The organism is Streptomyces sp. AF1A, from assembly GCF_047340315.1.
Lineage (GTDB): Bacteria > Actinomycetota > Actinomycetes > Streptomycetales > Streptomycetaceae > Streptomyces.
In genome coordinates this window covers 1-55,163 of sequence record NZ_JBLEBI010000003.1, presented here as the reverse complement: position 1 = coordinate 55,163, position 55,163 = coordinate 1, and the positions used below count along the sequence as shown (strand labels likewise).

Annotated in this window: 52 protein-coding genes, 4 pseudogenes and 1 riboswitch (1 of these 57 running past the window's edge); of the genes and pseudogenes, 32 read left to right on the top strand and 24 right to left on the bottom strand. The window is 71.8% G+C overall.

Annotated features, from left to right (window positions below; all coding sequences use genetic code 11):
- A protein-coding gene (locus ACLU3S_RS01925) for an NAD(P)/FAD-dependent oxidoreductase (protein WP_413949913.1) crosses the window boundary here: on the top strand, positions 1 to 954 show its 3' portion. It extends 453 nt beyond the left edge of the window; only the last 954 of its 1,407 coding nucleotides appear in the window; the start codon falls outside the window, past its left edge; its stop codon occupies positions 952 to 954.
- 134 nt (positions 955 to 1,088) lie between these two features.
- Complete coding sequence (locus ACLU3S_RS01920) at positions 1,089 to 1,769, top strand: pentapeptide repeat-containing protein (RefSeq protein WP_413949912.1); 681 nt, start codon at positions 1,089 to 1,091, stop codon at positions 1,767 to 1,769.
- An 87-nt stretch (positions 1,770 to 1,856) separates the two neighbouring features.
- Here the strand turns inward: ACLU3S_RS01920 and ACLU3S_RS01915 are convergent, their stop codons facing one another.
- Positions 1,857 to 2,357 carry a hypothetical protein gene (locus tag ACLU3S_RS01915; RefSeq protein ID WP_413949911.1) on the bottom strand — a complete coding sequence of 167 codons (501 nt, stop codon included), beginning with the start codon at positions 2,355 to 2,357 and terminating at the stop codon, positions 1,857 to 1,859.
- 74 nt (positions 2,358 to 2,431) lie between these two features.
- Between ACLU3S_RS01915 and ACLU3S_RS01910 the strand changes: the two genes are divergently transcribed.
- Positions 2,432 to 3,823, top strand: a complete 1,392-nt coding sequence (locus ACLU3S_RS01910; RefSeq protein ID WP_413949910.1) for a M1 family metallopeptidase — start codon at positions 2,432 to 2,434, stop codon at positions 3,821 to 3,823.
- A 30-nt stretch (positions 3,824 to 3,853) separates the two neighbouring features.
- Here ACLU3S_RS01910 and ACLU3S_RS01905 read toward each other — a convergent pair whose 3' ends face one another.
- Positions 3,854 to 4,426 carry a GNAT family N-acetyltransferase gene (locus ACLU3S_RS01905; protein WP_413949909.1) on the bottom strand — a complete coding sequence of 191 codons (573 nt, stop codon included), beginning with the start codon at positions 4,424 to 4,426 and terminating at the stop codon, positions 3,854 to 3,856.
- A 143-nt stretch (positions 4,427 to 4,569) separates the two neighbouring features.
- A complete protein-coding gene (locus ACLU3S_RS01900; RefSeq protein ID WP_413949908.1) occupies positions 4,570 to 5,145 on the bottom strand; it encodes a TerD family protein in 576 nt (191 codons plus the stop codon).
- A gap of 158 nt (positions 5,146 to 5,303) precedes the next feature.
- Here ACLU3S_RS01900 and arfB point away from each other — a divergent pair, with 158 nt between their 5' ends.
- Positions 5,304 to 5,741 (top strand): alternative ribosome rescue aminoacyl-tRNA hydrolase ArfB, encoded by a 438-nt coding sequence (gene arfB / locus ACLU3S_RS01895; protein ID WP_413949907.1) that lies wholly within the window; start codon positions 5,304 to 5,306, stop codon positions 5,739 to 5,741.
- Between the two features lie 36 nt (positions 5,742 to 5,777).
- Here the strand turns inward: arfB and ACLU3S_RS01890 are convergent.
- Together ACLU3S_RS01890 and ACLU3S_RS01885 are read right to left on the bottom strand one after the other, a co-directional pair.
- A pseudogene (locus tag ACLU3S_RS01890) lies at positions 5,778 to 5,960 on the bottom strand (GNAT family N-acetyltransferase); the annotation flags it as partial.
- Between the two features lie 28 nt (positions 5,961 to 5,988).
- Complete coding sequence (locus ACLU3S_RS01885) at positions 5,989 to 6,480, bottom strand: flavin reductase family protein (RefSeq protein ID WP_413949974.1); 492 nt, start codon at positions 6,478 to 6,480, stop codon at positions 5,989 to 5,991.
- Between the two features lie 418 nt (positions 6,481 to 6,898).
- On the opposite strand from ACLU3S_RS01885, the gene cdgB reads away from it, so the two are divergent.
- A complete protein-coding gene (cdgB, locus tag ACLU3S_RS01880; RefSeq protein WP_413949906.1) occupies positions 6,899 to 8,554 on the top strand; it encodes a diguanylate cyclase CdgB in 1,656 nt (551 codons plus the stop codon).
- Between the two features lie 118 nt (positions 8,555 to 8,672).
- Positions 8,673 to 9,641 carry a carbohydrate-binding protein gene (locus ACLU3S_RS01875; RefSeq protein ID WP_413949905.1) on the top strand — a complete coding sequence of 323 codons (969 nt, stop codon included), beginning with the start codon at positions 8,673 to 8,675 and terminating at the stop codon, positions 9,639 to 9,641.
- Between the two features lie 146 nt (positions 9,642 to 9,787).
- On the opposite strand, the gene ACLU3S_RS01870 is transcribed toward ACLU3S_RS01875, so the two are convergent.
- The 3 genes from ACLU3S_RS01870 to ACLU3S_RS01860 all read right to left on the bottom strand — a co-directional run bounded on the left by ACLU3S_RS01870 (position 9,788) and on the right by ACLU3S_RS01860 (position 12,911).
- A complete protein-coding gene (locus ACLU3S_RS01870) occupies positions 9,788 to 10,705 on the bottom strand; it encodes a 1-phosphofructokinase family hexose kinase (RefSeq protein WP_413949904.1) in 918 nt (305 codons plus the stop codon).
- Positions 10,706 to 10,827: 122 nt separating this feature from the next.
- Positions 10,828 to 11,970, bottom strand: a complete 1,143-nt coding sequence (gene nagA / locus ACLU3S_RS01865) for an N-acetylglucosamine-6-phosphate deacetylase (protein ID WP_413949903.1) — start codon at positions 11,968 to 11,970, stop codon at positions 10,828 to 10,830.
- A complete protein-coding gene (locus tag ACLU3S_RS01860) occupies positions 11,970 to 12,911 on the bottom strand; it encodes an ROK family protein (protein WP_413949902.1) in 942 nt (313 codons plus the stop codon). Before ACLU3S_RS01860 ends, nagA begins: the two co-directional genes overlap by 1 nt.
- 158 nt (positions 12,912 to 13,069) lie before the next feature.
- Here ACLU3S_RS01860 and ACLU3S_RS01855 point away from each other — a divergent pair, with 158 nt between their 5' ends.
- From ACLU3S_RS01855 to otsB, 3 genes are all read left to right on the top strand, one after another.
- Positions 13,070 to 14,305: an extracellular solute-binding protein gene (locus tag ACLU3S_RS01855; protein WP_413949901.1), complete on the top strand. Its 1,236-nt coding sequence runs from the start codon at positions 13,070 to 13,072 to the stop codon at positions 14,303 to 14,305.
- Between the two features lie 235 nt (positions 14,306 to 14,540).
- Positions 14,541 to 14,765 carry a DUF3263 domain-containing protein gene (locus tag ACLU3S_RS01850; RefSeq protein WP_413949900.1) on the top strand — a complete coding sequence of 75 codons (225 nt, stop codon included), beginning with the start codon at positions 14,541 to 14,543 and terminating at the stop codon, positions 14,763 to 14,765.
- A gap of 36 nt (positions 14,766 to 14,801) precedes the next feature.
- The gene (gene otsB / locus ACLU3S_RS01845; RefSeq protein WP_413949899.1) at positions 14,802 to 15,668 is read left to right on the top strand and encodes a trehalose-phosphatase; all 867 of its coding nucleotides are present in this window, start codon (positions 14,802 to 14,804) and stop codon (positions 15,666 to 15,668) included.
- Here otsB and ACLU3S_RS01840 read toward each other — a convergent pair.
- Entirely contained in the window at positions 15,656 to 17,083 is a 1,428-nt protein-coding gene (locus ACLU3S_RS01840; protein ID WP_413949898.1) for an alpha,alpha-trehalose-phosphate synthase (UDP-forming), read from the bottom strand. The genes otsB and ACLU3S_RS01840 overlap by 13 nt on opposite strands.
- An 82-nt stretch (positions 17,084 to 17,165) precedes the next feature.
- Complete coding sequence (locus ACLU3S_RS01835) at positions 17,166 to 18,110, bottom strand: glucosyl-3-phosphoglycerate synthase (RefSeq protein WP_413949897.1); 945 nt, start codon at positions 18,108 to 18,110, stop codon at positions 17,166 to 17,168.
- Positions 18,111 to 18,241: 131 nt separating this feature from the next.
- A riboswitch (SAM riboswitch) is annotated at positions 18,242 to 18,383 on the top strand.
- A gap of 17 nt (positions 18,384 to 18,400) precedes the next feature.
- Between ACLU3S_RS01835 and thrC the strand changes: the two genes are divergently transcribed.
- From thrC to groL, 4 genes are all read left to right on the top strand, one after another.
- Positions 18,401 to 19,684, top strand: coding sequence for a threonine synthase (gene thrC, locus ACLU3S_RS01830; protein ID WP_413949896.1), 1,284 nt, complete (start codon positions 18,401 to 18,403; stop codon positions 19,682 to 19,684).
- A complete protein-coding gene (locus tag ACLU3S_RS01825) occupies positions 19,681 to 19,956 on the top strand; it encodes a MoaD/ThiS family protein (RefSeq protein ID WP_413949895.1) in 276 nt (91 codons plus the stop codon). Before thrC ends, ACLU3S_RS01825 begins: the two co-directional genes overlap by 4 nt.
- Positions 19,957 to 20,398: 442 nt before the next feature.
- Positions 20,399 to 20,602, top strand: a complete 204-nt coding sequence (locus ACLU3S_RS01820) for a cold-shock protein (RefSeq protein WP_004986573.1) — start codon at positions 20,399 to 20,401, stop codon at positions 20,600 to 20,602.
- A gap of 299 nt (positions 20,603 to 20,901) precedes the next feature.
- A complete protein-coding gene (gene groL, locus ACLU3S_RS01815) occupies positions 20,902 to 22,524 on the top strand; it encodes a chaperonin GroEL (protein ID WP_413949894.1) in 1,623 nt (540 codons plus the stop codon).
- Positions 22,525 to 22,538: 14 nt separating this feature from the next.
- On the opposite strand, the gene ACLU3S_RS01810 is transcribed toward groL, so the two are convergent.
- A complete protein-coding gene (locus ACLU3S_RS01810; protein ID WP_413949893.1) occupies positions 22,539 to 23,906 on the bottom strand; it encodes an MFS transporter in 1,368 nt (455 codons plus the stop codon).
- A 184-nt stretch (positions 23,907 to 24,090) separates the two neighbouring features.
- On the opposite strand from ACLU3S_RS01810, the gene ACLU3S_RS01805 reads away from it, so the two are divergent.
- Positions 24,091 to 25,212, top strand: coding sequence for an NADH:flavin oxidoreductase (locus ACLU3S_RS01805; RefSeq protein WP_413949892.1), 1,122 nt, complete (start codon positions 24,091 to 24,093; stop codon positions 25,210 to 25,212).
- Between the two features lie 69 nt (positions 25,213 to 25,281).
- Positions 25,282 to 26,829 (top strand): carboxylesterase/lipase family protein, encoded by a 1,548-nt coding sequence (locus ACLU3S_RS01800; protein ID WP_413949891.1) that lies wholly within the window; start codon positions 25,282 to 25,284, stop codon positions 26,827 to 26,829.
- 12 nt (positions 26,830 to 26,841) lie between these two features.
- Here ACLU3S_RS01800 and ACLU3S_RS01795 read toward each other — a convergent pair whose 3' ends face one another.
- Positions 26,842 to 27,411, bottom strand: a complete 570-nt coding sequence (locus ACLU3S_RS01795; RefSeq protein ID WP_413949890.1) for a hypothetical protein — start codon at positions 27,409 to 27,411, stop codon at positions 26,842 to 26,844.
- Positions 27,412 to 27,536: 125 nt separating this feature from the next.
- On the opposite strand from ACLU3S_RS01795, the gene ACLU3S_RS01790 reads away from it, so the two are divergent.
- A complete protein-coding gene (locus ACLU3S_RS01790) occupies positions 27,537 to 28,214 on the top strand; it encodes a class I SAM-dependent methyltransferase (protein ID WP_413949889.1) in 678 nt (225 codons plus the stop codon).
- Between the two features lie 135 nt (positions 28,215 to 28,349).
- Here the strand turns inward: ACLU3S_RS01790 and murQ are convergent, their stop codons facing one another.
- Complete coding sequence (gene murQ / locus ACLU3S_RS01785) at positions 28,350 to 29,291, bottom strand: N-acetylmuramic acid 6-phosphate etherase (RefSeq protein ID WP_413949888.1); 942 nt, start codon at positions 29,289 to 29,291, stop codon at positions 28,350 to 28,352.
- A 75-nt stretch (positions 29,292 to 29,366) separates the two neighbouring features.
- Entirely contained in the window at positions 29,367 to 30,272 is a 906-nt protein-coding gene (locus ACLU3S_RS01780; RefSeq protein ID WP_413949887.1) for a MurR/RpiR family transcriptional regulator, read from the bottom strand.
- A gap of 55 nt (positions 30,273 to 30,327) precedes the next feature.
- Between ACLU3S_RS01780 and ACLU3S_RS01775 the strand changes: the two genes are divergently transcribed.
- Complete coding sequence (locus tag ACLU3S_RS01775) at positions 30,328 to 30,711, top strand: hypothetical protein (RefSeq protein ID WP_413949886.1); 384 nt, start codon at positions 30,328 to 30,330, stop codon at positions 30,709 to 30,711.
- Positions 30,708 to 30,986, top strand: a complete 279-nt coding sequence (locus ACLU3S_RS01770) for a DUF4031 domain-containing protein (RefSeq protein WP_413949885.1) — start codon at positions 30,708 to 30,710, stop codon at positions 30,984 to 30,986. The genes ACLU3S_RS01775 and ACLU3S_RS01770 overlap by 4 nt, the downstream gene beginning before the upstream one ends.
- On the opposite strand, the gene ACLU3S_RS01765 is transcribed toward ACLU3S_RS01770, so the two are convergent.
- Positions 30,968 to 32,035, bottom strand: coding sequence for a GNAT family N-acetyltransferase (locus ACLU3S_RS01765; RefSeq protein ID WP_413949884.1), 1,068 nt, complete (start codon positions 32,033 to 32,035; stop codon positions 30,968 to 30,970). The genes ACLU3S_RS01770 and ACLU3S_RS01765 overlap by 19 nt on opposite strands.
- Before the next feature lie 422 nt (positions 32,036 to 32,457).
- On the opposite strand from ACLU3S_RS01765, the gene ACLU3S_RS01760 reads away from it, so the two are divergent.
- The 6 genes and pseudogenes from ACLU3S_RS01760 to ACLU3S_RS01735 form a co-directional block, all read left to right on the top strand.
- On the top strand, positions 32,458 to 32,877 hold the full coding sequence (locus tag ACLU3S_RS01760; RefSeq protein WP_413949883.1) for an SseB family protein: 420 nt from the start codon (positions 32,458 to 32,460) through the stop codon (positions 32,875 to 32,877).
- Entirely contained in the window at positions 32,874 to 33,155 is a 282-nt protein-coding gene (locus tag ACLU3S_RS01755) for a hypothetical protein (protein WP_413949882.1), read from the top strand. The genes ACLU3S_RS01760 and ACLU3S_RS01755 overlap by 4 nt, the downstream gene beginning before the upstream one ends.
- Complete coding sequence (locus ACLU3S_RS01750) at positions 33,155 to 37,810, top strand: putative T7SS-secreted protein (RefSeq protein ID WP_413949881.1); 4,656 nt, start codon at positions 33,155 to 33,157, stop codon at positions 37,808 to 37,810. Before ACLU3S_RS01755 ends, ACLU3S_RS01750 begins: the two co-directional genes overlap by 1 nt.
- Positions 37,807 to 38,601 (top strand): hypothetical protein, encoded by a 795-nt coding sequence (locus tag ACLU3S_RS01745; protein WP_413949880.1) that lies wholly within the window; start codon positions 37,807 to 37,809, stop codon positions 38,599 to 38,601. The genes ACLU3S_RS01750 and ACLU3S_RS01745 overlap by 4 nt, the downstream gene beginning before the upstream one ends.
- Before the next feature lie 75 nt (positions 38,602 to 38,676).
- Positions 38,677 to 38,992, top strand: a pseudogene (locus ACLU3S_RS01740) (RHS domain-containing protein); the annotation flags it as partial.
- Positions 38,993 to 39,096: 104 nt separating this feature from the next.
- Positions 39,097 to 39,285, top strand: a pseudogene (locus tag ACLU3S_RS01735) (DUF1266 domain-containing protein); the annotation flags it as partial.
- A 44-nt stretch (positions 39,286 to 39,329) separates the two neighbouring features.
- On the opposite strand, the gene ACLU3S_RS01730 reads toward ACLU3S_RS01735, so the two are convergent.
- Together ACLU3S_RS01730 and ACLU3S_RS01725 are read right to left on the bottom strand one after the other, a co-directional pair.
- Positions 39,330 to 40,226, bottom strand: a complete 897-nt coding sequence (locus ACLU3S_RS01730) for a hypothetical protein (protein ID WP_413949879.1) — start codon at positions 40,224 to 40,226, stop codon at positions 39,330 to 39,332.
- A gap of 33 nt (positions 40,227 to 40,259) precedes the next feature.
- Positions 40,260 to 40,682, bottom strand: a complete 423-nt coding sequence (locus ACLU3S_RS01725; protein ID WP_413949878.1) for an ATP-binding protein — start codon at positions 40,680 to 40,682, stop codon at positions 40,260 to 40,262.
- Positions 40,683 to 40,880: 198 nt separating this feature from the next.
- On the opposite strand from ACLU3S_RS01725, the gene ACLU3S_RS01720 reads away from it, so the two are divergent.
- Both ACLU3S_RS01720 and ACLU3S_RS01715 read left to right on the top strand, forming a co-directional pair.
- Positions 40,881 to 41,732: a helix-turn-helix domain-containing protein gene (locus tag ACLU3S_RS01720; RefSeq protein WP_413949877.1), complete on the top strand. Its 852-nt coding sequence runs from the start codon at positions 40,881 to 40,883 to the stop codon at positions 41,730 to 41,732.
- A 10-nt stretch (positions 41,733 to 41,742) separates the two neighbouring features.
- A complete protein-coding gene (locus tag ACLU3S_RS01715) occupies positions 41,743 to 41,943 on the top strand; it encodes a DUF397 domain-containing protein (RefSeq protein WP_413949876.1) in 201 nt (66 codons plus the stop codon).
- Positions 41,944 to 41,973: 30 nt separating this feature from the next.
- On the opposite strand, the gene ACLU3S_RS01710 is transcribed toward ACLU3S_RS01715, so the two are convergent.
- Positions 41,974 to 42,486, bottom strand: a complete 513-nt coding sequence (locus tag ACLU3S_RS01710; protein WP_413949875.1) for a hypothetical protein — start codon at positions 42,484 to 42,486, stop codon at positions 41,974 to 41,976.
- A 114-nt stretch (positions 42,487 to 42,600) separates the two neighbouring features.
- Between ACLU3S_RS01710 and ACLU3S_RS01705 the strand changes: the two genes are divergently transcribed.
- Complete coding sequence (locus ACLU3S_RS01705) at positions 42,601 to 43,512, top strand: RHS repeat-associated core domain-containing protein (RefSeq protein WP_413949874.1); 912 nt, start codon at positions 42,601 to 42,603, stop codon at positions 43,510 to 43,512.
- 13 nt (positions 43,513 to 43,525) lie between these two features.
- Positions 43,526 to 43,858, top strand: coding sequence for a hypothetical protein (locus tag ACLU3S_RS01700; RefSeq protein WP_413949873.1), 333 nt, complete (start codon positions 43,526 to 43,528; stop codon positions 43,856 to 43,858).
- 21 nt (positions 43,859 to 43,879) lie between these two features.
- On the opposite strand, the gene ACLU3S_RS01695 is transcribed toward ACLU3S_RS01700, so the two are convergent.
- On the bottom strand, positions 43,880 to 44,527 hold the full coding sequence (locus ACLU3S_RS01695) for a hypothetical protein (protein ID WP_413949872.1): 648 nt from the start codon (positions 44,525 to 44,527) through the stop codon (positions 43,880 to 43,882).
- A 50-nt stretch (positions 44,528 to 44,577) separates the two neighbouring features.
- Between ACLU3S_RS01695 and ACLU3S_RS01690 the strand changes: the two genes are divergently transcribed.
- Positions 44,578 to 44,706 (top strand): hypothetical protein, encoded by a 129-nt coding sequence (locus tag ACLU3S_RS01690; protein WP_413949871.1) that lies wholly within the window; start codon positions 44,578 to 44,580, stop codon positions 44,704 to 44,706.
- A gap of 103 nt (positions 44,707 to 44,809) precedes the next feature.
- Positions 44,810 to 45,508: a copper homeostasis protein CutC gene (locus ACLU3S_RS01685; protein WP_413949870.1), complete on the top strand. Its 699-nt coding sequence runs from the start codon at positions 44,810 to 44,812 to the stop codon at positions 45,506 to 45,508.
- Here the strand turns inward: ACLU3S_RS01685 and ACLU3S_RS01680 are convergent, their stop codons facing one another.
- The 3 genes from ACLU3S_RS01680 to ACLU3S_RS01670 form a co-directional block, all read right to left on the bottom strand.
- Entirely contained in the window at positions 45,509 to 46,696 is a 1,188-nt protein-coding gene (locus ACLU3S_RS01680; RefSeq protein ID WP_413949869.1) for an SPFH domain-containing protein, read from the bottom strand. It abuts the gene before it with no gap.
- Positions 46,697 to 46,708: 12 nt separating this feature from the next.
- On the bottom strand, positions 46,709 to 46,960 hold the full coding sequence (locus tag ACLU3S_RS01675) for a hypothetical protein (protein ID WP_413949868.1): 252 nt from the start codon (positions 46,958 to 46,960) through the stop codon (positions 46,709 to 46,711).
- 509 nt (positions 46,961 to 47,469) lie between these two features.
- Entirely contained in the window at positions 47,470 to 49,596 is a 2,127-nt protein-coding gene (locus ACLU3S_RS01670; RefSeq protein ID WP_413949867.1) for a HelD family protein, read from the bottom strand.
- A 385-nt stretch (positions 49,597 to 49,981) separates the two neighbouring features.
- On the opposite strand from ACLU3S_RS01670, the gene ACLU3S_RS01665 reads away from it, so the two are divergent.
- The gene (locus ACLU3S_RS01665; protein ID WP_413949866.1) at positions 49,982 to 50,164 is read left to right on the top strand and encodes a hypothetical protein; all 183 of its coding nucleotides are present in this window, start codon (positions 49,982 to 49,984) and stop codon (positions 50,162 to 50,164) included.
- A 26-nt stretch (positions 50,165 to 50,190) separates the two neighbouring features.
- Here ACLU3S_RS01665 and ACLU3S_RS01660 read toward each other — a convergent pair whose 3' ends face one another.
- Positions 50,191 to 51,834, bottom strand: coding sequence for a DNA repair helicase XPB (locus ACLU3S_RS01660; protein ID WP_413949865.1), 1,644 nt, complete (start codon positions 51,832 to 51,834; stop codon positions 50,191 to 50,193).
- A 93-nt stretch (positions 51,835 to 51,927) separates the two neighbouring features.
- Positions 51,928 to 54,471 carry a helicase-associated domain-containing protein gene (locus tag ACLU3S_RS01655; protein ID WP_413949864.1) on the bottom strand — a complete coding sequence of 848 codons (2,544 nt, stop codon included), beginning with the start codon at positions 54,469 to 54,471 and terminating at the stop codon, positions 51,928 to 51,930.
- A gap of 111 nt (positions 54,472 to 54,582) precedes the next feature.
- On the opposite strand from ACLU3S_RS01655, the pseudogene ACLU3S_RS01650 reads away from it, so the two are divergent.
- Positions 54,583 to 55,163 (top strand): annotated as a pseudogene (locus ACLU3S_RS01650) (hypothetical protein); the annotation flags it as partial.

Here is a 55,163-nt window from a genome sequence, read left to right as displayed (position 1 = left end):
CACGAGCTGGCGTACGGCGAGAAGGACCGCGAACTGTACGGCGCCCGGGAGACGGCCGAGCGCATCCGGATCGCGGACGCCGTCGGCTCCACCTGGACCCCGCACGGGGCCCGGCTGCACCCGGTGAAACTGGTCAAGGGCCTCGCGGCGGCCGTCGAGGCTCTCGGGGTCACCATCCACGAGTCGACCCCGGTCACGCAGATCCGCCCCAAGCACGCCGTCACCCCCTACGGCACCGTCCGCGCCCCCTACGTCCTGCGCTGCACCGAGGGCTTCACCGCCTCCCTCAAGGGCCAGCGGCGGACCTGGCTGCCGATGAACTCCTCGATGATCGCCACCGAGCCGCTCACCGACGAGCAGTGGGCCGCCATCGGCTGGGAGGGCCGGGAGACCCTCGGCGACATGGCCCACGCCTACATGTACGCGCAGCGCACCGCCGACGGCCGGATCGCGCTCGGCGGGCGCGGGGTGCCCTACCGCTTCGGTTCCCGCACCGACAACGACGGCCGCACCCAGGAGGCGACCGTCGAGGCCCTGCGCGAGATCCTCACCCGCTTCTTCCCGGCCCTCGCCGGGGTCCGGATCGCCCACGCCTGGTCCGGCGTACTGGGCGTGCCCCGCGACTGGTGCGCCACGGTCAGCCTCGACCGCTCGACCGGCCTCGGCTGGGCCGGCGGCTACGTCGGCTCCGGCGTCGCCACCACGAACCTGGCCGCCCGGACCCTGCGCGACCTGGTCCAGCAGGACTCGGGGCAGGGCGGCCCCACCGAGCTGACCGACCTGCCCTGGGTGAACCACAAGGTCCGCAAGTGGGAGCCGGAACCCCTGCGCTGGCTCGGCGTCCAGGGCATGTACGCCACCTACCGGGCCGCGGACCAGCGCGAACGCCTCCACCCGGGCACGGAGTCCTCCCGCCTGGCGAAGGCCGCGGACCGGGTGGCGGGGCGGCACTGAGGACCGCCCAGGAGGGCGGTGCGCAGCCCGGCGGTCGGGAATCGGGGCGTAGGACATCCGGATGTGCCGGGGCGCCCCCGGCGCAGTCCGCGCAGCTCGGGGCGATTGTCAGTGGCGGGGTGCAGCATGGGCCCATGGCGAGGAGAGCGACGGGCGCGGGCGGGAACCGGGTGAAGGGCGCGCGGCGGCCGGAGCTGCGGCTGCCGCCCCTGGAGCCGTGGACCGGGGGAGAGCTGGAGCCCGACGGGGACTACGACGGGCTGGAGTTCCGGGACGCGGACCTGACGGGGCAGGGCGGGGCCGGCGCCCGGTTCCTGGACTGCGCGCTGACGGGCTGCGCGGTCGGCGAGACCGGGCTGGGCCACGCCCGCGTCCTCGACAGCGTGCTCACCGGCCTGCGCGGGGTCGGCACCGACCTCGCCGAGGCCACGCTGCGCGACGTCGAGCTGGTCGACCCGCGCCTGGGCGGCACCCAGTTGCACGGCGCCGTCCTGGAGCGGGTCGTCGTCCGGGGCGGCAAGATCGATTACCTGAACCTGCGCATGGCTCGCCTCCGCGACGTCGTCTTCGAGGGGTGCGTGCTGGTGGAGCCGGACTTCGGGGGCGCCCACCTGGAGCGGGTGGAGTTCGTGGACTGCGCCTTGAAGGGGGCGGACTTCGGCGGGGCCACCCTGACCGACGTGGACCTGCGCGGCGCCGCGCCCCTGGAGATCGCCCGGGGGCTCGAGCGGATGGCCGGAGCGGTGATCAGCGCCGGACAACTACTGGATCTGGCACCGGCGTTGGCGGCGGCTCTGGGGATTCGGGTGGAGTAGATCCTGCGGCACCCGCGGGGCGCACGGCCCGAAACTCCCCAGGGCCCGAAAGGCGCTAGGCCCGAAAGGCGCTAGGCCCGAAAGGCGCTACGACACCCGGGGAAAGCGCGCCTGCAGGGTCCAGATCGCCGGGTTCTCCCCCAGGTCCTCGTGCAGGTCGGTCAGATCGGCGACCAGATCGTGCAGGAAGTCCCGGGCCTCGCGGCGCAGTTCGGTGTGGGAGACGACGAGCGGGGACTCCTCGGCCGGCTGCCAGTCGGCGGTGATGTCGACCCAGCCGAAGCGGCGCACGAAGAACATCCGGTCAGTGGACTCGGTGAAGTCCAGCTCCACCCGCTGCGGCCGGGCGGCGCGGGAGCCCAGCGGGTCCCGGTCCACTCGCTCCGCGATGTCGCACAGCGCCCACGCGAAGTCCAGCACCGGCACCCATCCCCAGCCTGTGGACAGCTCCTGGTCCGTCTTCGTGTCCGCGAGGTAGACGTCTCCGCAGAACAGATCGTGCCGCAGCGCGTGGACGTCCGCGCGGCGGTAGTCGGTCTGCGGTGGGTCCGGGAACCGGTTGGAGAGGGCGTAGCCGATGTCGAGCACCCCCCGATGGTGTCACGCCGCGGCGTTCCGCCCTGATCGCGGCCGACGCCGCGCCCCGTCCTAGGATCACTGACATGTCCAGATCCGTGCGCCTGGTGCCGGCCGCCGCGGCCGTGCTGGCACTCGCTCTCACCGGCACCGCGTGCGGGGGCGGGGTCCACGGCACACCGGGCGGCGCCGGCGTGCGCGATCCGTACTTCCCCAAGGCGGGCAACGGCGGCTACGACGTCGGTCACTACGCCCTCACCCTCGACTACACCCCCGCCACCCGCCATCTCACCGGCACCGCGGTCATCACCGCCCGCGCCACCCAGGATCTGTCCGCCTTCGACCTGGACCTGTCCGGGCTGCACGTCGACGCGGTCACCGTCGACGGCCGGGACGCCCGCGTCAGCCGGGCCGGCCAGGAGCTCACCGTCCGCCCGCACGACGACCTGCCGCGCGGCCGGACCTTCCGCACCACCGTCCGCTACTCGGGCACCCCGCACACCCTCACCGACCCCGACGGCTCCGCGGAGGGCTGGCTGCCCACCGCGGACGGCGCCCTCGGCCTCGGCGAGCCCGTCGGCTCCATGGCCTGGTTCCCCGGCAACCACCACCCCTCCGACAAGGCCGCCTACGACATCACCGTCACCGTCCCCGAGGGGCTCCAGGCCGTCTCCAACGGCGAGTTGACGAGCGTTTCCACCCACGGCGGCCGCACCGGCTACCACTGGCACACCCCCGAGCCCATGGCGAGCTACGTCGCCATGGTGGCCATCGGGCACTTCGACATCGCCCGCACCAAGGGCCCGGACGGGCTGCCCGTCCTGACCGCGGTCGACCGCACCCAGGCCAGGGCGAGCGCGAAGGTCCTCGCGAAGCTCCCCGAGATCATCAAGTGGGAGGAGGATACCTTCGGGCCGTACCCGTTCTCCTCCGCCGGCGCGACGGTCGCCGGACCGGACGACGCGGGCTACGCCCTGGAGACCCAGACCCGGCCCGTCTTCCCCGGCGCCCCCGAGACCGGCACCCTCGTCCATGAACTCGCCCACCAGTGGTACGGCGACTCGGTCACCCCCAGGTCCTGGCGCGACATGTGGCTCAACGAGGGCTTCGCCACCTACGCGCAGTGGCTGTGGCAGGAGGACCACGGCGGCGACAGCGCCCAGAAGACCTTCATGCACTACTACGACGGCGACGACGACGCCCTCTGGGCCTACCCGCCCGCGAAACCCCCCGGCGCCGCGCACATCTCCGACTCGCCCGTCTACGAGCGCGGCGCGATGGTCCTGCACAAGATCCGGCAGAAGGTCGGCGACGAGGCCTTCTTCGCCCTCCTGCGCGGCTGGGCAGCCGTCCACCGCCACGGCAGCGCGGACACCGCCGACTTCACCGCGTACGTGGAAAAGCAGGCCCCCGGCAAGGACTTCACCGAGATCTGGAGGGACTGGCTGTACGGCGACGGCAAACCGGCCCACCCGTGAGCCGTGCCGCCGGGCGGCCCGGTGAGGTGGTCACGCGGGGGACGCGGCGGTCCCGGAGCCGCCCTCCCACGCGCCGGCCGCACGCCGGGGCGTGCGCAGCACCTTGCGCAGTACGGCGCAGGGGCGGCCGAGGGCGCGGTCCGGGCGGTGGGCGATCGTCCGGTAGCCGAGGGCGGTCCAGAAGGCCAGCGCCCTGGGGTTGTTGTCCAGGACGCCGAGCCGCACGGCGCTGCGGCCTTGCGCGCGGAAACGGTTCTCGACGAGTTCGGCGAAGGTGCGGCCGTAGCCCTTGCCGTGCTCGGCCGCGTGCACCATCAGCAGCCCGATCCACGGGTCCGGGTCGGCCGGGTCGGGATGGTGGGCGAGCGTGACCGCGAGCCCGACGAGCCGCCCCTGCGCGCAACGGGCGAGCAGCGCCTCGGCGCCCGGCACCGCCAGCTCCGCGGCCAGTGCCTGCCCGACCTGCTCGGGCGTGATGTGGTCGGGGTCGGGGAAGTCGCCGCTGAGCCGGTGGAACGCGCGGTTGGACGCGAACAGCGCGGTGACGTCGGCCGGCAGCGCGGCCGGAAGGTCCTGACCGGGGGAGAGGGGCTCGAGGATCACGCGGGCAACCTATCCCGCGGGCCGCCCGTGCTCGCACGGATTTCCGCACCGGTGGCGGAAGCCGGGGGCCGCGTGCGGGCCGGGGCCCGGGGCTTCCGCTCGACGGCGTCGACGCGCTCGACAGGGCCGGTGGTGGCCGCGTGTCAGACGTTCACACCGAAGTCCTGGGCGATGCCCACGAGGCCCGAGGCGTACCCCTGGCCCACCGCGCGGAACTTCCACTCCGCGCCGTTGCGGTACAGCTCGCCGAAGACCATGGCCGTCTCGGTGGCGGCGTCCTCCGACAGGTCGTAGCGGGCGATCTCGGCGCCGCCGGCCTGGTTGACGATGCGGATGTAGGCGTTGCGGACCTGGCCGAAGTTCTGGCCGCGGTTCTCGGCGTCGTAGATGGAGACGGGGAAGACGACCTTCTCGATGTCGGCCGGGAGCGCGGCCAGGTTGACGTTGATCGCCTCGTCGTCGCCCGCGCCCTCGCCCGTGCGGTTGTCACCGGTGTGGACGATCGTGTTGTCCGGCGTCTGCTTGTTGTTGAAGAAGACGAAGTGGGCGTCCGAGTACACCTTGCCCTGCCCGTTGACCGCGATGGCGGAGGCGTCCAGGTCGAAGTCCGTGCCGGTGGTGGTGCGGACGTCCCAGCCGAGGCCCACGGTGACGGCGGTCAGGCCCGGAGCCTCCTTGCTGAGCGAGACGTTGCCACCCTTGGACAGGCTTACAGCCATGTTGGGAGTCCCTTCCTAGATGTGCCTGCACCTGTGCTGTGCCGACGAAGCTACCGTCACCGGGAAGAACGTCGAGGGGGTCCCGACGGTTCCGGATTCCTTTACCTTTTTTACCGAATCGGAAATCCAGGTGACGCGGACCGGGCGCGGCCGGGAACATGGAAGGCATGTCCGGTCCCTACGTCGTCCGCGGCTCCGTCTCGCTGCCCGAGGCCGAGCTGATGTGGCGTTTCTCCAGATCGTCGGGGCCCGGCGGGCAGCACGTCAACACCAGCGACTCACAGGCGGAGCTGCGCTTCGACCTGGCGAACACCGAGGCGCTGCCGCCGGTGTGGAAGGAACGGGCCCTGCAGCGGCTGGCCGGCCGGCTCATCGACGGCGTGGTGACCGTACGGGCCGCCGAGCACCGCTCCCAGTGGCGCAACCGGGAGGCGGCCGCCGTACGCCTCGCCGCGCTCCTCGCGGAGGCCACCGCGCCCCCGCCGCGCCCCCGCAAGCCCACTCGCATACCGCGCGGCATCAACGAGCGGCGGCTGCGGGAGAAGAAGCAGCGCGCGCAGACCAAGCGGGGCCGCTCGGGCCGGGACTGGGCGTAGCCGGCGGCGCCGGGCACCGCCCGCGGCCCGGGAGGCCTACAGCGCCAGCACGCCCACCGTCTGCCCGCCGCTCGTCTCGCCGTTCTTCTCGAAGCCCAGGCGCAGGTAGAACTCCTCGGGGCCGTCCGGGCCGGGGTGCCAGGTGACATACAGCTCACTGCCGCCGCGGCGGCGGATCTCGGCGGCGACGCAGTCCACGGCGAAGCGCGCGCAGCCACGGAATATCCGCGGTACCCGGCAGTCCTGATCAGCCCAACTGCCGGTACCGGCCGCGGAAGTGCAGCAGCGGCCCGCCCTGAGCGCTCGGCACCTGCGCGGTCAGCACGCGGCCGATGACCAGGGTGTGGTCCCCGGCGGTCACCTGCTGCTCGGTCCGGCACTCCAGGGTGGCCAGCGCGCCGCCCACCAGCGGGGCGCCGGTGACCTCGCCGCGGACGTAGGGGATGTCCTCGAACAGGAGCCGGTCGCTGATGCGGCCCTTCATGGCGAAGCGGCCCGCGATGTGCCGCTGGCTCTCGGCGAGGACCGACACCGCCCACAGCGGCTGTTCGGCGAGCAGGTCGTCCATGCGGGCGCCGGTGCGCAGACTGACCAGGACCAGCGGCGGGTCTAGCGAGACCGACATGAAGGCGGTGGCGGTCATGCCGACGTCCTCCACGCCGGGCGCGGTGGGGTCGTCCGGGTCGAGCGGCGGTTCCTGCGCGGTGACCAGGACCACGCCCGCGGCCAGCCGGGACATCGCGGCCCGGAACTCGTCGTTGCTCACCCCCTCAGCATGCCCGGAAGCTGCGAGGGCGGTGGGGGAAGGCGTCTTCAGCACGCCGGAAACGCTAGTCTCCGGCCCGTGCGGGCCGCATCGGGCCTGAGCCCGAGCCTGGTCCTAGGACCAGCGGCCGACCAGTAAGGGCATGATGTGCACAGACCCACAAAGTTTGCGTTCAGTAAACGCACAGAGAAAACGCGGAAACTCCACTCAATTGTTCACGTTCCCCTGTGACTTGAGTCACAAGGGCCAGGAATTGTTGACCCTGTGTACCGAGTGGGCAGCGCGCTGTGATTCAGTGGCGGGGGAGCCGGGAGAACATCGCAAGAGCCACTGTTGAGTAGCGCCGAAGACATCCCTTGATTCGCTGCGAGGTCTCGGGGGGAGGGCGAGCATGGAGACCGAGTCGGAGCCGTATGTCCGCCTTGCGTCCCTGCGACAGCTGCATCAGGTCATGGCCGACATGAACACGGCCCGCAGCCTGGCGGACACACTGCAGACGGTCGCCGACGGAGCCGTGGGCGCCCTCGGGTACGAGCTGGCGGCCGTCAACCTGGTACGCCCCGACGGGGACCTCGTCGTCGCCGCGTTCTCCGGGAACTCCGCGGCCGAGGCGCTGATCACCGGCCGGGTCGGCTCGCGCGAGTCCTGGGAGCGGCGGCTGAACATGGGCGAGCGCTGGGGCGACCTGGTGTTCATACCGCACACCGAGGGCTGGGTCCTCGACGACGACGACGTCCCGCAGTGGTACACGGACGGGCCCGCACCCCGCTTCGAGGACGAGTGGCACCCCTCCGACCGCCTCTTCGCCCCCATGTACACGCCGGGCATCTCGGGCAGCTCGTGCGGCGAACTGCTCGGCGTCATCTCCGTGGACCGGCCGCGCAACGGCCGCCGGCCCGGCGCCTGGGGCCGCGAGGCCCTGCAGATGTACGCCTTCCAGGCCGCCATCGCGATCAGCAACGCGCGGCTGCGCGCCAACATGCAGCGCGCCCTGGTCCGCCTGGAGCGCGAGCAGCAGGCGCTGCGGGCGAGTGAGGAAAGCTTCAGGCAGGCCTTCGAGTACGCGCCCTCCGGCATGGCCATCGCGGAGATGGGCGGCGACCAGCACGGCCGGATTCTGCGCACCAACGACGCCCTGTGCCGCCTGCTGGGCCGCCCGGCCTCCGCGATGCGCCGCTACTCCTTCTCCGACCTCGTCCACCCCGAGGACATCGGCACCCTGCTGCGGACCTCCGCCGAGGGCGGCCGGGCCGAGCTGCGCCTGGGCCGCCGCGACGGCAGCTACGTGTGGGTGTCGCTGCGCAACAGCGTCGTCGCGGACGCCGCCGACGGCCCGCGCTTCCTGCTCACCCACGTCGAGGACATAGAGGAGCGCAAGCGCCGCGAGCTGCAGCTGGCCCACCGCGCCTCGCACGACTCGCTGACCGGGCTGCCCAACTCCGCGGAGCTGCGCTCGCGCCTGTCGGCCCGGCTGTGCCAGCGCCCGGCCCACTCCGGCGCCCTGGAGTCCCTGGACGCGGCCTACGGCCACCCCGCCTTCGACGGCCCGCCCGCAGGCGGCTTCGACTTCGTGCCGGGCGCGGAGGCGTTCGACGGCTACGACCACCATGTGCACACCGTCGCCCCCGCGGACGGCAGGGACGACGGCACCAAGGGCCTCGCGGTCCTCTTCTGCGACCTCGACGGCTTCAAGTCGATCAACGACCGGTTCGGGCACAACGCGGGCGACGCCGTGCTCATCGAGGTCGCCCGGCGCCTGTCGCAGGGGGTGCGCGACGGCGACACGGTGGCCCGGCTCGGCGGCGACGAGTTCGTGATCCTCGCCGACGGCCTCGGCCGGGCCGACGCCCAGGACCTGGCCGTACGGCTGCGCAACGAGATCATCCAGCCGATCCGGGCCGAGGGCCGGGCGGTCCGGGTGGGCGCGAGCTTCGGCATCGGCTGGGCGCACTGCGGCATGACGGCGGACGAAGTGCTGAAGTCGGCCGACGAGCGGATGTACGTAGAGAAACGATCTCGTCCCAAACAACACCGGCGCGCGGGGTGAAGCGCAGGTCAGCGAAGTGATGCGGTGCGAGTCACCTGTTTGGCTCAGCAAGAGCGGGTAGGCTCGCCCTTCCAACCCCGTATCGCATCCGCCCGCACCTGTTGAGGAGTACCAAGGGATGACGCCCGGCGACAACGGCGCGAGCACGCCCGAGGACGACGACCCGTTCGGCTACCTGTACGCAGACGGCCAGGCCAGAGGAGCCCAGCCGCCGGCCGGTGGCTACGGCTACCCGAACTCGGTCAGCAGGGTGCGTGCGGTCGGCGAGCGGCAGTACGGCCAGGTGCCGCAGCAGCAGGGTGCCTACGGCCAGCAGGCCCCCCAGCAGGGCGCCTATGGCCCGCAGGCGACCCAGCAGGGTGCCTACGGCCAGCCGAACGCCCACTACCAGGCCCCCGAGACCCTGCCCGGCGGCGCTCCGGCCGGCCACCCCTCGGCCCAGCCCGCGCCCGGCCGGCGCGGCCCGAACACCAAGGGGCTGCTGATCGGCGCGGTCGCGGTGGTCGCCGCGGTCGTGATCGGCATCAGCGTCGCGATGATCAACGGCAACTCGGACGACGGCAAGAACCACGACCGGGCCGGCGCCAACCCGACCCAGTCCCAGACCACCCGACCGAGCCAGTCGGCGAGCAGCAGCGCGTCCCCGACCGACCTGCCGAAGACCGATGCGAAGGACCTCCAGCTGGCCGGCGGCGCGACCCCTGCCTCGGACGTCAAGGGCGCGAAAGCGGCCGGCGGGGTCTATGTGAACGGGTTCAACGCCGTCGGCGCCTCGGTCACCTGGACCGTGGGCGGCATCCCCAAGTCCGGCAAGTACAGCGTGTACGTCGGTTACAGCGTTCCCGGCAAGGACGCCACCGCCACCCTCACGGTCAACGGCACGGCCTCCAAGACGCCCGTCAACCTGAGGAACTGGGCGGGCGCCCCCGGGGGCGACTACGAGAAGGGCTGGACGAAGACCTACACCTGGGTGCAGCTCAACAAGGGCACGAACACCATCCAGCTCTCGTGCGCGCAGGGCAACCAGTGCGACGCCCTCATCGACCAGATGTGGCTGGTCAACGGCTGGGTGAAGTCCGGCGGCTGAGTTCCGAGGCCGTATCCCGGCCTTGCGGCCGCCGGAGCCGTCGGCTTCCGGCGGCCCGCCGAGGCGGCCCTGCAGCTCACCGACTCAGATGCGTCGGCCTTCAACACAGAGGACGGCCACCCAGCCCGTCTTTCCTGCCCACTTCCTCACGCTGCTGTCACTGTCACGCCTGCCAGCAGTTTCTCGTAGGTCGCGCGGTCGAAGTCGCCCGCTGTCGCGGAGCGTACGGTGGCTGCCGACAGGGCGACCGCGCGGGTGAGGCGGTCCGGCCAGGGGAGCTGGTCCAGCAGGCCGGAGAGGAGGCCGGCGACGGCCGAGTCGCCCGCGCCGGTGGGATTGCCGTGCTCGGGGGCGGGCGGGACCGCGCGCCAGCGGCCCTCCGGGGTGAGGGCCAGCAGGCCCTGTGCGCCCAGGGAGGCGACGACGGCTCGGGCGCCGCGCCGCCGGGCGTCCTGGGTGGCGCGCGACGGCTCGTGGGAGCCGGTGAGTTCGGCCAGTTCGTCGGCGTTGGGCTTGACCAGGTCGGGGCGGGCGGCGACCCCGCGCCGGAGCGGCTCGCCGCTGGTGTCGAGCAGGACCGGGACGCCGGCCGCCTTCGCCGTGCGGACCAGATTCGCGTACGCCCCCACCGGCACGCCCGGTGGCAGGCTGCCGCACAGGGCCACCGCCGAGGCGGACGCCAGGAGTTCGTCGTAGCGGTCGAGGAAGGCGCCCCATTCGGCGGGTGCGATCTGCGGGCCCGGCTCGTTCAACTGGGTGGTGTCACCCGAGAGTTCGTCGACGATCGCGATCGTGCGCCGGGTCGGCCCGGCGACGGGGACGAGCGCGTCCGTCAGGCCGGGGACGCCGGCCAGCCGGTCGCGTATCTCCCGCCCGGTCCCGCCGCCCGCGAACCCCGTGACCGTCACCTCGTGCCCGAGCGCCGCCAGCACCCGGGCCACGTTCACGCCCTTGCCGCCGGGCCGCTCGACGACCTCCGAGACGCGGTGCGAGGCGTGGGGCCGCAGCGACCGCACGCGATGGGTGATGTCGAGAGCGGTGTTCAGCGTGACCGTGAGGATCACCCGGGCCGACCTCCCTCGAAGTCCATGCGCCTGTCATCGGTTTCCGGGGCCACGATCATGCCAAAGAGACGGCGGCGGGCCCAGTCACGAGTCGGCCGCCGTCGCCGGAAAAGACGGGCGTATCAGTCCAGTTGGGGAGCCACCGCCCACTCGCCCCGGCGCATCACGCCCTTGATCCGGAACTCCGCGTCCAGCAGGACGAGGTCGGCGTCCTTGCCGGGCTCCAGGGAGCCGACGCGGTCGGACAGGCCGAGCAGCCGCGCCGGGTTCGCGCTCAGGGCCCGGACGGCGTCCTCCACGGACAGCCGGTCGACGGTCACCGCCCGCCTGAACGCACGGTCCAGGGTGAGCGTCGAGCCCGCGATGGAGCCGCCCTCCACCAGCCGGGCCACGCCCTCGCTGACCTCCACCTGGAGCGGGCCGAGCATGTAGCGGCCGTCGCCGATGCCGGCGGCGTCCATCGCGTCCGTGATGAACGCCACCCGGTCCGCGCCCGCGTGGTGGAAGGCCAGCTGAAGCGCGGCGGGGTGCAGGTGCGTGCCGTCGTTGATCAGCTCGACCGTCACCCGCTCGTCCTCCAGCAGGGCGGCGACCGGGCCGGGGGCGCGGTGGCCGAGGACGGGCATGGCGTTGAACAGGTGGGTGGCGACCGTGGCGCCCGCGTCGATGGCCTCCACCGTCTGCTCGTAGGTGGCGTCGGTGTGCCCGATGGCCGCGATCACCCCGTGCTCGGTGAGCAGCCGCACGGAGTCGACGCCGCCCGGCAGCTCGGCGGCGAGGGTCAGCATCCTCGCCTGGCCGCGCGCCGCGTCGATCAGCTTGCGCACCTCGGCCGGGTCCGGGTGGCGCAGCAGCGCCTCGGAGTGGGCGCCCTTGCGGCACGGCGAGATGAACGGCCCCTCGAAGTGGATGCCGGCGATCTCCCCCTGCTCGGCCAGCTCGCTCAGCAGCCCGGCCTGCCGCACCAGGACGTCCATCTCGTCGGTGACGGTGGACGCGACGAGCGTCGTGGTGCCGTGCAGGCGGTGCGTGCGGACCGCCCGCAGCACGTCCTCGGCCGTGCCGGAGAACGAGGCCCCGCCGCCGCCGTGGTTGTGGATGTCCACGAAGCCGGGGACCAGCCAGTGGCCGCTCACGTCGACGACCTCGGCGCTCTCGGCCGCCGCGGCCGCGATCTTCGCACCCTCGACGACCACGCGCCCGTCGTCCACGACGCCGGTGGGCAGCACCACCCGAGCACCTGCGAGAACCAAGCTGGGAGCCATCAGGCGGTTACCTCCGAGGGGTCGGTGGAGTCGAGGAGATCCCGGGCGAGGAGCCCCGCGCCCAGGCAGCCGGCGGTGTCGCCGAGGGCGGCGGGGACGACGGCCGGCAGTTTCTGGAAGGTGACCCGCCGCCGGACGGCGTCCCGCAGGGGCTGGAACAGCACTTCCCCCGCCTCGGCCAGTCCACCACCGATGATCAGCATGCGCGGGTCCAGCAGGGTGAGCGCGGTGACCAGCCCGTCGGCGAGGGCGTCCACCGCCTCCTGCCAGACCCGGACGGCGTTCGGGTCACCGGACGCGACGGCCCGGGCGCAGTCGGCGGCGTCCGCGTCCGGGACGTTGCAGACCGCCGCCCACGCCTCGCTGACGGCGGACGCGGAGGCGTACCGCTCCAGGCAGCCGCGCTGCCCGCAGGGGCAGGGGGTGCCGCCGGGGCGCACGACGACGTGGCCGATTTCACCCGCGAAGCCGTGCGCGCCCGCCTCCACCCGGCCGTCGATGCCGATGGCGCCCGCGATGCCGGTGCCGAGCGGCACGAAGAGGAACCGGTCGGCGCCCCTGCCGGCGCCGATCCGGCCCTCGGCGAGTCCGCCGGTGCGCACGTCGTGGCCGAGGGCCACGGGCACCGCGAGCCGCTCGGCGAGCAGGGCGCGCAGCGGCACGTCCTTCCAGCCGAGGTTCGCGGCGTAGACGGCGACGCCGTGCTCCTCGTCGACGATGCCGGGGACCGCGAGCCCGGCCGCGGCGGCCGGTGTGCCGTACCGCTCAAGACCGTACGCGCGCAGCTCGGCGGCGAAGTCGAGGATCGTCTCCACCACCGCGTCGGGGCCGCGCTCGCGGCCGGTGGCCCGGCGGGCGCGGTGCAGCAGGGCGCCGTCGTCGCCGACGAGGGCGGCCTTCATCCCGGTACCGCCCACGTCCAGGGCGATGACATGTCTCACGGGAGACAGTGTGGCCCTCGGACCCGGGAGAGGTCTAGTCCACTCACGTGGTGTAGACCTTACGGGTCCATATGTTGAACGGTCAGACAGCATGGTTTGGGGTTGTGAGTTTGCGTCGGCATACAGCAGGAGCAATCGCGGTGGTGTCCGCTCTGGGCATGACGGCGGTACTGGGCGGCTGCGGGAGCACGGGCTCCTCCGACGTGACCCTCAGACTCGTCGCGGCCGACTACGGGAACTCGGCCGCCAACAGCTCCAAGAAGTACTGGGACACCCTGGCCAAGGAGTACGAGTCGAAACACCCCGGCGTGAAGATCGACGTCAGCGTGTACTCCTGGAAGGACGTCGACCGCAAGGTCAAGGAGATGGTCGACGCCGGGCACGCCCCCGACCTGGCCCAGATAGGCGCCTACGCCGACTACGCGGCCGCCGGCAAGCTCTACCCGGCCTCCGACGTGCTCTCCATCCGCACCCAGGCCGACCTGCTCTCCCAGCTGGCCGACGCGGGCCAGTGGAACCACACGCAGTACGGCATCCCCTTCGCCGCCTCCACGCGCGTGCTCTTCTACAACAAGACCCTCTTCGCCTCGGCCGGCCTCACCCCGCCCACCACCTGGAGCGAGCTGGCCGCCGACGCGAGGGTGCTGAAGGACAAGGGGGTGAAGTACCCCTACGCGCTGCCCCTCGGCCCCGAGGAAGCCCAGGCCGAGACCATGCAGTGGCTGCTGAGCGGCGGCAGCGGCGGCACCGGTTACACCGACGACATCGGCACCTACACCATCGCCTCCACGCAGAACGTCCAGACCTTCACCTGGCTCAAGGACGAGCTGGTCGACAAGGGGCTGACCGGCCCCGTCGCGCCCGGCAGGCTCAACCGGGCGGACGCCTTCGCCGCCTTCGCCGACGGTCAGGTCGGCATGCTCAACGGCCACCCCACGCTGATCCAGCAGGCCGCGAGGAAGGGCGTGAAGTTCGGCATGGTCCCGATGCCGGGCCGCACCGGCAGGGCCAAGGCCTCGATGGGCGTCACCGACTGGATGATGGCCTTCAGGCAGAACGGGCACGCCGACCAGACAGGCGACTTCCTGGGCTTCGTCTACTCCGAGAAGAACGTCCTCGCCTTCTCCCGCGAGTACGGCCTGCTCCCGGTCACCAGCTCCGCCTCCGACACCATGAGCGCGTCCAACGCGTCCACCGACAAGGCCCTGCACCCGTTCCTGGACCAGCTGGCCACCTCCCAGCTCTACCCGGTCGGCAAGACGTCCTGGGCGGCGGTCAGCGCGGCCGTGAAGAAGGACATCGGCCAGGCCGTCGCCCCCGGCGGCAACCCCTCCGGCGTCCTCACCCGCCTCCAGGCGATGGCCGCGGCGGCGGACAGCAGCAACGCGAACTAGACCGGAGTGCCGCCGCCCAGGGCCGCTTGGGCGGGCGGCCGGGTGCCGGCGCGGGGCCCCCCGGGTGCCGGTGCGGGGGCTGCCTGGGCGGGGTACCGGCTGCCGGTGCGGGGCCACATGGGAGGTACGGAGCCGTCAGCCCCCGGGTGCCGGTGCGGGGCCACCTCTGCGGGTAGGGGTCGCGGGTGCTTCGGTGGGCGGGCGGTTGTCGGTGGCCGGCGCTACCGTGGCGGGCATGGAACTGGGCAGTCGTGAGAAGGCCGTCCTCGCGCTGGAGCGCCGGGGCTTCACCGGTCCCGGTGCCAAGGAGCGGGCGATACGCGAGGAGCTGGGGCTGGCCCCCGTGCGCTACTACCAGCTGCTCAACGCCCTGCTGGACGACGAGCGGGCCCTGGCCCACGACCCGGTCACGGTGAACCGCCTGCGCCGGGTGCGGGAGGCCCGCCGCTCCGAGCGCTGAGGAGTGAGGCCCGCCTTCCGCGGATAGTGTCGCCGTATGGGCACCCACACGACCCACTCCACCCCACCGCCGGATCCCCTGCCGACCCCGGCCACCCAGCCCGGCCGGGACGGCCTCGCCGCGCTGCTCGCCAAGCCCCGCGCCGCGGTCGTCGGGCTGGACTTCGACGGCACGCTGGCCCCCATCGTCGCCGACCCCGATCAGGCCCGCGCCCATCCCGAGGCCGTCCCCGCGCTCGCCGCGCTCGCCCCCAAGGTGGCCTCCGTCGCCGTGATCACCGGCAGACCCGCGGGCGTGGCGGTCCGCCACGGCGGCTTCGCGGGCGTCCCTGGCCTGGAGCACCTCACCGTCCTCGGCCACTACGGCGCCGAACGCTGGGACGCGGTCACCGGCACGGTCACCGCCCCCGCCCCGCACCCGGGCGTGGCCGCGGTCCGCGCCGAGCTGCCCGGCGTCCTCGACCGGGCCGGCGCCTGGCAGGGCACCTGGATCGAGGAGAAGGGCCGGGCGGTCGCCGTCCACACCCGCCGCGCGGCAGACCCCCAGGCCGCCTTCGAGGCCCTGCGTGCCCCCCTCACCGACCTCGCCACCCGGCACGGCCTGATCGTCGAGCCCGGCCGCCTGGTCCTGGAACTGCGCCCGCCGGGCATGGACAAGGGGGTCGCCCTCCTCGACCACGTCCGCAGGATTGGCGCCCAGTGCGTCGTCTACGCCGGCGACGACCTCGGCGACCTCCCGGCCTTCGCCGCCGTCGACAAGCTCCGCTCCGACGGCGTCCCCGGCCTCCTCGTCTGCAGCGGCAGCACCGAGGTCACCGAACTGGCCGAACGCGCCGACCTCGTGGTGGACGGCCCGCAGGGGGTCGTACGACTGCTGCGGACACTGGCGGCTCAGCTGGACTGAGCGTCCAGAGCGCGCAGCTGGTCCAGGAACCACTGGGCGGGCGGCAGCGCGGTGGCCGCGGCAGCGAGCCGTTTCGACCGCTCCGCCCGCTCGCCCGCCGGCATTCCGAGCGCCGCGTGCAGCGCCTCCGCCGTCCCGCGGATGTCGTACGGGTTCACCACGATCGCGTCCTCGCCCAGCTCCTCGTACGCCCCCGCCTCCCGCGACAGCACCAGCGCGCATCCCTCGTCGGAGACGACCGGGATCTCCTTGGCGACCAGGTTCATGCCGTCCCGGATGGGGTTGACGAGCGCCACGTCGGCGAGCCGGTACGCGGCCAGCGACCGCGCGAAGTCGTCCCGCACGTGCAGCACCACCGGCCTCCAGTCGGCCGTTCCGTACCGCGCGTTGATGTCCTCGGCCACCCGCTGCACCTCGGCCGTGTAGTCCCGGTACACGGCGAGGTCCTGTCGCGAGGGGTACGCGAACGCCAGGTGCACCACCCGCTCGCGCCACTTGGGGTGGTCGTCGAGCAGCTGCCGGTACGCCAGCAGCCCGCGCACGATGTTCTTGGACAGCTCGGTGCGGTCCACGCGCACGACGGTCCGCCGGCCCTCGCCGATCTCCTCGCGCAGCGCCGCCATCCGCTCGTCCACGTCCGCCTCGTGGGCCCGCTCGCGCAGGAAGTCCGCGTCCGCGCCCAGCCCGTGCACCCCGATCCGGGTGCCGGACGGGATCCCGGGACCCAGCACCGCGTGGCAGCACTCGGTGAACGCGTCCGCCCACCGCTGCGTGAGGAACGCCGCCCGGTCCGCGCCCAGGATGCCGGTCAGCAGCTCGGCCGCGATGTCGTCCGGCAGCAGCCGGAAGTAGTCCGGCGGGGCCCACGGGGTGTGCGAGAAGTGGCCGATGCGCAGGTCGGGGCGGAGCTGCCGGAGCATGCGCGGGGCCAGCGCCAGGTGGTAGTCCTGGATCAGCACCGCCGCGCCCTCGGCCGCCTCGTGGGCCAGCGCCTCGGCGAACGCCCGGTTGTAGACCTCGTACGACGCCCACTGCCGGCGGAACTCCGCGTCGAAGACCGGTTCCAGCGGTGTCTGGTACAGCATGTGGTGGACGAACCAGAGCACCGAGTTCGCGATGCCGTTGTACGCGTCGGCGAACACCTCCGCGTCGATGTCGAGCATCCGCACCCGCTGCCCGCCGGTGTCCTCGGCCGGCAGCAGCCCGCCGTCCGCGCGCCGCGCGGCCTCCCGGTCGCCGTCGCTCAGCGCGGCGCACACCCACACCGAGCCCGCGTCCGGCCCGATGGCCGACAGCCCGGACACCAGCCCGCCGCCGCCCCGCTTGGCGCGCAGCGAGCCGCTGTCGTCCGCCGTGTACGAAACCGGGCCGCGGTTGGACGCGACCAGCACCTCGGCACCGTGCGAAGAAGCCATGGTCCTCAACCTAGCCCGGTCCGGAAACGCTCAAACGTACGGACCACCCGGGAAGGCGGCTGTATACGGCCGTACTCCGCTTTCACGCCACCTGGCGGTGCGCGTACTCCGCGATCTCCACCATCGGCGGCCGCTCCTCGGTGTCCACCGAGTAGGTGCGCGGTTCGAAGCCGTTCGCGCCCCGCTCGAATTGGGTCAGCGCCGGTCGGATCAGGTGCCCGCGGGCGAGCCGGAGCTGCGCCGTGCGGTAGATGGCCGCGGCCATCCGGCCCAGCGCCTGCCCGTCCTGGTGCCGGTGCTTGCGCACGCCCACGTCCACCTGGGCGAGCGCGTCCAGGCCGACCAGGTGCAGCGCGTCGACCAGCATGCCCAGCTCCACGCCGTAGCCGACCGGGAACGGCAGCTGCTCCAGCAGGCTGCGGCGGGCCGCGTACTCGCCGCCCAGCGGCTGCACGAACCCGGCCAGCTGCGGCCAGTGCATGTTCAGCAGCGGGCGGGCCATCAGCTCGGTGACCCGGCCGCCCTGCCCTGCCGCCCCGGCGAGCGGACGGTCGTACATGCCCTTGACCAGGTCCACCCCGGGGTCGGTGAGGAGCGGGCCGACGATCCCGGAGACGAAGTCGGCGGAGAACTCCCTCAGGTCGGCGTCGACGAAACAGACGATGTCGCCGCCGGTGACCAGGAGGGAGCGCCACAGGACCTCCCCCTTGCCCGGAACGGCGGGGATGCGGGGCAGGATGTCGTCGCGGTGGACGACCCGCGCACCCGCGGCGGCGGCGACCTGGGAGGTGCGGTCGGTGGAGCCGGAGTCGACGACGACGATCTCGTCGACGAGCGGGACCTGCTCCACGAGGTCGTGCCGGATGGCGGCGACGATGTCGCCGACGGTCCCCTCCTCGTTGAGCGCGGGCAGCACGACGCTGATCGTCTGCCCCGTGCGCTGCTTGGCGGCGAGGACCGTGTGCAGCGGGCGATCGGTCACGGACCAGGAGCGGGTGGCCAGCCAGCGCTCGACTTCTTCCAGCACGGTCTGCTGCTCCTCACGGTTGTCTCGCGGTTCGGACGACTATCTCAACTGTCCTGGCCTTCGGTTACAGTCTTGAACAACGCCGATGACCATCGCATGTCGGGGGTCATCGGGCGTACACAACCGCATACCGCTCATCCAGAGGGGCAGAGGGACACGGCCCGATGAAGCCCCGGCAACCCTCCAGTCGGTTCTCGTCGCAGAGCGAGGCTCCCGGCTAGGGAAGGTGCCAAATCCGTCTCACGGCGAGATGCGTCGTGAGGAAGATGAGGAGAAAGGGCCTCGCCTCCATGGCTGTGCAGACAGTTGCAAGCTCCAGCAGTTCCACCGTCGACCTGGGCCCCGCCACGGCCCTGAGCTGCCGCGAGTGCGGTCACCGGGTGCCGCTCGGACCGGTGTTCGCCTGCGAGGAGTGTTTCGGGCCGCTGGAGATCGCCTACGACTTCTCCGCCTACGACACCGAAGAGCTGCGCCGCCGCATCGAGGCCGGCCCCACGAACATCTGGCGCTACGCCCCCCTGCTGCCCGTCCCCGCCGACGTGGCCGGCAAGCCCAACCTCAACCCGGGCTGGACCAACCTCGTCAAGGCCGACAACCTGGCCCGCGAGCTGGGCGTGACCGGCGGGCTGTACGTGAAGGACGACTCCGGCAACCCGACGCACTCCTTCAAGGACCGCGTCGTCGCCCAGGCCCTGGAGGCCGCCCGCGCCTTCGGCTTCACCACGCTCTCCTGCTCCTCCACCGGCAACCTGGCCGGTGCCGTCGGCGCCGCCGCGGCCCGCGCCGGCTTCCGCTCCTGCGTGTTCATCCCGCACGACCTGGAGCAGGGCAAGGTCGTCATGGCCGCCGTCTACGGCGGTGAACTCGTCGGCATCGAGGGCAACTACGACGACGTGAACCGCTTCTGCTCCGAGCTGATCGGCGACCCGGCCGGCGAGGGCTGGGGCTTCGTCAACGTCAATCTGCGGCCGTACTACGCGGAGGGCTCCAAGACCCTGGCGTACGAGATCTGCGAGCAGCTCGGCTGGCGGCTGCCCGACCAGGTCGTCGTCCCGATCGCCTCCGGCTCCCAGCTCACGAAGATCGACAAGGGCCTGCAGGAGCTGGTCAGGCTCGGTCTCGTGGAGGACCGGCCGTACAAGATCTTCGGCGCGCAGGCCGAGGGCTGCTCGCCGGTGTCCACCGCCTTCAAGGCCGGGCACGACGTGGTCCGCCCGCAGAAGCCCAACACCATCGCCAAGTCCCTCGCCATCGGCAACCCGGCCGACGGGCCGTACGTCCTGGACATCGCCCGCCGCACCGGCGGCGCCGTGGAGGACGTGACGGACGAGGAGGTCGTGGACGCCATCAAGCTCCTGGCCCGCACCGAGGGCATCTTCGCGGAGACGGCGGGCGGAGTGACCGTCGGCGTGACCCGCAAGCTGGTCAAGGACGGCACCCTGGACCCGACGAAGACCACGGTGGTGCTCAACACCGGTGACGGCCTGAAGACCCTCGACGCGGTGGCCGGCACCGGCCTCACCGCCACCATCCGCCCGACCCTGGACTCCTTCCGAGAGGCTGGCCTCGCATGAGCGTGACCGTTCGCATCCCCACCATCCTGCGTACCTACACCGGCGGCCGGGCCGAGGTCGCCGCCGAGGGCGCCACCCTCGCCGAGGTCATCGAGGACCTGGAGAAGAACCACACCGGGATCGCCGCCCGCGTCCTGGACGACCAGGGCAAGCTGCGCCGGTTCGTCAACGTGTACGTCAACGACGACGACGTGCGCTTCGAGCAGGGCCTGCAGACCGTGACCCCGGACGGGGCGGGCGTCTCCATCATCCCGGCCGTCGCCGGCGGCTGACCGGATGACCGATCATTACCGTCGGTAACAGTGGTTACCGACTGTTCCCCCGATTGCCCCCTCCGTGAGAGAAGCGGAGGGGGCAATTCTGCGTGATTGAGCGCGGTACAGTTGGGGAACGCGCTCCCGGCGCCCCCGCCGGAAACCCTGGTTTCATGCCGCACACCCGATAAGAAGCAGCCAAAGTGTGCGGGTTTTATGCGGCTTTTGTGGCCTTTATGGGGCCCGACTTGCCCTGAATTCACGCGAATTCTCGCCACATTCCGGGTCCGGCTCGTCAAGAATTCTCGTCCGATTGACCTGTTGCAGACGGCAGTTGGACAGATACATTCAGCCGCGGTCGACGCGTTCCGGCGCACGCCCCCGACCGATGGGGGGTGAGGTCTGACCCGGGTCCGCGAAGTGTGGATCTGTGCAAGGGCCAGTAATAGGGGAGTTAGGCATGGCTCAGGGCACCGTCAAGTGGTTCAACGCGGAGAAGGGCTACGGCTTCATCGCGGTCGACGGTGGTGCGGACGTCTTCGTCCACTACAGCGCGATTCAGATGGACGGCTACCGCACCCTGGAAGAGGGCCAGCGGGTCGAGTTCGAGATCTCGCAGGGCCAGAAGGGCCCGCAGGCCGACATGGTTCGCGTCACCGCCTGAACGTTTCTCGTTACCGAGGGGCTCGCACCGGCACAGGGTGCGGGCCCCTCGTCGTGCGCCGCGGCCGTGTTCGCGGGAGGCTGACGGTGGCTCCTCCACCCCGGAGGCGCTTGCACTCGGCATGGTCGAGTGCTAATCATTGGCGTTAGCACTCTGAAGGTGAGAGTGACAGTGAAGGACCGGGTCGGTGAGGCCCGCGGGCCGGGTGGGGCAAGGAACCACGAGGCCGGCGAGCCGTCCGTCGCGGGCGCGGGCGCGGTCCGAAGGAATCACCCCCAGTCCTGGAGGGACCACTTCACATGGCCAAGATCATCGCGTTCGACGAGGAGGCGCGGCGCGGCCTCGAGCGCGGCATGAACCAGCTCGCGGACGCCGTCAAGGTGACGCTCGGCCCCAAGGGCCGCAACGTCGTCCTCGAGAAGAAGTGGGGCGCCCCCACGATCACCAACGATGGTGTCTCCATCGCCAAGGAGATCGAGCTCGAGGACCCGTACGAGAAGATCGGCGCCGAGCTGGTCAAGGAAGTCGCCAAGAAGACGGACGACGTCGCCGGTGACGGTACGACCACCGCGACCGTGCTCGCCCAGGCCCTGGTCAAGGAGGGCCTGCGCAACGTCGCCGCCGGTGCCAACCCGATGGCTCTGAAGCGCGGTATCGAGAAGGCCGTCGAGGCCGTCTCCGCCGCCCTGCTGGAGCAGGCGAAGGACGTCGAGACCAAGGAGCAGATCGCCTCCACCGCGTCCATCTCCGCCGCCGACACCCAGATCGGCGAGCTCATCGCCGAGGCCATGGACAAGGTCGGCAAGGAAGGCGTCATCACCGTCGAGGAGTCCAACACCTTCGGTCTGGAGCTCGAGCTCACCGAGGGCATGCGCTTCGACAAGGGCTACATCTCCGCCTACTTCGCGACCGACATGGAGCGCATGGAGGCGTCGCTCGAGGACCCGTACATCCTCATCGCCAACTCCAAGATCTCCTCGGTCAAGGACCTGCTCCCGCTCCTGGAGAAGGTCATGCAGTCCGGCAAGCCGCTGCTGATCATCGCCGAGGACGTCGAGGGCGAGGCCCTGTCGACCCTGGTCGTCAACAAGATCCGCGGCACCTTCAAGTCCGTCGCCGTCAAGGCCCCGGGCTTCGGTGACCGCCGCAAGGCCATGCTCGGTGACATCGCCATCCTCACGGGCGGCGAGGTCATCTCCGAGGAGGTCGGCCTCAAGCTGGAGAACGCGACCCTGGACCTCCTGGGCCGCGCCCGCAAGGTCGTCATCACCAAGGACGAGACCACCATCGTCGACGGTGCCGGCTCCTCCGAGCAGGTCAACGGCCGGGTCAACCAGATCCGCGCCGAGATCGAGAACAGCGACTCGGACTACGACCGGGAGAAGCTGCAGGAGCGCCTGGCGAAGCTCGCCGGCGGTGTCGCGGTCATCAAGGCCGGTGCCGCCACCGAGGTGGAGCTCAAGGAGCGCAAGCACCGCATCGAGGACGCCGTCCGCAACGCGAAGGCCGCGGTCGAGGAGGGCATCGTCGCCGGTGGTGGCGTGGCCCTGCTGCAGACCACCAAGGTCTTCGAGAAGCTGGAGCTCGAGGGTGACGAGGCGACCGGCGCCAACGCCGTGCGCATCGCGCTGGAGGCCCCGCTGAAGCAGATCGCCGTCAACGCCGGCCTCGAGGGCGGTGTCGTGGTGGAGAAGGTGCGCAACCTGACCCCGGGCCACGGCCTGAACGCCGCGACCGGCGAGTACGTCGACCTGGTCAAGGAAGGCATCATCGACCCGGCGAAGGTGACCCGTTCCGCGCTGCAGAACGCCGCCTCCATCGCCGCGCTGTTCCTCACCACCGAGGCCGTCATCGCCGACAAGCCGGAGAAGGCCGCCGCGCCGGCCGGCGGCGGCATGCCGGGCGGTGACATGGACTTCTGATCGACCCCGGTCGATCACGTCCTCACCGAGGGCGGCACTCCCTGTCCATGGCAGGGGGCGCCGCCCTCGGGCGCGTCCGGGGGGCCGGCGGCGGGCTCGGCGAGGGTCGCCAGGCGCCGCAGGCCCGCCCGCCGCTGCACCAGGCTCAGCCCGGTGACGCCCGCGCCGAGCGCCAGCCAGCCCGCCGGGCCGGCCGTCATCACGGCACCGGTCAGCAGCAGCGGGCCCACGGACTTCTGCACCGACTGCGCCATGCCGGCCACGCCCAGATAGGAGGCCCGGGCGCGCGGCGGGGCCAGGCTGACCGCCAGCTCCCAGGAACTCACCGAGCGCAGCAGTTCGGCCAGCGTGACCAGCATCGCGGCCGCGAGCAGGGCGAGCGAGGCGGACCAGGGCCCGCCGCCGGTGGCGGTCGCCAGGACGAGGCAGCAGGCGAGCAGGGTCACGCCGTACCAGCCCACCGCGGCGGCCGCTCGGTGCGGGCCCTCGGCCCGTGCCGACACCCGCAGCTGGAGGACCACCACGAGCACGGTGTTGACCACCAGGAACGCGGGGACGACCGCGTGCGGCGCGGCGGTGCGGTGCACCAGCCACAGCGGCAGGCCGACGTTGAGCACCGAGTCGTCCAGGTTCATCGGGATGTCGAGCAGGACGAAGAGCAGGTAGCCGGGGTCCCGCCAGGGGCTGGGGGCCGGGGCCGGTCCCTCCGGCCCGCCACGGGTGCCGTCGTCGCCGGCGTCGCCCTGCGCCACGACGAGGCCGCGGCCGGCCGGCTCGCGGGTGCGCCGGACCAGCGCGGCGGACAGGAGGTAGGACAGGGCGTTGGCCGCGATCAGCGCGCGATAGGCGTTCGGGGTGCCCACGGCGAGGCCGAGCGCCGCGATGCCCGCGCCGACGGCGTACCCGGCGTTGGCCACGCTGCGGGACAGCGCCTGGTAGGTGCCGCGCCGCTCACCCGCGACCCGGGTGGCGAAGAGCATCTCCAGCGTCTTGGCCGCTCGCTCGCCCAGGCTGGTGAGGGCGACCGCGGGCAGCAGTGTGGCGAGGCCGTGGGCGACCAGCAGCAGGCCCATGGTCCCCAGGCGCAGCAGATGACAGCCGATCAGCAGGCCGCGCACGGGGAGCCGTTCGGCGGCGCGCCCGGCGAGCGGTGATCCGGTGATCCCCGCGACCGCACCCACCCCGAGCAGCAGGCCGAGCCGGCGCGCGTCCAGCCCGCTGACGAAGGTGAAGTAGAGCACGGAGGCCGCGGCCCACACGCCCGTCCCGGTCCGGTCCACACACAGCGCGAGCAGCATGACCCGCGCGTCGCGCCCGCCCGGAGGTCTGCGCAGCTGTGCCGCCAGTCCGGCCCCGGTCTCCGTGCCTCGGCCCCGTCGCATGGCCGGCCCCCGTTTCCTTTCCACCGTCCAACTATCTCGGCATCAAGATACTTGATATCGACAGACTTGGCGCGGTGTCCGGGGAATGTGGGCCACTCCACAGGCGGTTGTTACTTAAGATGCTGCAACAATGCGTGCACACATACCGTCCGGTCAGCAGAGTCACTCACGAGGAGCCCCCCACGTGACCGTCACGCCCTCCGCCTCCCGCGCGGCCCAGATCCTCTCGCGCCCGATCGCCCTGAACGGCCTCACGGTCCCGAACCGGATCGTGATGGCGCCGATGACCCGCATGTTCTCCCCGGGCGGTGTCCCCGGCGAGGACGTGCGCTCGTACTACGCCCGCCGCGCCGCCGCCGGCGTCGGTCTGATCGTCACCGAGGGCACCTACGTGGGCCACGAGTCGGCGGGCCAGAGCAGCCGCGTGCCCTGGTTCCACGGCGAGGAGCAGCTCGCGGGCTGGGCCAAGGTCGCCGAGGACGTGCACGCGGCGGGCGGCACCATCGTCCCGCAGCTGTGGCACGTCGGCACGGTCCGCAAGCAGGGCCAGAACCCCTACCCGGACGCCCCGTCCCACGGCCCCTCCGGGCTCCGCGTCGACGGCACCGCGGACGCCACGCCGATGACCCAGGCCGACATCGACGCCGTCATCGGCGCGTTCGCCCGGGCCGCCGCCGACGCCGAGCGCATCGGCTTCGACGGCGTGGAGATCCACGGCGCCCACGGCTACCTCGTCGACCAGTTCCTGTGGGCGGGCACCAACCGCCGTACCGACGCCTACGGCGGCGACGCGGTGGCCCGCACCAGGTTCGCCGCGGAGATCGTGGCGGCGGTCCGCGCGGCCGTCTCGCCCGAGTTCCCGGTCATCTTCCGCTACTCGCAGTGGAAGCAGGAGGCCTACGACGCCCGCCTCGCCGAGACCCCGGAGGAGCTGGAGGCGATCCTGACCCCGCTGGCGGCGGCCGGCGTCGACGTCTTCCACGCCTCCACCCGCCGTTACTGGCTCCCCGAGTTCGAGGGCTCCGACCTCAACCTCGCGGGCTGGACGAAGAAGCTCACCGGCAAGCAGGTCATCTCGGTCGGCTCGGTCGGCCTCGACGGCGACTTCATCCACGCCTTCCAGGGCGCGGGCTCCGCGGTCCAGGGCATCGACAACCTGCTCGACCGCATGGAGGCCGACGAGTTCGACATGGTCGCCGTCGGCCGCGCGCTGCTGCAGGACCCGCAGTGGGCGGCGAAGGTGCTCTCCGGCCGCTTCGACGAGCTGAAGCCGTACGACGCGGCGTCGCTGCGGACGCTCAGCTGACATCACCCGGTCGCGCGGGCACTCGTGATCGTCGCCGCGCGTTCTCCTGATGACCAGTGAGGAGCGAGCATGACGACGAGCGAGTCCCCGGCCCGGGACACCGACGGCCCCGTGGTGCGCACCGCCTCCGGCGCGGTGCGCGGCCTGCGCGAGCGGGACCTGTCGGTGTTCCGGGGCATCCCCTTCGCCGCGCCCCCGGTCGGCGAGGCCCGCTTCCAGGCCCCGCGCCCGCCCCGCCCCTGGGACGGCACCCGGGAGGCGTACGCGTTCGGCCCGCCGCCCCCGCAGGAGTCGGGCTTCGTGGGCCGCACGGCCCCGGCGGCGGGCCCGCGGGCCGGCGACTGGCTCACGGTGAACGTCTGGACCCCCGACCCGGACCCCAGGGCGGCCCGCCCGGTCATGGTCTGGATCTACGGCGGCGCCTACAAGCTGGGCCACGGCGGCCAGCCGGGCTACGACCCGCAGCGCCTGGTTCGCGAGGGCGACGTCGTGGTCGTCACCTTCAACTACCGCGTGGGCGTGGAGGGTTTCGCCCTCTGGGAGGGCGCGCCGGCGAACCGGGGCCTGCTGGACCAGGTGGCGGCCCTGGAGTGGGTGCAGGAGAACATCGGCGCGTTCGGCGGGGACCCCGCCCGGGTCACGGTGTTCGGCGAGTCGGCGGGTGCGGGCTCGACCGCCGCCCTGCTCGCCATGCCGAGAGCGCGGGGCCTGTTCCGGCGCGCGGTGGCGCAGAGCGTGCCGGGCACCTTCTTCTCACCGGCCCTGGCGCGGGACATCGCGACGGCCCTGGCGGCCGAGGCGGGCCTCGCCCCCAGGGCGGCCGAGCTGGCGGCAGCGGACCAGCAGCGGCTCACCGCGGCCGGCCAGGCGCTGGGCGTCAAGATGATCCAGCACGGCGAGCGATGGGGCCGGGTGGCGCCCACGTCCGTCCCCTACTCACCGGTGGTCGACGGCGAGGTCCTGCCCACCACCCCCTGGCAGGCCCTCGCCTCGGGCGCCGCGCGGGAGGTGGACCTGCTCGTCGGCCACAACCGCGACGAGTACCGCCTGTTCCTGGTCATGTCCGGACTGCTCGACAAGGTCACGGACGAGCTGGCGACGGCCACCCTGCGCCTGTACGCACCGGGTGGCGCCGCGGGCGAGGCGGCCTACCGCGCGGCCTTCCCCGGCTTCTCCCCGGGCCGGCTCTTCGAACGCGTCCAGACGGACTGGCTGTTCGGCATGCCGAGCCTGCGCCTGGCCGAGGCCCAGCGGGCGGGCGGCGGGCGCGCCCACTTCTACGAGCTGACCTGGCCGGCGCCCGGCAGCGACGGGGTCCTGGGCGCCTGCCACGGCCTCGACGTCCCGCTGCTGTTCGGCACGTTCGGCGCGGACCTCGGCGGCCTCCTCTTCCCGGCCGGCCCGCCCGGCGAGGAGGCGGAACGGCTCTCCGCCCTCTTCCGCCGCTCCTGGACGGCGTTCGCCCACAGCGGCGACCCCGGCTGGCCGGAGTACGACACGGGGTCCCGCCTGGTGCGGGTCCTGGACGCGGAGCCGAGGACGGCGCCGTATCCGGAGGAGGAGAGCAGACGCATCTGGGAAGGGCACGCGTTCACGCCGCTGCCGCTGCTGGGCTGACGCCGGCGGCGGCTACAGGTTGCCCATCGGCTCGATGGGCACGCGCACCGGCGTCCCCCACACCCGCAGCACCTCGTAGTCGGTGAACTCGTGCACCAGCCGGTACGCCATCGCGGGCCGGGAGCCGCGCCGCTGGGCGGCGAGATAGGCCTCGGCCTCGCGCCGGTCGCGCCGGGGCGTCCCGCAGAGCTGCCACTCCTGACCGTTCCACAGCTCCGGCAGCCAGCGCTGCTGGGGCTGGGGCCGGTCGCCGCGGACGCCGTAGCGCGAAGGTGCGGTGGCCGCCGGCTCCGCCGGACTCGGCCTGCCCTGGAACTCCGACCGGCGGGCGGCCCGGCGCCGGGTCTCGCAGAGCAGACACAGATCGGGCGCGCTCTCGTCGACGGGCCCCTGCGGGTGCTCGGCACACCGGGTGCTGGGCGCGGTGGAGGTGACACTCTCCTCCAGCAGGTCGAGCGCCCTGCGCAGATCGGTCCTGATCTCGTGCAGCCGGGCGTCCGGGGTGTCGGCGGCCAGGGCCTCCCCGTGCTCCCCCAGGAGCCGCAGGGCCCGTCCGATGGCGGCGAGCTGGGCGTGGTTCATGGTCAGTCTGCGTAGTCCTCGAATTCCTCCGTGTCCAGTGTGAGGCCGGGAGAAACGGTACGTCGCACGGGGGTGCCCCACGACCCGGAGGGCGCTCGCCGGCGCCGTCGTGCTGGACTGGGGGCGTGTTCACGCTGCCGAGCCGACTCGTCGACGCCCTCGCCCGCTTCAACGCCGCCCATCCCTGGGATCACAACGCCCACTATCACCGCTGGCTGCTGCGGCGGTTGCCCCGCCGGTTCGCCACCGCGCTGGACGTGGGCTGCGGCACCGGCGACCTGGCGCGCCTGCTGGCCGCGCGGGCCGCACAGGTCGACGCCATCGACGCCGACCCGGGCGTGCTCGTGCGGGCCCGTGAACTGACCTCCCCCACCGCCCCCGTCGCCTACACCCTCGCCGAGGCCCCGAAGGGCCTGCCCCCGGGCCCGTACGACGTCGTCACCTGCGTCGCCGTGCTGCACCACCTGCCGTTCGCCGACACGCTCACCCGGCTGCGGGAGGGCCTCGCGCCCGGCGGGACCCTGGTCGTGGTGGGCTGCGCCCGGGCCGCGAGTGGCGCCGATCACGCGCTGGGGCTGGCCGCCGTACCGCTGAACGCGCTGACGGGCTGGGTGAAGAACCGCGGGCGGCCCCGCGCCCATCGGCCCGTGTCCATGACCGCGCCGGTCCGGGACCCCGACATGACGTTCGCCGAGATCGGCCGCGAGGCGCGCCGGCTGCTTCCCGGAGCCCGGCTGCGCCGGCGGCTCTTCTGGCGCTACACGCTCCTCTGGCGCGCCCCCGCGGACGCTTCTGGCGGCTGACGTGTGCGTGCTTGTCGACGCCTCGGGGTGGCTGACGCCTGCGCGCTCGTGGACGTCTCTGGTGGCTGACACCCGCATGCCCGCGGACGCTTCCGGCGGTTGACGCCTGCGCGCTCGTGGCGGGTCGGTACTCAGTTACCGGGTCTGTGCCAGCGCGGCGCGCAGGTGGCCGTCGGACTCGGTCAGCAGGCGGGCGGCGGTCGGGCCGTCGACGTGGGCGAGGAGGACGAGGATCGCGTTCTTCACCTCGCCGCCGCACTCGGTGAGGGCCCGCTCGATCTCCTCGTCGCCCGCGCCCGTGGCCAGCGCGACGATCCGGTGCGAACGGGCCCGGAGTTTGTCGTTCGAGGCCCGCACGTCGACCATCAGGTTCCCGTACGTCTTGCCCAGCCGGATCATCGTGATCGTCGAGAGCATGTTGAGGACCATTTTCTGGGCCGTGCCCGCCTTGAGCCGCGTGGAGCCGGCGATCAGCTCCGGGCCCACGACGACCTCGATGCCGTGCTCGGCGGCGGCCGCGAGCGCGCTGTGCTCGTTGCAGGCCAGACCGATGGTCAGGGCGCCCAGCGAGCGGGCGTGTTCGACGGCGCCGAGGGCGTAGGGGGTGCGGCCGGAGGCCGAGACACCGACCACCGAATCGCCGGGGGCGAGCGCCAGGGCGTCGAGATCCTTGCGGGCCAGCTCCCGGGAGTCCTCCGCCCCCTCGACGGAGGTGACCATCGCCTCGGGACCGCCCGCGATCAGGCCGACGACCCGGGCGGGGTCGGTGTTGAAGGTGGGCGGGCACTCGGAGGCATCCAGCACCCCGAGCCGGCCGGCGGTCCCGGCACCGGCGTAGACGAGGCGTCCGCCGCGCGCCATCCGCTCGGCCACGGCGTCGACGGCGGCGGCGATCCGCGGCAACTGGGCGGCGACGGCGCCGGCCACGCCCGCGTCCTCGCCGTTCATCAGGCGGGCGATGTCGAGGGTGGGCAGGCGGTCGATGTCGGCGAGTTCGGGCCGGAAGGCCTCGGTGGTCAGGGAGGCGAGCTGGCTGCGCAGGTCGTGAGCGCGGTGAGAGGTGTCGTGCGAGGTCATCGGGGGCGGCTCTCTCCGATCCAGGTGCCGGTACGCGTACGGTCACTCACCGGACGCCGGTGCGTGTGCTGTCACTCACCGGGCGCCGGTGCGGTGCCGGTGTGCCAGCGCCTCGTACGACGCGGCCAGCGCCGGCGCGGCCGTCTCGTACGTGCGCTGTGCCACTCCCACGAACAGGCAGTCCACCACGAGCAGTTGGCTGGTCCGCGAGGACATCGCGGCCGGCCGCAGCTCGCTCTCCCGGGAGGTGGACGTGGTCAGCACGTGGTCGGCGTACTGGGTGACCGGCGAGTCCGGCCGGCCGGTGATGGCCACCGTCGTCGCCCCGCGCTCGAAGGCGACCCGCAGCGGCTCGATGACGTCCCCCGTCGAGCCGGAGTGGGTGATCGCGATGGCCACGTCACCCGAACGGAGCTGCACGGCGTTGGTCACCGCGAGGTGCGGGTCGCTGTGCGCGTGGGCTATGAGCCCTATCCGCAGCAGCTTCTGGGTGAGATCCTGGGCCACGAGCCCGGAGGCCCCGATGCCGTACACGTCGGTCCGCCGGGCGCCCGCCAGCGCGGCGACGGCCGCGCCGAGGTGGACCGTGTCGAGTCCGGCGGCGGTGTCGGCGAGGGTCTGCTGCTCCTCGTAGGCCAGTTTGGTGACGACGTCGCCGATCGGGTCGTCCACGGCGATGTCGGTGGTGATCGCGGGCGCCCGCCCGGACTGCTGCTGGGCGGCCAGCCCGGCGAGGGCCAGGCGCAGGTCCCGGTAACCGGGGTAGCCGAGCAGGCGGGCGGTCCGCACGACCGTGGCCTCGCTGGTGCCGGTGAGCTCGGCGAGGCCGGTGACCGTGAGGGCGGCGCAGCCGGCCGGGTCGCTCGCGACGGCCTCGGCGACCCGCTGCATGGAGCGGGTCATGGACGGGGCGAGCGTGCGCACCTTGGCGGCGAGCGAGCCGCCCGGGCCGCCGAAAATTTCCTTCACGTTTTGGGTCACTACTGAAAGATATTTTCGGTTCGTCTCGTGGTCAAGAGTGCGCACAATGGGTGGCATGGAGCCCATCAGTCCCCTTGAACAGGCCTTGCACGCGGCGCGCGCCCGGGTGCTCGCCGATCTGGTCGCAGGCGAGGTCGCGGAGGCGGACGTGGTCTCGCTGGTCGAGGACTCCGTCGCCCGGCGCCGCTGGTGGGTCGAGCAGTGGCCCGACGGCGTGAGCTACGTGGCCGGGCTGGTGGCGCAGGACGTGCAGGACGCGCTGCTGGAGCGGTACGGCCGCTGGCCGCTGTGCCCGGTGTGCCCCTCCGGCGACCCGCACGCGCTGGACGTGGAGCCGGAGCTGGGCCCCGACCCGCACTGGGTGTGCCACAAGGCGGGCGTGAAGGTCGCGGCGGTGGGCTCGCTGGGCTCGGCCACCGGCGGAGCGGTCTCGTCGTGACCCTCTACATCGACCCGCCCGCCTGGCCCGGGCACGGGCGCATGTGGTCGCATTTGGTCAGCGATGTCTCGTACGACGAACTCCACGTGTTCGCGAAGCGGTTGGGCGTCCCCCGGCGCGCCTTCGAACGCGACCACTACGACCTCCCGTCGCACCGGTACGCCGACGCGGTGGCCGCCGGCGCGGTGGAGGTCAGCAGCCGCGAGGTGGTGCGGCTGCTGTGGCGGTCGGGGCTGCGCAGGCGCAAGGGCGCTCTTCAGCGGCGCAGTTCGTAGGCGGTGCCCTCGCCGTCCTCGCCCACCTTCGTCCACCCGGCGCGGGTGACCACCGCCTGGGAGGCCGTGTTGTCCCGGTCGATGGTCGCGAACAGGGTGTGCACGTCGTCGCGGGCCAGCGCCCACGCGGACAGGGCGCGCAGCGCCTCGGTCGCGTAGCCGTTGCCGCGGGCGGCCTCGGCGAGGTCGTAGCCGATCTCGACCCGGCCGTCCTCGTCGGGCGCGCCGTGGAAGCCCATGGCGCCGACCGCGCGGCCGTCCTCGTGCCGGACCAGCGCGAACATCCCGAACTCCGGCCGGTGCACCCCCGCTTCGTAGGCCTTCAGCAGCATCCCCGCGGCGTCCCGCGTGCCCTCGTACGGCCCCGAGGCGATCCACTCGAAGCCGCCGTCCCCGCCCAGGCGCAGGTCCAGGGCGGCGGCCGGGCGCAGACCGGTCAGGGTGAGGCGCTCGGCCGGGATGACGAGGTTGTTGCGCCAGCGCCACTCGGTGACCGGGGCGCGGCCGGGCAGGTCGCCGCGGCCGGTGGCCCACAGCAGGGTCGGCCAGGGGGCGGGGCCGGGCTGGACGTGCGGGAAGAGGCAGGCCAGCAGGGATGTGACGAGCTCGTCCGACGGCTCGTAGGGGATGCCGAGGCCCTCGGCCATGTCGCGCGTGTGCAGCACCGCTTCGACGATCCCCATCGCGGCGAAGCCCTCGGCGTCTGCGCTGCGGAACGGATAGGGGTGGAAGCCGCGCGCCCCGGGCGGGGCGGTGCGCACGGCCGCCGCCAGCAGGGCGCCGGTCGTCTCGATGACGTGCAGCAGGCCCGCGTTGTCCGTGCCCTCGTCGAGCGTGAGCTCGAACGGCACATAGGCGTCCTGCGCCCGCCCGGCCAGGTTCGCGGCGTACGCGACGAGGTCGTCGGCGATGTGCACCGCGGTCGTATGGCAGTCCCACTCCAGCCCCCCGGCAGGTACGGCCTTCCAGTCCCGCCCCACCGCCGCCCGCAGCGCCGCCGTGCACTGCGCCACGGCCTGGATCACGTCGTCCCCGTTTATCGGTCGCATGGCCGCACCCTAGGGGGCGGAGGGCTTCGGGTCGACAGCATTACCGGCGCGGATTCGCCCGCCGCCGACCGGAGTTGACCGGCACTTGGCTGCTTGTTGACCTGACGTCCATTGCCCGCGCTGGTCCGGACGTGTGACCATTTAAGGTCGTTCACTGAGCGGAAGTGATCGAGCGAGGTAAGGAATCTTCGGCAAGGGGGGAAGGCGCTGTGGACAGCGCTGAGCCGACGGAACCGACGGGGGCGACGGGAGAGGCAGAGCCGCAGCCGCCCAGGTCGGCGCTGATGGACATCGCGGAGCAGACGGTTCGGTACGCGGGTTCCGCGTCGGCGGCTCCTGCCGATACCTTTCCGCCGCCGCAACCGCCCCCGGACGCCGACACGTTCACCGCCGCTATGCCGGCCGATCCGTCCCCCACAGCCGTGCCTCGGTCCGCACCGCGGGACCGGCAACGCACGTTCCGCGCCCGCCTGGGCGAGTTCCGGCGCCGCCGCGTCCTCGTCCCGCACGGGGACAACGGAGCGGCACTGACCGTGGAGATGCACGGGGCACGGTGGCTGCTGGCCTTCACCGACGAGCCCGCGCTCGCGCGGTACGCCAGGGCACGCGGAGAGACCGACCGGAACTGGCGGTACCGGACGGTATGGGGCGCCGCGGTCCTGGACGCGGGCGTACCCGCGGTGGCCGGGACCACCGGGTTGCCGTGCGGAGTGCTGGTGGACGCGGGTGATGGCGAACGGGGGCTGGTGCTGCCGCCGGTGACCGGGATCGTGCCGGACGCGGTCGCGGTGGACCGGCCGCCCACAGAGACAGAGTTACGGACTGGAGAGGGACGGCCGTGACGTCACCGGGTGGGGGCGGTCAGCCGGATCTGCGGGTGCAGGGGCTGGCCCTGATCGCGGAGGGCATCAACAAGGCGCTGGCCGAGCTGGATGCGTTGGGCACGATGAAGGGCTGGGCGGGGGCGGGCCGGGGTTTCACCGGTTTGGAGATGGACGGCAAGGACGCCGGGGACGACCGTCTCGGGGCGATGCTGCACACCTTCTGTGAGCGCTGGCAGTGGGGGGTGCGTGCGCTGGTGGAGGAGGGCAACGTGGGTGACCTGGCTGGTGGTCACTGATGTCGTTCACCAGCAAGTTCAACCATGTGGCCGGTTCGCTGAAGTCGGGGTTTGAGCATGCGAAGCGGACGACGGGTCACCTCGTCGACGAGGGCGCCCACGGGGTGGCCGACGGCCTGGACTATGTCGGTGCGCACGGGACGGCGGACAAGGTCGACGACTGGGGCGACAACTTCGCGTCGAAGCTGGGCCCGCATGTGGATGAGCAGCAGTTGGGGGAGACGGACGACCCCAAGGAGCTGATCCATGGTGATGCGGGCAAGCTGCGCGAGCGGGCCGGGCACCTGAACAACTTCGCGAAGGCCTTTGGTGCGGTGGCCTCGGGGATGCAGAAGCTGGACTCCTCCGACTTCCGGGGCGAGGCGGCGGACACGTTCCGTAAGACGTTTGCGGCGCATCAGGTCAAGTGGCGTCAGGCGGCGGATGCGTGTGGTCAGGCGGCGTCGGCGTTGGAGGACTTCGCGCACACGGTGGAGTGGGCGCAGGGCCAGGCGCGGGAGGCGGTGGCGAAGTACCGCGAAGGCCAAGCCGCGTCCAAGGCGCACAGCAAGCAGGTGCAGGCGTACAACGACGCCATCGATCAGCACAGCAAGGACCCGGGTCCCAGGCCGTCGGAGCAGGATCCCGGGGATGCGGCCCGGCACGCCGCCGAACAGATCCTGACCGCTGCCAGGCGCCAGCGTGACCATCTGGCGGCGGAGGCCGCCGACCATGTCAAGGCCGCCCTGAAACACGCCCCGCACGAGCCTTCCGCCCTGAACCAGTTGAAATTGGATGGCGCGGATGTGTGGGATGCGGCCAAGACGGAGGACATGCGCTTCTTCGGCGGCTTCGTCCGCGGCGTGGGCGACCTGAACAACCTGCTGCGCAACGCCAACCCCCTCGACCCGTACGCGCTCACCCACCCCTACGAAGCGCTCCAGGCGAAGGTGGAGTTGCTGGGCGGTGCGGTCCACATGGTCACCCATCCGTCCGAGACGCGTGACAAGCTCTGGAACTCCTTCCTGCAGGACCCCGGCGGAGTCACCGGCGAAATCGCCCCGCAGTTCCTCATCCCGGAAGCCGGCGCGGAGGGAGTCGCCGTCGACGGGGCCCGGATCGCCGAAGACGGCGCCAAGGGCGCGGAAGAGGCGACGGCCGGCGAACGCGCAGCGGCGGGTTCGGACAGGGCGCCGCGGGAGAACGCGGAGGAGAATCCCGACTCCAGCGCGCAGAAGCCGGATGACAAGGAGTACTGCGGAGACCCGGTGGACATCGCCTCGGGGCACATGGTGCTTCCGCAGACGGACCTGGCCCTTCCCGGGGACCTGCCGTTGCTGCTGCGCCGGTCCTTCGACTCCTCCTACACATCAGGACGCTGGTTCGGTCCGAAGTGGTCGAGCACGCTGGACCAGCGCTTGGAGATCGACGCGCAGGGCGTGGTGTTCGTCGCCGAGGACGGGATGCTCCTGACCTATCCCCACCCGGCACCCGGCCTGCCGGTCATGCCGGAGCGCGGCCCCCGCTGGCCGCTGGACCGGGTCACCGACGGCTACACCGTGACGGCGCCGGAGACCGGCCGGACCTGGCACTTCGAGGACCGGACGGACTCCCTGGCCCTGCTCCGGCAGGTGGACGACCGCAACGGCAACTGGATCACCTTCGACCACGACGAGGACGGAACCCCCCGTTCCATCGAGCACAGCTGCGGTTACCGGGTACACCTGGCGGCACAAGACGGTCGTATCACCGCGCTCTGCCTGGTACACGGCGACCGGGCCGAGGCCGAGACGGTCACGCGGTACGGCTACACCGACGGCCACCTCACCGAGGTCCTCAACTCCTCCGGCACGCCGCTCCGCTTCGAGACGGACGAACGCGGCCGCATCACGGCCTGGATCGACACGAACGACAGCCGCTTCACCTACGTCTACGACGACCGGGACCGCTGCGTCGAGCAATGGGGCGAGGCCGGCCACGTGCACAGCCGGTTCGCCTACGGCGACCGGGACCCGGCCACGGGCACGCACGTCACCACCCTGACCGACTCCCACGGTCACCAGACACACTTCCTGATCAACGAACGCTCCCAGGTCGTAGCCGAAACGGACGCCCTGGGTGCCACGACGCGCTACGTCCGTGACCGCTGCAACCGCCTGCTGTCCCGGACCGATCCCCTCGGCCACACCACCGCCTTCGCCTACGACGAGGCGGGCAACCTGACCGAGATCGTCCGCCCCGACGGCCGACGGACGACAGCCGCGTACAACGACCTCGGCCTGCCTACGAAGGTCGTGAGCACCGACGGAAACGTGACCCGCTACGAGTACGACGCCCGGGGCAACCGCACGTCGGTCACCGACCCGGCGGGCCGTACCACTCGCTACACCTACGACACCGCCGGCCACCTGACGGCGGTCACGGATCCCCTGGGCAACACCACCCTGATCCGCTGCAACGCAGCCGGACAGCCGACCGAGGTCACTGACCCTCTCGGAGCCGTCACCCGCTACGAGTACGACGCCTTCGGCCGCACGATAGCCATCACGGACCCGCTGGGCGCGCTCACCCGCCTGGAATGGTCCGTCGAGGGCAAACTCACGCGGCGTGTCGACCCCGACGGCACCGAGGAACGCTGGACCTACGACGGCGAGGGCAACTGCACCACCCACACCGACCAGATCGGCGGCGTCACCCGCTTCGAATACACCCACTTCGACCTGCTGACCGCCCGCACCGGCCCCGACGGCGTCCGCTACGAGTTCGAACACGACGCCACCCTGCGCCTGACCAAGGTCACCAATCCGCAGGGCCTGACGTGGACGTACGAGTACGACGCGGCAGGCCGGCTGATCCGCGAGACGGATTTCGACGACCGCGCACTGACGTACGAGTACGACGCCGCCGGCCACCTGGTGGCACGCAGGAACGCCGTCGACGAGGTCGTGTCCTTCGACCGCAACGAACTGGGGCAGGTGACCCGCAAAAGCGCCGCAGGCCGGATCACGACCTACGGCTACGACTTCACCGACCAACTGGCGCAGGCGACAGGCCCCGACGGTACGACGCTCACGCTTCTGAGAGACCGCCACGGCCGCCTTCTCTCGGAGACGGTGAACGACCGCACGCTGACGTACACCTACGACACCTTGGGCCGCCGCGCAAGCCGTACAACCCCGACGGGCGCCGTGACGACGTGGTCGTACGATTCCGCAGGCAGCCGCACCGGCATGGTGGCGTCGGGCCGCCCCATCGATTTCACCCATGACGCGGCCGGCCGCGAAGTGGTGTGCCGAGTCGGCGAAACGATCACGCTGCAGCACGACTTCGACGTCGTCGGCCGTCTGACCACCCAGTCGGTCATCGGCACCGCGGGCCGCGCGGTCCAGCACCGCGCGTACACCTATCGCGCCGACGGCAACCTCACCGCCATCGACGACCGGTTCGGCGGCTCCCGCCGCTTCGACGTGGATGCGGCCGGCAGAGTGACAGCCGTGCACGCGGCCGGATGGACGGAGCGGTACGCCTACGACGATGCGGGCAACCAGACCCAGGCGTCCTGGCCGACCAACCACCCCGGCACCGAGGCTGTCGGACCCCGTAGCTACACCGGCACCCGCATCACCCGCGCCGGCAACGTCCGCTACGAACACGACGCCCTCGGCCGCATCACCCTCCGCCAGAAGACCCGCCTGTCCCGCAAACCGGACACCTGGCGCTACGAATGGGACGCCGAAGACCGGCTCATCTCGGTAACCACCCCCGACGGCACCCGCTGGCGCTACACCTACGACCCCCTCGGCCGCCGCACGGCCAAACTCCGCCTGGCGAACGACGGCGAAACCGTCGTCGAACGCGTCGACTTCACCTGGGACGGCACAACGCTGTGCGAACAGACCACGACCTCCCCAGACCTCCCCAACCCCGTCACCCTCACCTGGGACCACCAGGGCCTACGCCCCCTCGCCCAGACAGAACGCATCACAGCAGCCGACGCCCCCCAGGAAGAGATCGACTCCCGCTTCTTCGCCATCGTCACCGACCTCGTCGGCACCCCCAACGAACTCATCGACGAACAAGGCGACATCGCCTGGCGCATGCGAAGCACCCTGTGGGGCACCACGGCCTGGGCGACCGACAGCACCGCCTATACACCCCTACGCTTCCCGGGCCAGTACTACGACCCGGAAACGGGACTTCACTACAACTACTACCGCCACTACGACCCCGAAACAGCCCGGTACCTCACCCCCGACCCACTGGGACTCGAACCCGCACCCAATCCGACGACCTACGTCCACAACCCGCACACGTGGACCGACCCCTTGGGTCTCTCTCCCTGCCTGCGGTCCAAGTGGGCTGACAAGGCAGACTTCTCCAGCCAAAAGGTGATGAGCAAGAAGTTCCACGCTCACGCTGGAGATTTTCTCGACAATCCCGGGAACCTGAACGGAGCAAATCTGAAGCGGTTCGAAGATGCCATGCGCGAGCACATGACCGCGGACGGAACAAAGATCTATCGCTACAATTATAGAAACCAGGGATCGGCTGTCGGTTTCATCGACCCGGCATCCCGAAAGATGGTAATGCTCCACTCTGATGGTAGATTCTGGTCGGCTTGGAAACTGGGGGACAAGCAGTTCCAAGGCATCGTCGACAAAGGATTCCTGTGGTGACCGATTGGGAACACGAACGAGCGCCCGTCGCTGCCCTGCTGAGCGATGGCACGACCTTCGCTTCCTCCTGGCTGCGAGACAAGGCAGTGGCTCCCATTTCTGCGGGTGCACGGCTGGGCACCGCCCTGGGGCATCGCATCACGGCAGGCTGCCGTGCCGTCGAGGCCTCGCACGTAGCCTGTGCAGACCTCTCCGGCACCGATGAGCGCGTGGTGCGGTCGATCCGGCTGCCCTTCGATTCAGACAGTGCCGAAGTCCACCCTCCGTCTCTTCTGTGGACGCCCGACCAACAGGGAGCCGTCCTCTTTCCGGAACCGGGTTACGTCCTTGTGGCAGGCACTGCTTCCTTCATGTCGGCAGCCGTTGACGAGGGTGTCGACACGGCGCGGGCGCGCTTTGCCCGTCATACCCGAGTTCTCGCGGACCGGTGCCCTTCTCTGGCAGCTGTGGCCGCCGCCCACCCACCGGCACACCGGGCGTGGGCCCATCCGGCCGAGGTCGACCCCCACAGCGCAGCGGCACGCCAGCTGGCACTGCTCGACGCGTTCGCCGAAGGGAGCTGCACCGCATCGAATTTCGCCCGCGACTGGTGGAAGGAGCGCCGCGCCTCCCAGGCGAACGGTGAACGGCTCCGCGGGCCCCTCGAAGATCTCTTCGACCGCGTCTTCATGATTCTGGAGGACTACTCGATCTCCCCGGAATTGGCGGAACCGGGGGACCTGTCCGACACGGAACTCCGAGCGGCGGTCACCGAAGCTTGGAAGACGTTCGGCGGGGCCCAACCGGAATGACTCGGGCAGTGGCGGCAGCAGGGCCGTGAGCGGGGTGCCGAGCCCGGTGCAGCACCTCGTGCAGCCGCTGCCGCGAATCCGCTGGGACGACGCACGGCCGAGCTCCGCATGGCGGCCGACGGCGAAACGGGCGCAGAACGCGTCGACTTCACCTGGGACGGCACGACACTGTGCGAATAGACCACGGTCCCCGGACCTCCCCAACCCCGCAACCCTCACCTGGGACCACCAGGGCCTACGCCCCCTCGCCCAGACGGAACGCATCACAGCAGCCGACGGACCACAGGAGGAGATCGACTGCCGCTTCTTCGCCATCGTCACCGACCTCGTCGGCACCCCCAACGAACTCATCGACGAACACGGCGACATCGCCTGGCGCACCCGCCGCACGTGCACGTGCGACCGTACGAGGACACTCGAAATGGTCAGGTCCCGGGCCTGGGCCCAGCACGTGAGCGGCTGGGCGTGCCGTCGTGCGGTCCACGGTTGCGCACGCTCCAGGCCGGCCGCGCCGCCGCCCGCTCCTACAGGTCGTGGCAGGACTTCTCCGCCGCCTACGTCCTCGGACACTGTCTCCACTTCGACGGCGAGGAGTTCGGCGACTGGTATCAGGACATGATCGACGCCCACCGGATCTTGATGACCGAGCCCGGCAGTCCCTGGCTCAACATTTCGTTCCGATGACCGCCTGGTCGGGCGGCTCCCTGAGCCGCCCGACGGCCATGCTCTCACTCCGCGTCGAACAACTCCGTCGCGTCCGTCGCGTGGACGGCCCGCTGGGCCCAGACCTCCAGCTGCCCCAGGTCCGTGCAGGCCATCACCCGGTCGCGGACCGAGTCAGGTACCGGGATGTCACGCCACTCCAGAACACGGAGCACCATCTCGGCCTTGGCCTCCGCCCGGCCTTGCTCCCGGCCTTGCTCCCTGCCCTCCTCGCGCACCTGCTCCGCCAGCGGGTGTCGCCAGAAGTACTGGATCGCCGTCATCAGATCCCTCCACATCTGCTTCGCCTGGGGATCGGCCAGGCAGGAGTCGACGAACTGCACGAAAACAGCAGCGGTGTCCGAGTCGATGGTCCGCAGGGCAGCAGCCAGCGACTCCAGTATGGCCGGAGCCTGCGGCCCACGCCCGTGTGTCATCGCCGACAGCACCGCAAGAGGTACGTCCCGTTCGGCCTGCCGCTCGTCCGCGATCAGTGGCACGTTCTCCGGGCCCAGCACCAGCGGCCGCACCGTCAGCGAGTGCCAGTCCCGGAAACCGAACCGGATCGGACGGGAGGCCCACTTGGCGGTCGTACTGCTCTGGGTGATGACGATCAGCACCGGCTCACAGCGGTACTTCTCATACAGATACGACAGGTAGTACGGCCAGCTGCCCCGCTTACGGTCGTCCACCTTCCCCTGCGACTCCACCACCAGCAGATACGTGCCCTCGTCCGTCTCCGCCCGCAGCAGCGTGTCGACCCGGCGCTCGACCGGCTCGACCTCGGTGAGGTCCACGTTCAGTGCCGCGATCTCCCGCGGCTCGGGGAAGGGCACGTGCAGCACCCGCTGTAACGCCCGGGTCAGCAACGCCGGATCCTTCTGAAAGATCCGGTGCAACGCCTCATGCGACGAGCCGACCATCAGCTCTCCTCTCTGTACGACGTAATCAACGAGCTAGGCCGCCGCAAGTTCGCACCACACGTACTTCCCCCGGTCCCCGAACCGGGCCGCCGGCTGCCACCCCCACACGTCCGCACAGGCCACCACCAGCCCCAGCCCCCTCCCCTCCTCCGACTCCGCCTGCGCCACCCGCTCCAGCGAACACGGCGGATCCGGCGGCTCCGGATCGGTGTCCCACGCCCCGATCCACACCACCCCCTCCCGCGACCGGCGCACCCTCAACGCCGCCGGCCCCTTCGTATGCCGTACCGCGTTCGACACCAACTCCGCCGCCAGCAGCTCCGCCCTGTCGACCAGACCGATCAACCCGTGCAGCGTCAGGACCAGACGCAGGGTGCGGCGGCAGACCGTCACCGCCCTGACGTCGTTGGGGATGTAGAGGGTGTAGTCCCAGGTGTCGTTTCCGGTTTCGGGCATGCGTCATCAGCTCCAGTGAGGTGAGGAGGGGTTGCGCAGCGGTGGCCTGCCGCAGCCGTCATGGCGTGACGGAGCAGTGCGCTTCCGCAGCGTGTGTGATACGTCACCGACGGTAGAGCAAAAATTTTTGCTCACGCAAGTGAGTCACGTAGTCTGACGCCCGAACGAGGCACTGTCGCATGACGATTGAGGAGCGTGATGGCGCCGAGGAACCGACCCACGGCACGGCAGGTGCGCCTGGGCACGGAGCTGCGCAGGCTGCGGGAGGCCGCCGGCTTGAAGGCCCGCGAGGTGGCAGGGCTGCTCAGTTCGACGTCTGCCCAGATGAGCCAGGTCGAGGCGGGTCTCGCGGGCGTCAGCGAGGAGCGGGTGCGTCGCCTGGCTGCGCATTACGCCTGCGCCGACGAGGCGTTGGTCGAGGCGCTGGCCGCGATGGCCACCGACCGTACGCGGGGCTGGTGGGAGGAGTATCGGGGCGTACTCCCACCGGTTTTTCTGGACGTCGCCGAGACGGAGCACCACGGTACGTTCCTGCGCGAGGTCGTCACCAGTCACATCCCCGGGCTGCTGCAGACCCCCGACTACGCCCGCGCCGTCTTCGGCTACATGGTTCCGGAGCTACCGGAGAGCGAGCTGAACCCCCGGATTGAGCACCGGATGAGGCGCAGGGCCGTACTGGAGCGCGAGTCACCCGTGCCGTACGAGACGATCATCCATGAGGCCGCGCTTCGGATCATGGTGTCGGATCGTCCCGCTGCCCGTGCCCAACTCCTGGAGGTGCTACGGGCCATCGAGAACGGGCACGCCACAGTTCGGATCATCCCCTTCGGGCAGGAGGGCTTCGCCGGGGCCGGCATCGAGATGATGTACGTAGGCGGGGCCTTGCCCCGGCTGGACACCGTGCTGCGCGACGCCCCGCACGGCACCGCCTTCATCGATGCCGAATCTCAGCTGGCGCGCTTCCGGGCCCTGCTCAATAAGGTGGCCGGTGCAGCACTGCGCCCCGTGGAGTCACGGGACTTCATCCACCGTCTGACCAAGGAACTGTGAGGCGCCCCGCATGACACAGGCCGTCCGCTGGCAGAAGTCGTCGTACTCCGGCGGAGGTGACGGCAACACCTGCGTCGAACTCGCCCACCTGGACACCCACATAGCCGTCCGCGACTCGAAAGCCCCCGCCAGAGCCGCACTCACCTTCCCAGCCGACCGATTCGCCCCCTTCCTCCAAGCCCTGAAGGGCGGGGACTTCGCCGGGCGGTGAGCCGGAGCGGAGTCGCGGATGCCGGACGGCCTACTCCGCTTCCTCGAAGTACGCGTCGAGGACCGCGTCCAGTTGTTCGTCCGACTCCTTGAAGCGGGACCTGGCCGTCGCCTCGATCTCGATGGGGTACCAGCGGCGCTCGGGGGTGTGGACGGTGATCGTGAAGCGCTTGCCGAAGCGGGGGGTCTCCGTCTCGACGGCCGCGATCTCGTCCCAGGCGAACTCGCAGGAATCGTCGTCGAGGCGGAGCCGGACGCCCTTGCGGTCGGCCACGATCCGGGCGCGGCGGTCGGAGGCCTCGAAGACGGGACCGTCGTCGACGGCCTCGTCGTCGTCCGCCTTCTCTGGTGCCGCGTCCTCCGGCCCAGCCGACGCCTCGACGTCCGAAGCATCCGAAGCACTTGAAACGCTCGACGCGTCGGAGACGTCCGCGGCCTCACGCTCGGCCGGCTCCGGCTCCGCTTCCTCCGCGGCCGGCGCCGTGATGCCCGGGATGAAGGCCGGGTCGAACACGACGCGGCCGGCCGCATCACCGTCCGCCAAAAGACCCGCCTGTCCCGCAAGCCGGACACCTGGCACTACACCTGGGACGCGGAGGACCGCCTCACCTCGGTCACAACCCCGGACGGCACCCTGTGGCGGTACCACTACGACCCGTTGGCCTGCCGCATCGACAAGCAGCGCCTCGCCGACGACGGCCGGACGGTCGTGGAGCAGGTGGACTTCACCTGGGACGGTGTCACCCTCTGCGAACAGACGACCAGAGGCGAGGGCATACCCAATCCCGTCAGCCTCATCTGGAATCACAGCGGGCTTACACCCCTGGCGCAAACCGAACGAATAATCACGGTGGGCGCCGACCAGGATGAAATTGACTCGCGCTTTTTTGGCATCATCACCGATTTGGTGGGATTGCCGACCCAACTCGTCGACGAGGAGGGAAAGGTTTCCTGGCATACTCGCAGCACTCTCTGGGGTTCCACCACGTGGACCAGGAAAAGCTCCGCCCATATGCCGTTGCGCTTTCCTGGGCAGTATTTCGACGCTGAATCCGGGCTTTATTACAATCTGCACCGCTATTACGAACCGGACGTGGCCAGGTATTTCTCGCCGGACCCTCTGGGGCTGACTGCCGCGCCGAATCCTTCGGCATACGTAACGAACCCGCACACCGTATGTGACCCCCTCGGCCTGATGCCCGAGGGATGCAAAAAGGTCGTCTACGGCGAGTCGAAGGGTACGGGCAAAGACCTCAAGCGTTCAGCCACGGTCGGTGACGACAATTGGCAGTTCAATACAGGCCATGCGTTTGATCGCCCTCACACCGGACCCGGCGGTGTTCAGAATGACGTGAGAACCACGGGGCTTGCGGCGGACGAGATCGAGCAGGCGATCGTCAACTCGGTCTATGACCACGTGGCGGGTGGCGGAACAATTCCCCGTGTGGGGCCCGGATACACCGGGCCCTGGAACGGTGAAGTGAAAATAAATGGCCACAGTATCGGCTATCGTGTTTCCCGGACACCCGACGATGTGTATCGTGTGGCTACATACTGGCTCAACCCGTGATTGAATAGAGCGCATGTCTGAACTGAATCGGTTGACTCGAGATCTGATTAGGTCGGCGTATGAGGAAGCCGGCCCGAAAATCCCGGATCCGGTGCGAGACTTCGTCGAAAAAATTACGTTCGCAGCACCAGAGGAGATCCTTTCCGCAGTGCGCGACGCGCTGGCCGAGGATTGGATGGCGATGCCCGTCTGGGCCCGCAACCTGGCTTACCGGCTGGCCTGCCTGCAGCGGCCGGACGACCCCGAGCTGCTGCGTGAAGCGGCGGCCGACCTCCTCTCCTTCGGGCCCGACTGGGATGACGTCGCGGAGGAGCTGAAAGCGCGTGCGGCCCGGTTGGAGGGCTGAGTATCGGGACGCCGCGTCGCCTCAAGCGGCCGACAGCAGCTCCAGTTCCGAGGACAGGTTGTAGCGCGCCGTGGCCTCCCAGTGCTCCTGGCCGTACGGGGTGTGGAACAGGCGGGGGAGGGCGAGGAGTTGGCGCAGGATCGTCGAACGGCCCTCTCGGAAGGCCTCGTTGGGGACGAAGTGGTACTCCTCGCGGACCTGCGTGGTGTACGTGGCGTACGCCGACGGGGGCGCGGCCAGGATGGCGAGGTCCGCGTCGCAGAGGACCTGGCCGTCGGGGTCGTCGGCGGCCGGGGCGTGGGTGACCGTGAGGCGGACCAGGCGGGCGACCTCCGCCGTCTTCGCGTCCGGTACGCCCGCCTCCGGCAGGGCGCGTTCGGCGAGGCGGGCCGAGCGTTCCTCGTTCTCGGAGCGGTCCGGGAGGTAGACGGCGTCGTGGAACCAGGCGGCCAGGCGTACGACGTCCGGGTCCGCCGCGTACTTCTCGAGCGCGTCGACGTGGTCCAGGACCGCGGTCAGGTGCGTCAGCGTGTGGTAGTGCCGCTGCGGCTCCTGCCAGCGGGCGAGCAGGTTCTCGGCGTAGGGGGCGGGGTCCGGGCCGCCGCCGGGGGCGCGGGCCGCTTCCAGGGCCCGGGTGAAGCGGAGGCGGAGGGCGTCGAGGTCGGCCATGTGGTCATTGTCCGTGACGCCCGCCGGTCGGCACCCCTAGCGTGGCCGCCATGACTGCCGTACACGACCTGCCGCGCGACCCCGAACTGCCCGGACGGCTCCTGGCCGTCGAGCGTACTCGGGGCGCCCGCTGGCCGGGTGCTCGTACGAGCTGGCGGGTGCGACGGAGGGGGAGCTGAACCTGTTCGGGTGAGTGGCATCCCGGCCGGTCGCGGCACAGGCGTACCCTTTGAATTGGACTAGACCTGTAGCCGCCCGAAGAATGCCGACGAATGGGGTGCCATGAGCAAGCGTGCAGTCCTGGAGGTGATCGCCCTCGACGTCGAGGACGCGGTCGCCGCCCAGGCCGGAGGCGCGGACCGGCTGGAGCTGGTCACCGAGATGGCGGCCGACGGGCTCACCCCGTCCGCCGCCACCGTCGCGGGCATCCGGGCCGCCGTCGACATCGACCTGCGCGTGATGCTCCGCCTGGCTGACGGGTTCGCGGCCGGTGACGTGGACCGACTGGTCGGGGTGGCGGCCGAGTTGCGCGAAGCCGGCGCAGACCAGTTCGTCCTCGGGTTCCTGGACGGGGACGGCGCGGTGGACCTGGCCGCCGTGGAGCGCGTCGTCGGCGCGCTGGAGGGCTGCCCGTGGACGTTCCACCGCGCCATCGACCGGGCCGCCGACCGCGACGCCCTGCGCAGGCAGCTCGCCGGCCTGCCCGGCCTCGACACCTACCTCACCGCCGGTTCGCCCGCCGGCGTGGACGAGGGCCTGCCGACCCTGCTCGCCGAGACCCGCCGGTGCGGTGAGGAGGGCTACGAGCAGACGATCCTCGTCGGCGGCGGCCTGCGCCTGGAGCACGTCCCGCCGCTGCGCTCCGCCGGCCTCGACGCCTTCCACATCGGCGGCGCGGCGCGCCCCCTGGGCTGGCACGGGCCGGTCTCGGAGGGCGCCGTCAAGGAGTGGCGGAGGGTGCTGGACGGCACGGCCGGCTAGTCAGTCCACGTCCACGTGGCCGTCGTCCGGCTTCTTGTCCTTGCCCGAGTGCAGCTGGAGCAGGCCGTTGCCCCGGTTGTCCTCGGCGCGGCGCTCGCCCGCCTCCTGGCTGCCGCCCAGGTTCTGCCGGACCGAGTCGAGGATCGTCAGGCCCTGGGACACCAGGCCGGCGGCGATCTCACCGAGGCCGTCGGCGCCGTTCAGGACGTTGACGTTGGCGCCGGACAGGCCGCCGGCGGCCTCCTTCACGATCTGCGGGAGCTGGTCGATCAGCATCCGGTCGAGCGCGACCCGGTCGTACGAGGCCGCCGCCTCCGCCTGGATCTTCATGCGCTGCGCCTCGGCGGCGGCCAGGATCCTGACCCGCTCCGCCTCCGCCTCGGCCGGCTTCACGACCTCCGCCACCAGCTGCTTCTGCCGCAGCTCGGCCTGGCGCTGGGCCAGCTCCGTCTGGGCCTTCAGCACCTCCTGCTGGGCGTGTGCCTGCGCGAGCGGTCCCGCCTGCGCGGCCTGCGCCTGGGCGCGGTCCACCTCGGCCGAGTACTCGGCCTTGACGATGGCGGTCTGCCGGGCGTACTCGGCCTGCTTGCGCGCCGCTTCCTGCTCCGCCTCGACGGCGGCCTGCGTGGCCTGCGCCTGGGCGATCTGGGCCTGCCGCTGGATGGCCGCCTTGTGCGGCGCGGACATCGCGTCGATGTAGCCGGTGTCGCCGTCGTCGATCGACTGGATCTGCAGCGAGTCCACGATCAGGCCGATCTTCGCCATCTCCGTCTTGGAGGTGTCCAGCACCTCGGCGGCGAGCTTCTGCCGCTCGGTGACGATCTCCTCGACGGTCATCGAGCCGATGATGGCGCGCAGGTGACCGGCGAAGATGCGGCCGGTGAGCACCGACATCTGGTCCTGGTCGGACAGGAAGCGCTGGCCCGCGTTGATGATGCTCTCGTGGTCGTTGCCGACCTTGAACGCGATGACCGCGCGCACGTGCAGGGCGATGCCCTGCCTGGTCACACAGGTCTCGGTGACCTCCGACTCGCACATCGCCAGAGAGAGGAAGCGGGTCTTGCGGAAGAACGGGAGCACGAACTTGCCGTGTCCCGTCACCACTCGGAACGGCGCGCCCCCCAACCCCCGTCGGCCACCCGAGATCAACATCGCCTCGTCCGGCGAGGGTACGCGGTATCCGAACATGCTTGTAGCTCCTCAGCAGGCGCCGGCGGAGTCGCCGCCGAGCGCGTCCAATGGATCAGCCCACTCGATGACGCCGACCTCGCGGCGTCCCCGTGACTCGATCACGAGCACCGTCGCCCCCGCCGGCAGGGGATCCTCCGACCAGGCGAGGAAGGTCTCGGAGCCACCTCTGACCCGCACCAGGACCTCACCGGGGCCCGCGGCTCCGCGCGTGCCGATGAGTACCTTCCCCGTGCAGCCGATCACGGCCTCGTCCTGCGGCATCACCGGCCGTCCTCCTCGCCCTGGCCTCAGCATTCCGACGATATCCCCACTGTGGGCGGGGACCAACGGGCGGGAGGACGCGAAGTCGGCGGATCCCGTGCGAGGCGCGGGGTCCGGGGACCTGGCCCTGCGGTCCGCGGGCGCCCAGCCCTTCGTGGGGTGCGGGCACAGCGAAATGCCGCCGCTCCGTTTGTGTTCGGGGGCGGGCGACACAATCCACGGACGCGCAGGAGCGCCCTCCGGTTGCAGGATCCGGGACCGGGCGCGGTTGTGTGGTTGCGGGAGCCGGATGGGGTGCGGCTTTGCGGTTGCAGGATCCGGGACCGGGCGCGGTTGTGCGGTTGCGGGAGCCGGATGGGGTGCGGCTTTGCGGTTGCAGGATCCGGGACCGGGCGCGGTTGTGCGGTTGCGGGAGCCGGATGGGGTGCGGCTTTGCGGTTGCAGGACGCGGAACCGGGCGCGGCTCTCCGGTTGCAGGACCCGGACGGATCGGGGCCGCCCCTGTTCCCCTACTCGGTGAGCTGGGCCGGCAGCGGCGCGGCATGCGTCACGATCAGGCCGGACACCGCTCGGGTCAGGGCCACGTACAGCCGCCGCAGACCGGTCCGCTCGTCCGGCTCGCCGTCCACCACTGCCTGCGGCTCGTCCAGCACCACGTAGTCGTACTCCAGACCCTTGGCGAGCGAGGCCGGAACCAGGGTCAGCCGGGTGTCGAGGGTCGTCTCCTCGCCGGGCGCGAGGTAGGTGATCCCCGCAGCCGCCAGCGCCTCGGCCAGCGCCGGGACACGGGCGTCGGCGGCGATGAGGCCGGCCGAGCCCTCGTTGCGCAGCAACTCCTCGCAGGCGGCGACGACGTCGTGCGTCGATCCGGCCGCACGGACCTCGAAGAAGCCCGGGTTCTCCCGGACGGAGGCGACCGGCGTCAGGCCGGGCGCGATGTGGGGCAGGAGCCGGGAGGCGTAGGTGATGACGTCCGTCGGGACGCGGAAGCCCGCGGTCAGCTCCTCGACGACCCCCTCGGGCTTGCCCAGATGGGCCAGCGCCTCGGCCCAACTCCGCGTCGCCCAGGGCGTCGTGCCCTGCGCCAGGTCGCCCAGTACCGTCGCGCTGCCCGTGGTGCACCGGCGCCCCACGGCCCGGTACTGCATCGGTGACAGGTCCTGCGCCTCGTCCAGGACCACATGGCCGAGCGAGTGCGTGCGCTGGATCAGGTCCGCCGCCTCGTCGATCAGCACCGCGTCCGCCGCCGACCACTTCGCCGACTTCACGCTGCGCACCGGCTTGGCCCACAGGATCGTCTTCTGCTCGTCCTCGTCGAGGAGTCCCGCCGCGTGCTCGGCGAGGAAGTCCGCCTCGGTGAGCAGCCGCAGCACCAGCTTCGCCGGGTCGACGGCGGGCCAGATCGCCTTCACGGCCGCCTTCACCGCGCTGCTGCGGGCGACCGCGTCCTGCACCCGGTCGTCCGGCGCCTCCCCGGCCCGCTCCATCTGCACCAGCACCGCGTGCGCGATGCGCTGCGGAAGGGCCTCCCGGGCGGCGCCGTAGCGGATGTCCCGCTCCAGCAACTGCCCGACCAGCTCCTCCAGTTCGTACGCCGGCACCCGCCAGCGCCGCGAGCCGCGGACGACGACGACCGGCTCCGTCGGCATGGTCACGTGGGAGTACAGGGCCCGGCGCAGCACCTCGGCCATCCGGGCGTCGCCCTTGACGGTCGCCGCCGCCGCGTCGTCCGTGCCGCGCACCTCCACGTGCGCCACCAGGTCGTCCACCGTGGCCTGCTGCACGGTCAACTCGCCGAGTGCCGGCAGCACCTGCTCGATGTAGTGCAGGAAGGACCGGTTCGGCCCGATGACGAGGGTGCCGGTGCGGGCGAGCCGCTCCCGGTGCGCGTACAGCAGGTACGCCACCCGGTGCAGGCCGACGGCGGTCTTTCCGGTGCCGGGGCCGCCCTGGACGCAGAGGGTCCCGCCGAGCCCGGCGCGGACGATCTCGTCCTGCTCGGGCTGGATGGTGGCGACGATGTCCCGCATGGGGCCGACGCGCGGCCGCTCGATCTCCTGCTGGAGCAGCTTGCTGGTGGCAGGGGCCACCGACGGGTCGGCCGGGTCGGACAGGTGCTCGTCCTCGTACGCGGTCAGGTCGCCGCCGGTGTAGCCGAAGCGCCGGCGCAGCCCGATGCCCATCGGGTCCTTCTTCGACGCCCGGTAGAACGGCTGCGAGACCGGCGCACGCCAGTCGATGACCATGGGGTCGCCGCCGGCGTCGTGCACATGCCGCCGCCCGATGTAGAAACGCCCGCTCGTCTCCCACCGCTGCCCCGGCCGGGAAGGCGCTTCGCGCCGCTTCGACTCCTCCGCGCCCTCGGTCCGGTCCGCCCCCGGCGCGTGCAGGTAGTCGAGCCGGCCGAAGAACAGCGGGGTGTCGCTGAGGTCGGCGAGCGCCTTGATGCGGTCGTCGATCTGGCGGGCGAGCACTTCGGCGTTGACCCAGTTCGCGGTGACGTCCCTGATGTCCAGCGCCTCCACGTCCTCCCGCATGGCGCGCAGGGCGGAACGGGACGCGGCGAGGTGGGCGCGCTCGCGGGCGAGGGGGTCGTCGAGCGGTTCGGCGAGGGGATCGTGGGCGCGCGTGGACAAGGGGGTGCCTCCGGTAGACCTGCTGGCCGGCTACGAACTGAACCTGCTGGGTGGCTACGACGATGCCGCCCGGTTTCCGACCGGGCGACGGCACTCCGCGATGGGGAGGCAGGCAAGAGCGCAGATTTTAGATGAGGCGGGGCCGCGGGAGCCAATGGATTTCCGCCTCGCCGCCCGCCCCGAACCCGCCCCGAACCCGCCCCGCTTTCCGGGCTCTTTTACGGCCCGATTTCCCGGCCTGATGTCCCGTTCCCGTTTCCGTCCCCTAGGGGACGCGGCTTCCCGGAGTAGGGGCCCGTGTCCACCCACGGGCCCACCCGGAGGCGTCCGGGATTGGCTCTGCGGACCGATGCGCGTCGGGGGGCGGAAGTTCCACCATGGAGACATGAGCGCAGCGACCTTCTCATCCATCCCCGACCGTCCCCCGACCGGAGCCACGGCTGTCGACGGCGCCCCCCGCCACCTCCTCGGCAGCGCCCTGCGCGCGATCAAGGTGTTCGCGGAGGCGGCGTTCGGCGTGATCATCCTCGGCGAGTACGGCGAGGAGACGGGCATACGCCGCAAGTGACGGCACCGCCCGCCCACTCCCGGGGCTCACCCCTCGGAGAGCACCTCGTCCGCGTCCACGATCCGGTAGGCGTAGCCCTGCTCGGCCAGGAAGCGCTGGCGGTGGGCGGCGAAGTCCTGGTCGATGGTGTCGCGGGCGACGACCGAGTAGAAGTGGGCCTGGTGGCCGTCGGCCTTGGGCCGCAGGACGCGGCCGAGACGCTGGGCCTCCTCCTGGCGCGAGCCGAAGGTGCCCGACACCTGGATGGCGACCGTGGCCTCGGGCAGGTCGATGGAGAAGTTCGCCACCTTTGACACCACCAGCACGCTGATCTCGCCCTCCCGGAAGGCGTCGAAGAGCTTCTCGCGCTGCGCGTTGGAGGTCTCGCCCTTGATGACCGGGGCGTTCAGGTGCTCGCCCAGCTCGTCGAGCTGGTCGATGTACTGGCCGATGACCAGGATCTGCTGGCCCGCGAAGCGCCGGACCAGCGCCTCGGCCACCTTGCGCTTGGTGTCCGTCGTCGCACAGAAGCGGTACTTCTCCTCCGTCTCGGCCATCGCGTACGCCAGCCGCTCGGAGTCCGTCAGGTTCACCCGGACCTCGACGCAGTCGGCGGGTGCGATGTAGCCCTGCGCCTCGATCTCCTTCCAGGGCGCGTCGAACCGCTTGGGCCCGATCAGGGAGAACACGTCCGACTCACGGCCGTCCTCGCGCACCAGCGTGGCCGTCAGGCCCAGGCGCCGCCGCGCCTGGAGATCGGCGGTGAACTTGAAGACAGGAGCCGGCAGCAGATGCACCTCGTCGTAGACGATCAGGCCCCAGTCCCGGGAGTCGAAGAGCTCCAGGTGCGGGTAGACACCCTTCCGCCGGGTCGTCAGCACCTGGTAGGTCGCGATGGTGACCGGGCGGATCTCCTTCCTCGTGCCGCTGTACTCGCCGATCTCGTCCTCGGTCAGCGACGTCCGCTTCACCAGCTCGTGCTTCCACTGCCGGGCGGAGACGGTGTTGGTCACGAGGATCAGCGTGGTCGACTTCGCCTGCGCCATCGAGGCGGCGCCGACCAGCGTCTTGCCCGCACCGCAGGGCAGCACCACGACACCGCTGCCGCCGTGCCAGAAGTTCTCCACGGCCTGCTTCTGGTACGGCCGCAGCGCCCAGCCGTCCTCGCGCAGGTCGATGGCGTGCGCCTCGCCGTCCACGTATCCGGCGAGGTCCTCGGCCGGCCAGCCGAGCTTCAGCAGCGTCTGCTTGATCTGCCCGCGCTCGGAGGGGTGCACGGCGACGGTGTCCTGATCGATCCGGGCGCCGACCAGCGGGGCGATCCGCTTGGACTTCAGGACCTCCTCCAGCACCGGCCGGTCGGTGGTGGTGAGCACGAGCCCGTGCGCGGGGTGCTTGCTGAGGGTGAGCCGGCCGTAGCGGTCCATCGTCTCGGCGATGTCCACGAGCAGCGCGTGCGGCACGGGGTAGCGGCTGTACTGCACCAGCGCGTCCACGACCTGCTCGGCGTCGTGCCCCGCCGCCCGCGCGTTCCACAGGCCGAGCGGGGTCACCCGGTAGGTGTGGATGTGCTCGGGCGCCCGCTCCAGCTCGGCGAAGGGGGCGATGGCCCGCCGGCAGTCGTCGGCCCGCTCGTGGTCGACCTCCAGGAGCAGGGTCTTGTCGGACTGGACGATCAGTGGACCATTCACGCGCGGCACACCCTTTCCACAGCGGTCAAACGTCCAGTGTGCCCCATCCTCCGGCGATCGGCGCCGGCCGTCGTCCGCCGCGACCGGCCCGGGTCAGTCCCCGGCCAGCTCGGCGACCCCGGTGATGCGGTGCAGCGGGTAGGTCCGCACCTCGTCGGCCGTGTGGTCGTACGCCGTCACGAATCCGCCCTCCACGCGGATCGGGGCGATGACGCGCTGGCTGGCGGTGCCCTCGGCGTTGACGTAGCCGATCCACAGGGAGTCGCCGGTGAGCACGGCGGCCTGCATGGTGGCCAGGGTCTCCGCGGAGGAGGTGCGGGGCAGTTCGCCGCCGCCGGGGGAGGTGCCGGCGGGCTTGCGGGGGGCCGTGGCGGCCAGATCGCCGGCCCGGATGGCGCGGATCGCGGCCGCGAGGAGCGTGGGGTCGGGCGGCGGCGGCCCCTCCGGCACCGGCTCGGGCGCGGTCCGGGGCGGGGTGCGGTGGGCGTGGGCGCGGGTGATCAGGACGTCGCCCTCGGCGGACTCGGCCGCGGGCGCGTGGCCCATGGCGCGCAGGCCCTCCAGGAGCGTCGCCGGGTCGGCCTGGGCGGCCAGCACCGTCGGGGCCAGGCGGCGCAGACGCAGGGCGGCGGCCCGCTTGTCGGCGAGGATCTCGTTGAGCAGCGTGTCGTCGTCGCAGCGCACGTAGGCCGAGGCGGCGCCCACGCGCAGATGACCGTGCTTGCGGGCCACGTCGTCGATCAGATAGGCGAGCGGCTGCGGGACGGGCGTGCGGGAGTGCTCGGCGAGGAAGGCGTGCAGGTCGCCGGCGGTGCGGCCGGCGTCCAGGGCGCGGCGGACCGAGGCCGGGGTGAAGCGGTACACCGTCGCGCCGCCCTTGGACTCGACGTCCGCGAGCACGTCCAGCGTGTCGGCGAGCGGCCGCCGCAGCGGGCCCGGGGCCACGGCCGTCAGGTCGGCCTGCAGCAGGACGTGGTCCAGGGGTTCGGGGAGCAGGGGGGCCACGAGTCGGGCCGCGGCTGCCGTCGCCACCGCCTGCTCGGCGGGGGAGAGAGGCGCGAGGTCGGCGGGCGGGCGGTGGTGGTGCACGGGGAGCTTCGCGCCGGGTCCGGCGCCCTCGCCGGGTTCGTCCGCGTCGGCCGGGACCGGCGCCGGGGCGCCGAGCAGCGCGCGTCCGTGGGCGGACAGGGCGCCCCGCCCGGTCACGCCGAGCAGTTCCGCCTCCGACAGGGTCCAGCGGGCGAGCCGGGTGCGCAGATCGTCGCCGCGCTCCTGCCGCGGGCCGCGCAGGGGCCGCTCCCAGCGCAGCCGGGTCAGCACGGACTCGGCGTCCGGGGCGGCGCCCGCGGGCAGCCCGGCCAGCAGGGTCAGCACCCGGTGCCGCACCTCGGGCGCGGCCGAGCGGTCCAGGCCGGGGCCGAGCGCGGAGAGCGTGCGGTCCTTGGCGTCCCGGCCGCCGACGAGTCCCGGTGTGCGGGTGGCCGCCAGCCAGGCCTCGGCGAGCCGGGACCAGCGCTCGGCGGGCGGCCGTTCGAGCCACTCGTCGTAGGCGGGGGTGGCCGCGTACCGCTCGTCGGCCTCGCCGTCGGAGGCGATCAGGCCCGCCGCGTACGCCAGTTCCACCCAGAAGGCGGCGACCGGTTCGGACACGTCCAGGGCGACGGCGGTCCGCTTCAGGTCGCGGACGCTCAGGCCGCCCGCCCGCAGCACGGCGGGGCCGCCCTCGTCCCAGTCCTTCAGCAGCTCCTCGACGGTGGCGAGCGCGGTGTACGCCTGTCCGGCCGCCGTAGCGTCCACAACCTGTGGACGGTGGGCCGCCGCGGGCTCCACGGCGGGCGGCAGCGGCTCCGGCTCCCGGTGGGCGCGGCCCTCGCGCAGATGCAGGGCGACCTCGCGGGGCAGCACGACCGTGCCGGGCCCGGTGGGCAGCAGCAGGCCCCGGTCGAGCAGCCAGCGCAGATGGGCGGCCGGGTCCGCGGTCACCTGCCCGTACGGCGGCCCCCACACCAGCCGGGACAGCACCTCCCGGGAGGCCCCCGGTGCCCCGGCGAGCAGTGCCGCCATCTTCTTCCGGTCGGTGAACAGGGCGGTCAGCGCGGCCACCGCCGACACCGAGTCGTGCGTCGAGGGCAGTCCGGCGGTGGTGACGATCTCCTGGATCCGCCCCGGAGACATGCCCGAGGTGGCCTCCTGCACGCTGGGTCCGAGACCCGTCGGGGAGGGGTGCTGAGCGGACGGCGCGAGCAGTTCGCGCGCGGTGCGGACCAGGCGCAGCCGGTCGTCGTCGCCCCACACCAGCGCCTGCTCGCGCAGGGTGCCGACGGCGCGAGGGAGCGCGGCGGCCACCGTCTCGTCCCCGGCGTCCCCGGCCATCAGACCGAGCAGCGTCCCGTACGACGCCGGGTCGGGGGCCACGGCCAGCGCCTCCGCCGTCTGCAGCGCGAACCGGTCGAGGCGCTCCAGGGCGCGCAGCACGGAGGCGCGGGTGCCGGCCCGGGTGGCCAGCTGGGTCAGGTCGGTGGGGACGGGCGTGATGAGATCGGGACGGCTGCGCAGCAGCACGGCCAGGGAGGCGTCGTCCCTGGCGCGGAGGGCTTCCGCGAGGGACCGAGGGGCTGGGTTGGCCTCTTGGCTCATCCGGCCAACGGTAGCGGGTTACCTCCTGCGGGTCAGCCGCGGCGGGCGCGGCCCGGCTCTGCGCTACGGTCCTCACGGGATCTCAGTCCGCGTCCCCGGAGGGGAATTTCCGTGGGTATCGAAAGCGACCAGGTCGTCTACGAGTATCTGAGCCGCGTCGGAGACATCGCACAGCAGCGGCAGCTGCCGTCGTCCACGCGGATGCGGCTGGTGTCGGAGCTGCGCAATGAGATCGACCGGAGCCGGGCCGGGGTGACGGTGGACAGTCCCGCCGCGGTGCGCCGCATCCTGGACCGCCTGGGCACTCCGGACGAGGTGGTCGCGGCCGCGGGCGGCGCCGAGGGCACCGGCGCCCAGCCGCGGCCCGCCGCCGTGCCGGTCCAGCCCGAGCGCCGGCCGGAGCCCGCGGACCCCGAGCGGCCGAAGGGGCTGCGCCGTGCCGTGCCGCGGCCACGCCCCGCCGAGCGACGGCCCGAGCCGGCCGCTCCGCGGGACGCGCCGTCCCCGCCGCACCTCGCCCCCGCGCACGAGCTCGGGGACAGCGGTGTGCAGCCGGACTGGTGGCGGGTGGCCGGCGGCCCCCTCGGAGGCACTTTGGGGGACGTCGACGCGGTGCCGGGGTTCGTCGGCGGCGTGGAGATTCCCGACCTGCTCAAACGGCCGCCTCAGGTGCCACCGGCGACGGAGAAGGC

Excerpts from the sequence above, each read along its gene's own strand:
- ACLU3S_RS01920 (WP_413949912.1), top strand. The coding sequence starts at position 1,089 with ATGGCGAGGAGAGCGACGGGCGCGGGCGGGAACCGGGTGAAGGGCGCG.
- ACLU3S_RS01910 (WP_413949910.1), top strand. The coding sequence starts at position 2,432 with ATGTCCAGATCCGTGCGCCTGGTGCCGGCCGCCGCGGCCGTGCTGGCA.
- ACLU3S_RS01900 (WP_413949908.1), bottom strand. The coding sequence starts at position 5,145 with ATGGCTGTAAGCCTGTCCAAGGGTGGCAACGTCTCGCTCAGCAAGGAG.
- arfB (WP_413949907.1), top strand. The coding sequence starts at position 5,304 with ATGGAAGGCATGTCCGGTCCCTACGTCGTCCGCGGCTCCGTCTCGCTG.
- ACLU3S_RS01885 (WP_413949974.1), bottom strand. The coding sequence starts at position 6,480 with ATGTCCCGGCTGGCCGCGGGCGTGGTCCTGGTCACCGCGCAGGAACCG.
- cdgB (WP_413949906.1), top strand. The coding sequence starts at position 6,899 with ATGGAGACCGAGTCGGAGCCGTATGTCCGCCTTGCGTCCCTGCGACAG.
- ACLU3S_RS01875 (WP_413949905.1), top strand. The coding sequence starts at position 8,673 with ATGACGCCCGGCGACAACGGCGCGAGCACGCCCGAGGACGACGACCCG.
- nagA (WP_413949903.1), bottom strand. The coding sequence starts at position 11,970 with ATGGCTCCCAGCTTGGTTCTCGCAGGTGCTCGGGTGGTGCTGCCCACC.
- ACLU3S_RS01855 (WP_413949901.1), top strand. The coding sequence starts at position 13,070 with ATGACGGCGGTACTGGGCGGCTGCGGGAGCACGGGCTCCTCCGACGTG.
- ACLU3S_RS01850 (WP_413949900.1), top strand. The coding sequence starts at position 14,541 with ATGGAACTGGGCAGTCGTGAGAAGGCCGTCCTCGCGCTGGAGCGCCGG.
- otsB (WP_413949899.1), top strand. The coding sequence starts at position 14,802 with ATGGGCACCCACACGACCCACTCCACCCCACCGCCGGATCCCCTGCCG.
- ACLU3S_RS01840 (WP_413949898.1), bottom strand. The coding sequence starts at position 17,083 with ATGGCTTCTTCGCACGGTGCCGAGGTGCTGGTCGCGTCCAACCGCGGC.
- thrC (WP_413949896.1), top strand. The coding sequence starts at position 18,401 with ATGGCTGTGCAGACAGTTGCAAGCTCCAGCAGTTCCACCGTCGACCTG.
- ACLU3S_RS01825 (WP_413949895.1), top strand. The coding sequence starts at position 19,681 with ATGAGCGTGACCGTTCGCATCCCCACCATCCTGCGTACCTACACCGGC.
- ACLU3S_RS01820 (WP_004986573.1), top strand. The coding sequence starts at position 20,399 with ATGGCTCAGGGCACCGTCAAGTGGTTCAACGCGGAGAAGGGCTACGGC.
- groL (WP_413949894.1), top strand. The coding sequence starts at position 20,902 with ATGGCCAAGATCATCGCGTTCGACGAGGAGGCGCGGCGCGGCCTCGAG.
- ACLU3S_RS01810 (WP_413949893.1), bottom strand. The coding sequence starts at position 23,906 with ATGCGACGGGGCCGAGGCACGGAGACCGGGGCCGGACTGGCGGCACAG.
- ACLU3S_RS01800 (WP_413949891.1), top strand. The coding sequence starts at position 25,282 with ATGACGACGAGCGAGTCCCCGGCCCGGGACACCGACGGCCCCGTGGTG.
- ACLU3S_RS01795 (WP_413949890.1), bottom strand. The coding sequence starts at position 27,411 with ATGAACCACGCCCAGCTCGCCGCCATCGGACGGGCCCTGCGGCTCCTG.
- murQ (WP_413949888.1), bottom strand. The coding sequence starts at position 29,291 with ATGACCTCGCACGACACCTCTCACCGCGCTCACGACCTGCGCAGCCAG.
- ACLU3S_RS01775 (WP_413949886.1), top strand. The coding sequence starts at position 30,328 with ATGGAGCCCATCAGTCCCCTTGAACAGGCCTTGCACGCGGCGCGCGCC.
- ACLU3S_RS01765 (WP_413949884.1), bottom strand. The coding sequence starts at position 32,035 with ATGCGACCGATAAACGGGGACGACGTGATCCAGGCCGTGGCGCAGTGC.
- ACLU3S_RS01750 (WP_413949881.1), top strand. The coding sequence starts at position 33,155 with ATGTCGTTCACCAGCAAGTTCAACCATGTGGCCGGTTCGCTGAAGTCG.
- ACLU3S_RS01730 (WP_413949879.1), bottom strand. The coding sequence starts at position 40,226 with ATGGTCGGCTCGTCGCATGAGGCGTTGCACCGGATCTTTCAGAAGGAT.
- ACLU3S_RS01725 (WP_413949878.1), bottom strand. The coding sequence starts at position 40,682 with ATGCCCGAAACCGGAAACGACACCTGGGACTACACCCTCTACATCCCC.
- ACLU3S_RS01720 (WP_413949877.1), top strand. The coding sequence starts at position 40,881 with ATGGCGCCGAGGAACCGACCCACGGCACGGCAGGTGCGCCTGGGCACG.
- ACLU3S_RS01715 (WP_413949876.1), top strand. The coding sequence starts at position 41,743 with ATGACACAGGCCGTCCGCTGGCAGAAGTCGTCGTACTCCGGCGGAGGT.
- ACLU3S_RS01700 (WP_413949873.1), top strand. The coding sequence starts at position 43,526 with ATGTCTGAACTGAATCGGTTGACTCGAGATCTGATTAGGTCGGCGTAT.
- ACLU3S_RS01695 (WP_413949872.1), bottom strand. The coding sequence starts at position 44,527 with ATGGCCGACCTCGACGCCCTCCGCCTCCGCTTCACCCGGGCCCTGGAA.
- ACLU3S_RS01690 (WP_413949871.1), top strand. The coding sequence starts at position 44,578 with ATGACTGCCGTACACGACCTGCCGCGCGACCCCGAACTGCCCGGACGG.
- ACLU3S_RS01685 (WP_413949870.1), top strand. The coding sequence starts at position 44,810 with ATGAGCAAGCGTGCAGTCCTGGAGGTGATCGCCCTCGACGTCGAGGAC.
- ACLU3S_RS01680 (WP_413949869.1), bottom strand. The coding sequence starts at position 46,696 with ATGTTCGGATACCGCGTACCCTCGCCGGACGAGGCGATGTTGATCTCG.
- ACLU3S_RS01675 (WP_413949868.1), bottom strand. The coding sequence starts at position 46,960 with ATGCCGCAGGACGAGGCCGTGATCGGCTGCACGGGGAAGGTACTCATC.
- ACLU3S_RS01665 (WP_413949866.1), top strand. The coding sequence starts at position 49,982 with ATGAGCGCAGCGACCTTCTCATCCATCCCCGACCGTCCCCCGACCGGA.
- ACLU3S_RS01655 (WP_413949864.1), bottom strand. The coding sequence starts at position 54,471 with ATGAGCCAAGAGGCCAACCCAGCCCCTCGGTCCCTCGCGGAAGCCCTC.